At 70.1% G+C, this 56241-nt stretch carries 58 protein-coding genes and 1 riboswitch (2 of these 59 cut by a window edge); of the genes, 27 read left to right on the top strand and 31 right to left on the bottom strand.

What is annotated here, in order from left to right; all coding sequences use genetic code 11:
- The 3 genes in view from NP095_RS08190 to NP095_RS08180 are tightly spaced (at most 27 nt apart) and all read left to right on the top strand, a layout consistent with a single transcriptional unit that may run on beyond the window.
- Window positions 1–502 carry the 3' portion of a DUF2975 domain-containing protein gene (locus NP095_RS08190; RefSeq protein ID WP_232416393.1) on the top strand. It extends 107 nt beyond the left edge of the window, so 502 of the gene's 609 nt are visible here — the last part of the coding sequence; the start codon falls outside the window, past its left edge; it ends in the stop codon at window positions 500–502.
- On the top strand, window positions 502–726 hold the full coding sequence (locus NP095_RS08185) for a helix-turn-helix domain-containing protein (RefSeq protein ID WP_232416394.1): 225 nt from the start codon (window positions 502–504) through the stop codon (window positions 724–726). The genes NP095_RS08190 and NP095_RS08185 overlap by 1 nt, the downstream gene beginning before the upstream one ends.
- 27 nt (window positions 727–753) lie before the next feature.
- On the top strand, window positions 754–1773 hold the full coding sequence (locus NP095_RS08180) for an LLM class flavin-dependent oxidoreductase (RefSeq protein ID WP_232416395.1): 1020 nt from the start codon (window positions 754–756) through the stop codon (window positions 1771–1773).
- Between the two features lie 7 nt (window positions 1774–1780).
- On the opposite strand, the gene NP095_RS08175 is transcribed toward NP095_RS08180, so the two are convergent.
- Window positions 1781–2344, bottom strand: a complete 564-nt coding sequence (locus NP095_RS08175; RefSeq protein WP_232416396.1) for a dihydrofolate reductase family protein — start codon at window positions 2342–2344, stop codon at window positions 1781–1783.
- Window positions 2345–2458: 114 nt separating this feature from the next.
- On the opposite strand from NP095_RS08175, the gene NP095_RS08170 reads away from it, so the two are divergent.
- On the top strand, window positions 2459–3112 hold the full coding sequence (locus NP095_RS08170; RefSeq protein WP_232416397.1) for a 4a-hydroxytetrahydrobiopterin dehydratase: 654 nt from the start codon (window positions 2459–2461) through the stop codon (window positions 3110–3112).
- Between the two features lie 18 nt (window positions 3113–3130).
- On the opposite strand, the gene NP095_RS08165 is transcribed toward NP095_RS08170, so the two are convergent.
- Together NP095_RS08165 and NP095_RS08160 are read right to left on the bottom strand one after the other, a co-directional pair.
- Window positions 3131–4369, bottom strand: a complete 1239-nt coding sequence (locus NP095_RS08165; RefSeq protein WP_232416398.1) for an RNA polymerase sigma factor — start codon at window positions 4367–4369, stop codon at window positions 3131–3133.
- Window position 4370: 1 nt separating this feature from the next.
- Complete coding sequence (locus NP095_RS08160) at window positions 4371–4796, bottom strand: YciI family protein (protein WP_232416399.1); 426 nt, start codon at window positions 4794–4796, stop codon at window positions 4371–4373.
- A 183-nt stretch (window positions 4797–4979) separates the two neighbouring features.
- Here NP095_RS08160 and NP095_RS08155 point away from each other — a divergent pair, with 183 nt between their 5' ends.
- The 3 genes from NP095_RS08155 (at window position 4980) to NP095_RS08145 (ending at window position 9191) form a co-directional block, all read left to right on the top strand.
- Window positions 4980–7334, top strand: a complete 2355-nt coding sequence (locus NP095_RS08155; protein ID WP_232416400.1) for an ATP-binding cassette domain-containing protein — start codon at window positions 4980–4982, stop codon at window positions 7332–7334.
- A gap of 111 nt (window positions 7335–7445) precedes the next feature.
- Window positions 7446–8300, top strand: a complete 855-nt coding sequence (locus NP095_RS08150) for an alpha/beta fold hydrolase (RefSeq protein ID WP_222865741.1) — start codon at window positions 7446–7448, stop codon at window positions 8298–8300.
- Between the two features lie 6 nt (window positions 8301–8306).
- Window positions 8307–9191, top strand: a complete 885-nt coding sequence (locus tag NP095_RS08145) for a GNAT family N-acetyltransferase (protein WP_232416401.1) — start codon at window positions 8307–8309, stop codon at window positions 9189–9191.
- On the opposite strand, the gene NP095_RS08140 is transcribed toward NP095_RS08145, so the two are convergent.
- A complete protein-coding gene (locus NP095_RS08140; RefSeq protein WP_232416402.1) occupies window positions 9169–9900 on the bottom strand; it encodes a VOC family protein in 732 nt (243 codons plus the stop codon). The genes NP095_RS08145 and NP095_RS08140 overlap by 23 nt on opposite strands.
- A 109-nt stretch (window positions 9901–10009) precedes the next feature.
- Here NP095_RS08140 and NP095_RS08135 point away from each other — a divergent pair, with 109 nt between their 5' ends.
- The 5 genes from NP095_RS08135 (at window position 10010) to NP095_RS08115 (ending at window position 12090) form a co-directional block, all read left to right on the top strand.
- On the top strand, window positions 10010–10429 hold the full coding sequence (locus NP095_RS08135) for a VOC family protein (protein WP_232416403.1): 420 nt from the start codon (window positions 10010–10012) through the stop codon (window positions 10427–10429).
- 8 nt (window positions 10430–10437) lie between these two features.
- On the top strand, window positions 10438–10965 hold the full coding sequence (locus NP095_RS08130) for a TIGR03086 family metal-binding protein (protein ID WP_232416404.1): 528 nt from the start codon (window positions 10438–10440) through the stop codon (window positions 10963–10965).
- A 71-nt stretch (window positions 10966–11036) separates the two neighbouring features.
- Window positions 11037–11354 (top strand): ArsR/SmtB family transcription factor, encoded by a 318-nt coding sequence (locus NP095_RS08125; protein WP_232416405.1) that lies wholly within the window; start codon window positions 11037–11039, stop codon window positions 11352–11354.
- The gene (locus tag NP095_RS08120) at window positions 11351–11872 is read left to right on the top strand and encodes an SRPBCC domain-containing protein (RefSeq protein ID WP_232416406.1); all 522 of its coding nucleotides are present in this window, start codon (window positions 11351–11353) and stop codon (window positions 11870–11872) included. The genes NP095_RS08125 and NP095_RS08120 overlap by 4 nt, the downstream gene beginning before the upstream one ends.
- The gene (locus NP095_RS08115; protein WP_232416408.1) at window positions 11869–12090 is read left to right on the top strand and encodes a hypothetical protein; all 222 of its coding nucleotides are present in this window, start codon (window positions 11869–11871) and stop codon (window positions 12088–12090) included. Before NP095_RS08120 ends, NP095_RS08115 begins: the two co-directional genes overlap by 4 nt.
- Before the next feature lie 267 nt (window positions 12091–12357).
- Here NP095_RS08115 and NP095_RS08110 read toward each other — a convergent pair whose 3' ends face one another.
- Both NP095_RS08110 and NP095_RS08105 read right to left on the bottom strand, forming a co-directional pair.
- Window positions 12358–14142: a CocE/NonD family hydrolase gene (locus NP095_RS08110; RefSeq protein WP_232416409.1), complete on the bottom strand. Its 1785-nt coding sequence runs from the start codon at window positions 14140–14142 to the stop codon at window positions 12358–12360.
- Between the two features lie 345 nt (window positions 14143–14487).
- Entirely contained in the window at window positions 14488–17616 is a 3129-nt protein-coding gene (locus NP095_RS08105; RefSeq protein ID WP_232416411.1) for a thioester domain-containing protein, read from the bottom strand.
- 285 nt (window positions 17617–17901) lie between these two features.
- Here NP095_RS08105 and NP095_RS08100 point away from each other — a divergent pair, with 285 nt between their 5' ends.
- From NP095_RS08100 to NP095_RS08065, 8 genes are all read left to right on the top strand, one after another.
- Entirely contained in the window at window positions 17902–18066 is a 165-nt protein-coding gene (locus NP095_RS08100) for a hypothetical protein (RefSeq protein ID WP_232416412.1), read from the top strand.
- Window positions 18067–18103: 37 nt separating this feature from the next.
- Window positions 18104–18922: a DUF1206 domain-containing protein gene (locus tag NP095_RS08095; RefSeq protein WP_232416414.1), complete on the top strand. Its 819-nt coding sequence runs from the start codon at window positions 18104–18106 to the stop codon at window positions 18920–18922.
- An 82-nt stretch (window positions 18923–19004) separates the two neighbouring features.
- On the top strand, window positions 19005–20513 hold the full coding sequence (locus NP095_RS08090; protein WP_232416416.1) for a molybdopterin-dependent oxidoreductase: 1509 nt from the start codon (window positions 19005–19007) through the stop codon (window positions 20511–20513).
- 68 nt (window positions 20514–20581) lie between these two features.
- Entirely contained in the window at window positions 20582–21208 is a 627-nt protein-coding gene (locus NP095_RS08085; RefSeq protein WP_232416417.1) for a fasciclin domain-containing protein, read from the top strand.
- Window positions 21209–21236: 28 nt separating this feature from the next.
- The gene (gene sigK, locus NP095_RS08080) at window positions 21237–21827 is read left to right on the top strand and encodes an ECF RNA polymerase sigma factor SigK (RefSeq protein ID WP_232416419.1); all 591 of its coding nucleotides are present in this window, start codon (window positions 21237–21239) and stop codon (window positions 21825–21827) included.
- Window positions 21824–22528 (top strand): anti-sigma factor, encoded by a 705-nt coding sequence (locus NP095_RS08075; RefSeq protein ID WP_232416420.1) that lies wholly within the window; start codon window positions 21824–21826, stop codon window positions 22526–22528. The genes sigK and NP095_RS08075 overlap by 4 nt, the downstream gene beginning before the upstream one ends.
- Before the next feature lie 2 nt (window positions 22529–22530).
- A complete protein-coding gene (locus tag NP095_RS08070) occupies window positions 22531–22836 on the top strand; it encodes a DUF1905 domain-containing protein (RefSeq protein WP_232416421.1) in 306 nt (101 codons plus the stop codon).
- 9 nt (window positions 22837–22845) lie between these two features.
- Window positions 22846–23451: a DnaJ family domain-containing protein gene (locus NP095_RS08065; protein WP_232416422.1), complete on the top strand. Its 606-nt coding sequence runs from the start codon at window positions 22846–22848 to the stop codon at window positions 23449–23451.
- Here the strand turns inward: NP095_RS08065 and NP095_RS08060 are convergent.
- Both NP095_RS08060 and NP095_RS08055 read right to left on the bottom strand, forming a co-directional pair.
- Complete coding sequence (locus NP095_RS08060; RefSeq protein WP_232416423.1) at window positions 23411–24034, bottom strand: L-threonylcarbamoyladenylate synthase; 624 nt, start codon at window positions 24032–24034, stop codon at window positions 23411–23413. The genes NP095_RS08065 and NP095_RS08060 overlap by 41 nt on opposite strands.
- A gap of 177 nt (window positions 24035–24211) precedes the next feature.
- On the bottom strand, window positions 24212–24358 hold the full coding sequence (locus tag NP095_RS08055; protein ID WP_172806395.1) for a GPGG-motif small membrane protein: 147 nt from the start codon (window positions 24356–24358) through the stop codon (window positions 24212–24214).
- A 106-nt stretch (window positions 24359–24464) separates the two neighbouring features.
- On the opposite strand from NP095_RS08055, the gene NP095_RS08050 reads away from it, so the two are divergent.
- Window positions 24465–25256 (top strand): phosphoadenylyl-sulfate reductase, encoded by a 792-nt coding sequence (locus NP095_RS08050; protein ID WP_232416424.1) that lies wholly within the window; start codon window positions 24465–24467, stop codon window positions 25254–25256.
- Window positions 25253–26458 carry a uroporphyrinogen-III C-methyltransferase gene (gene cobA / locus NP095_RS08045; RefSeq protein WP_232416425.1) on the top strand — a complete coding sequence of 402 codons (1206 nt, stop codon included), beginning with the start codon at window positions 25253–25255 and terminating at the stop codon, window positions 26456–26458. Before NP095_RS08050 ends, cobA begins: the two co-directional genes overlap by 4 nt.
- On the opposite strand, the gene NP095_RS08040 is transcribed toward cobA, so the two are convergent.
- The 3 genes from NP095_RS08040 to NP095_RS08030 all read right to left on the bottom strand — a co-directional run bounded on the left by NP095_RS08040 (window position 26406) and on the right by NP095_RS08030 (window position 27706).
- Window positions 26406–26861 carry an SRPBCC family protein gene (locus NP095_RS08040; protein ID WP_232416426.1) on the bottom strand — a complete coding sequence of 152 codons (456 nt, stop codon included), beginning with the start codon at window positions 26859–26861 and terminating at the stop codon, window positions 26406–26408. The genes cobA and NP095_RS08040 overlap by 53 nt on opposite strands.
- Window positions 26862–26961: 100 nt before the next feature.
- Window positions 26962–27351, bottom strand: a complete 390-nt coding sequence (locus NP095_RS08035) for a hypothetical protein (RefSeq protein ID WP_232416427.1) — start codon at window positions 27349–27351, stop codon at window positions 26962–26964.
- A complete protein-coding gene (locus tag NP095_RS08030) occupies window positions 27344–27706 on the bottom strand; it encodes a hypothetical protein (RefSeq protein WP_232416428.1) in 363 nt (120 codons plus the stop codon). Before NP095_RS08030 ends, NP095_RS08035 begins: the two co-directional genes overlap by 8 nt.
- 37 nt (window positions 27707–27743) lie before the next feature.
- Here NP095_RS08030 and NP095_RS08025 point away from each other — a divergent pair, with 37 nt between their 5' ends.
- On the top strand, window positions 27744–28535 hold the full coding sequence (locus NP095_RS08025) for a serine aminopeptidase domain-containing protein (protein WP_232416429.1): 792 nt from the start codon (window positions 27744–27746) through the stop codon (window positions 28533–28535).
- Here NP095_RS08025 and gcvP read toward each other — a convergent pair.
- The 10 genes from gcvP to NP095_RS07975 form a co-directional block, all read right to left on the bottom strand.
- Window positions 28481–31318, bottom strand: coding sequence for an aminomethyl-transferring glycine dehydrogenase (gcvP, locus tag NP095_RS08020; RefSeq protein WP_232416430.1), 2838 nt, complete (start codon window positions 31316–31318; stop codon window positions 28481–28483). The genes NP095_RS08025 and gcvP overlap by 55 nt on opposite strands.
- Before the next feature lie 65 nt (window positions 31319–31383).
- Window positions 31384–31470: riboswitch (glycine riboswitch) on the bottom strand.
- 51 nt (window positions 31471–31521) lie between these two features.
- Window positions 31522–32094, bottom strand: coding sequence for a MerR family transcriptional regulator (locus tag NP095_RS08015; RefSeq protein ID WP_232416431.1), 573 nt, complete (start codon window positions 32092–32094; stop codon window positions 31522–31524).
- A 140-nt stretch (window positions 32095–32234) separates the two neighbouring features.
- Window positions 32235–32714, bottom strand: coding sequence for a bifunctional nuclease family protein (locus tag NP095_RS08010; protein WP_232416432.1), 480 nt, complete (start codon window positions 32712–32714; stop codon window positions 32235–32237).
- A 12-nt stretch (window positions 32715–32726) separates the two neighbouring features.
- Complete coding sequence (gene ftsR / locus NP095_RS08005) at window positions 32727–33443, bottom strand: transcriptional regulator FtsR (RefSeq protein WP_232416433.1); 717 nt, start codon at window positions 33441–33443, stop codon at window positions 32727–32729.
- On the bottom strand, window positions 33440–33865 hold the full coding sequence (locus tag NP095_RS08000; protein WP_429726105.1) for an FHA domain-containing protein: 426 nt from the start codon (window positions 33863–33865) through the stop codon (window positions 33440–33442). Before NP095_RS08000 ends, ftsR begins: the two co-directional genes overlap by 4 nt.
- 97 nt (window positions 33866–33962) lie before the next feature.
- Window positions 33963–34340, bottom strand: coding sequence for a glycine cleavage system protein GcvH (gene gcvH, locus NP095_RS07995; protein ID WP_232416434.1), 378 nt, complete (start codon window positions 34338–34340; stop codon window positions 33963–33965).
- 23 nt (window positions 34341–34363) lie between these two features.
- Entirely contained in the window at window positions 34364–35074 is a 711-nt protein-coding gene (locus tag NP095_RS07990) for a DUF881 domain-containing protein (protein WP_232416435.1), read from the bottom strand.
- Entirely contained in the window at window positions 35067–35399 is a 333-nt protein-coding gene (locus tag NP095_RS07985) for a small basic family protein (protein WP_232416436.1), read from the bottom strand. Before NP095_RS07985 ends, NP095_RS07990 begins: the two co-directional genes overlap by 8 nt.
- Window positions 35396–36199 carry a DUF881 domain-containing protein gene (locus NP095_RS07980; protein ID WP_232416437.1) on the bottom strand — a complete coding sequence of 268 codons (804 nt, stop codon included), beginning with the start codon at window positions 36197–36199 and terminating at the stop codon, window positions 35396–35398. The genes NP095_RS07985 and NP095_RS07980 overlap by 4 nt, the downstream gene beginning before the upstream one ends.
- Window positions 36196–36957 (bottom strand): CDP-alcohol phosphatidyltransferase family protein, encoded by a 762-nt coding sequence (locus tag NP095_RS07975; protein ID WP_232416438.1) that lies wholly within the window; start codon window positions 36955–36957, stop codon window positions 36196–36198. Before NP095_RS07975 ends, NP095_RS07980 begins: the two co-directional genes overlap by 4 nt.
- Window positions 36958–37073: 116 nt before the next feature.
- Between NP095_RS07975 and NP095_RS07970 the strand changes: the two genes are divergently transcribed.
- Window positions 37074–37691 carry a superoxide dismutase gene (locus tag NP095_RS07970; RefSeq protein ID WP_232416439.1) on the top strand — a complete coding sequence of 206 codons (618 nt, stop codon included), beginning with the start codon at window positions 37074–37076 and terminating at the stop codon, window positions 37689–37691.
- 78 nt (window positions 37692–37769) lie between these two features.
- Here NP095_RS07970 and NP095_RS07965 read toward each other — a convergent pair whose 3' ends face one another.
- A complete protein-coding gene (locus NP095_RS07965; RefSeq protein ID WP_232416440.1) occupies window positions 37770–39749 on the bottom strand; it encodes a bifunctional copper resistance protein CopD/cytochrome c oxidase assembly protein in 1980 nt (659 codons plus the stop codon).
- A complete protein-coding gene (locus tag NP095_RS07960; RefSeq protein ID WP_232416441.1) occupies window positions 39736–40221 on the bottom strand; it encodes a copper resistance CopC family protein in 486 nt (161 codons plus the stop codon). The genes NP095_RS07965 and NP095_RS07960 overlap by 14 nt, the downstream gene beginning before the upstream one ends.
- A 197-nt stretch (window positions 40222–40418) precedes the next feature.
- On the opposite strand from NP095_RS07960, the gene NP095_RS07955 reads away from it, so the two are divergent.
- A complete protein-coding gene (locus NP095_RS07955) occupies window positions 40419–42476 on the top strand; it encodes a peptidoglycan DD-metalloendopeptidase family protein (RefSeq protein WP_232416442.1) in 2058 nt (685 codons plus the stop codon).
- Window positions 42477–42588: 112 nt separating this feature from the next.
- Window positions 42589–43533 (top strand): EamA family transporter, encoded by a 945-nt coding sequence (locus tag NP095_RS07950; protein WP_232416443.1) that lies wholly within the window; start codon window positions 42589–42591, stop codon window positions 43531–43533.
- A gap of 45 nt (window positions 43534–43578) precedes the next feature.
- On the opposite strand, the gene NP095_RS07945 is transcribed toward NP095_RS07950, so the two are convergent.
- The 6 genes from NP095_RS07945 to NP095_RS07920 all read right to left on the bottom strand — a co-directional run bounded on the left by NP095_RS07945 (window position 43579) and on the right by NP095_RS07920 (window position 51087).
- Window positions 43579–45420 carry a phosphoenolpyruvate carboxykinase (GTP) gene (locus NP095_RS07945; RefSeq protein ID WP_232416444.1) on the bottom strand — a complete coding sequence of 614 codons (1842 nt, stop codon included), beginning with the start codon at window positions 45418–45420 and terminating at the stop codon, window positions 43579–43581.
- A gap of 197 nt (window positions 45421–45617) precedes the next feature.
- Window positions 45618–46406: an ABC transporter permease subunit gene (locus NP095_RS07940; protein ID WP_232416445.1), complete on the bottom strand. Its 789-nt coding sequence runs from the start codon at window positions 46404–46406 to the stop codon at window positions 45618–45620.
- Window positions 46403–47251, bottom strand: coding sequence for an ABC transporter ATP-binding protein (locus NP095_RS07935; protein ID WP_232416446.1), 849 nt, complete (start codon window positions 47249–47251; stop codon window positions 46403–46405). Before NP095_RS07935 ends, NP095_RS07940 begins: the two co-directional genes overlap by 4 nt.
- 18 nt (window positions 47252–47269) lie before the next feature.
- Entirely contained in the window at window positions 47270–48739 is a 1470-nt protein-coding gene (locus tag NP095_RS07930) for a glycosyltransferase family 39 protein (RefSeq protein ID WP_232416447.1), read from the bottom strand.
- A gap of 17 nt (window positions 48740–48756) precedes the next feature.
- Window positions 48757–49566 carry an aldo/keto reductase gene (locus tag NP095_RS07925; RefSeq protein WP_232416448.1) on the bottom strand — a complete coding sequence of 270 codons (810 nt, stop codon included), beginning with the start codon at window positions 49564–49566 and terminating at the stop codon, window positions 48757–48759.
- 9 nt (window positions 49567–49575) lie between these two features.
- Window positions 49576–51087 (bottom strand): SulP family inorganic anion transporter, encoded by a 1512-nt coding sequence (locus NP095_RS07920; RefSeq protein WP_232416449.1) that lies wholly within the window; start codon window positions 51085–51087, stop codon window positions 49576–49578.
- Between the two features lie 109 nt (window positions 51088–51196).
- On the opposite strand from NP095_RS07920, the gene NP095_RS07915 reads away from it, so the two are divergent.
- Window positions 51197–52726, top strand: coding sequence for a protein kinase domain-containing protein (locus tag NP095_RS07915; RefSeq protein ID WP_232416450.1), 1530 nt, complete (start codon window positions 51197–51199; stop codon window positions 52724–52726).
- 11 nt (window positions 52727–52737) lie between these two features.
- Here the strand turns inward: NP095_RS07915 and NP095_RS07910 are convergent, their stop codons facing one another.
- Together NP095_RS07910 and NP095_RS07905 are read right to left on the bottom strand one after the other, a co-directional pair.
- Complete coding sequence (locus NP095_RS07910) at window positions 52738–54633, bottom strand: glycosyltransferase (RefSeq protein ID WP_232416451.1); 1896 nt, start codon at window positions 54631–54633, stop codon at window positions 52738–52740.
- Window positions 54633–56241 carry the 3' portion of a hypothetical protein gene (locus NP095_RS07905; RefSeq protein WP_232416452.1) on the bottom strand. It continues 188 nt past the right edge of the window, so 1609 of the gene's 1797 nt are visible here — the last part of the coding sequence; its start codon lies off the right edge, out of view — the gene reads right to left on this strand; it ends in the stop codon at window positions 54633–54635. Before NP095_RS07905 ends, NP095_RS07910 begins: the two co-directional genes overlap by 1 nt.

Here is a 56241-nt window from a genome sequence, read left to right as displayed (position 1 = left end):
GGAGGTGCTGCCGAACCGGGACGTGCCGGTGGACGTCGACCTCCAGACGTCGACCCAGCCGATCGCGATCAGCGGCGTCGGTGACGCGATCCCGGTCGAGATCGACCGCGTCACGGTGAGCGTCAGCGACCTGTCGCCGACCTCGTACGGCGCGGTCATCGCGTCGATCGTGGTGCCCGCGGTGAGCATCATCGTCGTGCTCGTGTGCCTGACCTGGCTGCTCCGCAACATCGGAGCCGGGGAGTTCTTCAGCCGCACGAACACCCGGCTCGTCACCGGCGCGGCGCTCACGGCCGTCCTCGGCTGGCTGCTCACGACCGTCGCGACCACCGGTGCCGCCAACGGCGCGCTCGCGAAGCTCACCACGGCGGACGATCCCGGGTTCGAGATCTCGATGAACATCTCCTTCCTCGCCCTGTTCGCCGCGATGGTCGCCGGATGCATCGCCAGCGTGTTCCACACGGGTGAGCGGATGCAGCGCGACTCCGAGGGCCTGGTCTGATGCCTCCGCAGGACGAGGCGCACCGGGTTCACTGCCGGCTGGACGAGCTGTTGGCCCAGCGGGGCATGACGCTGACGAGGCTCGCCGAGCTCGTGGGCGTGACGGTCGTCAATCTGTCCGTCCTCAAGAACGACCGGGCCAAGGCGATCCGGTTCACGACGCTCACCGCGATCTGCGACGCGCTCGACTGTGAGGTGGGCGACCTCCTGGTCGTCACGGAATGATCCACGACGCAGGACGTTGACCCGGACATGAAGAACATCGGGTTCCTGTCCTTCGGCCACTGGTCGGACTCACCGCAATCGGCCACGCGGTCGGGAGCGGACGCGCTGCTCCAGTCGATCGACCTGGCCGTCGCTGCCGAGGAGCTCGGCGCTGACGGCGCGTACTTCCGCGTGCACCACTTCGCGCGCCAGCTGGCGTCGCCGTTCCCGCTGCTGTCCGCGATCGGCGCGCGCACCTCGCGGATCGAGATCGGCACCGGCGTCATCGACATGCGGTACGAAAATCCCTTGTATTTTGCGGAGAACGCGGCAGCCGCCGACCTCATCTCCGGCGGCAGGCTGCAGTTGGGCATCAGCAGGGGATCACCGGAGCAGGTCATCGCCGGCTACAAGTACTTCGGCTTCGAGCCGCCCGAGGGCATGACGGACGCCGACATGGCGCGCGGCCACACGCAGGTCCTCCTGGAGGTGCTCAAGGGCGAGGGCTTCGCCGAGCCGAACCCGCGGCCGATGTTCCCGAACCCGCCGGGACGCCTCCCGCTGGAGCCGCAGTCGCCGGGGCTGCGTGACCGCATCTGGTGGGGCGCCGGCTCGCGCGCGACTGCCGAGTGGACCGCCGAGCAGGGGATGAACCTGATGAGCTCGACGCTGCTGACCGAGGACACGGGCGTGCCGTTCCACCAGCTGCAGGCCGAGCAGATCCAGCGCTTCCGCGATGCATGGACGGCCGCCGGACACCAGCGTGAGCCGCGCGTCTCGGTCAGCCGCAGCATCTTTCCGCTGGTCTCGGACCTGGACCGTGCCTACTTCGGTAGCGAGTCCCGCAGCACCGACCAGGTGGGCTTCCTCGAGGGAGGAGCGGCCCGGTTCGGCCGCACGTACGCCGCCGAGCCCGACCGCCTGATCGAGGAGCTGCGCGAGGACGAGGCGATCGCCGCGGCGGACACGCTGCTGATCACGGTGCCGAACCAGCTCGGCGTGGACTACAACGCCCACGTGATCGAGAGCCTGCTGACGTACGTCGCGCCCGGCCTGGGCTGGCGCTGAGCGTCGGTCAGCGCACGACGCCGTAGCGCAGGAACTGCACGCCGGAGGCGAACGTCCGAGCGTCCAGCAACTCGAGATCGAGGCGCTGCTCGTCGTGGGCGAAATAGGTGTTTCCGCCGCCGACCAGCACGGGGTAGACGCGCATCCAGTACTCGTCGATCAGGCCGAGCTCGGCAGCCTGCTTGGCGAGGCTGGCGCCGCCGATGGCGATGTCTCCGTCGCCGGGCTCGGCCCGGAGCGCCTCGATCTCGTCGGCCAGGGCGCGCGTCGCCAGAGTCGCGGCGCCCTCGACGCTGGACAAGGTCCGTGAGAACACGACCTTCGGCAGCGGGTTCCACAGGTGGGCCCACGTCCACTCGGCCTCGCCGAAGCCCGGCTGCTCGGCCGGGTCCTGCCAGTAGAGCATCGTCTCGTAGAGGTTCCGGCCCATCAGGTGCACGTCGACCCGGCGGATCTCCTCGATGCTGAAGGCGAACACCTCCTCGCCGAAGCCGGGCCAGTCGAAGGTGCCGTCCGGTCCGTTGACGTAGCCGTCGAGGGACAGGCCCATCGAATAGGTCACCTTGCGCACGCCGCACCCCTCGCGGTCTGGTCGGATTTCGAGGCTACAACCGGCATGCAGGTGTCCGGAAGAGCCGAACACTCTGGGCTGGCGCAGATCGGGCGACCGGGTGATATTGGCTCCATGAGCACGGTTGACACCCCGACGATCATCGCTGCCGGTCTGGACGACTGGCGGCCACTGGTCCACAGCCTGCATGCCCGGTTCCGCACGGGCGACTTCGCGACAGGTCTGGACTTCCTCGTGGACATCGGTGCGGCGGCGGAGGCCGCGAACCACCACCCGGACGTGCAGCTGACCTATACCCATGCCGACATCACCCTGACCAGCCATGACACCGGAGCGGTCACCGATCGCGACCTGGATCTGGCGCGGATCATCAGTGACCTGGCGGCCGAGCGCGGACTCGAGGCCGATCCCGGCCGGCTCACGCGCCTCGAGATCGCCCTCAATGCCGTCGACAAGGACACGATCGGCCCGTTCTGGGCCGCCGTCCTGACCGGTGAGGCCGACGCCTATGACGGCGAGCAGGTCGTCGATCCCACCGAGCAGGTGCCGTTGCTGTGGTTCCAGCCCACGCCGCCGCGCGACGGCGTGCCGCAGATGTGCTTCCACCTCGACATCTGGATCCCGGCCGGCCAGCTGCCGTCCCGCATCGAGGCGGCCGTCGCCGCCGGGGGCCGCGTCGTCGACGACTCCGAGTCCCCGTCGTTCGTCGTGCTGGAGGATGCCGAGGGCAACAAGGCCTGCCTCTGCACGGTCCTGGACCGCTCCTGACGGGCGATCCACCCGGAGTCACGAGGGAGCGAGCTTCGCCGCCTTGCCCTCCAGCCACGCGCGCTCGCGATCGTTCGTGGCCTGTGCGGCGGCGCTGAGGAACTCCCCGCGCGCCTCGGCGGTGCGGCCGAGGCGCTGCAACAGCTCGGCCCGGACGCTCGTCACGAGGTGACTGGTCGCCAGGTCGCCGCCGGCCGTGATCGCCTCGACCTCGGCCAGTGCGGGCCTCGTCCCGTCGGTCGTCATCGACAGCGCCGCGGCGCGGTTCAGTCGGACGACGGGACCGGGGGAGAGGGCCAGCAGTGCGTCGTACAGGACGACGATCCGCTCCCAGTCCGTGGCGGCGAAGGACGGGGCGGTGGCGTGACAGGCCGCGATCGCCGCCTGCAGGGCATAGGGCCCGCGGCCGCGGCCGAGCGCATCGACGCGGTCCAGGGCTGCCAGCCCGCGTCGGAGCTGGGCCTGGTCCCACAGCCGACGGTCCTGGTCGGCCAGCAGGACGGGGTCGCCCGCCGCGTCGGTCCGCGCCGCGAACCGTGACGCCTGCAGCTCCATGAGCGCCACGAGTCCGTGGACCTCGGGCTCGCGGGGGAGTAGCCGGCCCAGGACGCGACCCACGCGCAGCGCCTCGTCGGCCAGATCGCGGCGCACCCACCGGTCGCCGCTCGTGGCCGCGTAGCCCTCGGTGAAGAGCAGATAGACGACGGTCAGGACCGCGTTGAGCCGCGGCTTCCACTCCGTGTGGTCGGGCACCTCGAACGGGACCCGCGCCTCGGACAGCGTCCGTTTGGCCCGGACGATCCGTTGCTGGACCGCCGGCACGGAGACGACGAGCAGCCGGGCGATCTCGGCCGTCGACAGGCTGGCGACGACGCGCAGGGTCAGCGCGACCTGTCCCTCGCGGGGCAGGGCCGGATGGCACGCCGTGAAGACCAGTCGCAGCAGGTCGTCGTCGATCGGCTGCCAGACGTCGTCCGCCAGCGACGCGAGGTCTCGGGCGAGGCTGCGACGGCGGTCGTCCAACGCCTCGCGGCGGCGCCACCCGTCGATCGCACGCCGCCGGGCCACCGTCGTCAGCCAGGCCGCCGGGTTGCGGGGGACGCCCGTCGTCGGCCACGACCGCAGTGCCTCGGCGAGCGCCTCCTGGGCGAGGTCCTCGGCCTCGGCCAGATCTCCCGTGACGCGGGCCAGGGTGGCGACGATCCGCGAGCCCTCGATGCGCCACAGCGCATCGAGGGTCCCGGACACGTCATCCATCTCAGGCGGTGCCCAGCTGCTCGCGCCAGCCGGCTTCCTTCTGCACGTACTCGTTGTCGGCGTAGTCCGCGAAGTCGGACTCGTCGGTCACGCGGCGTACCTCCAGCTTCGAGCCGGGCCCCAACGGGCAGCGCCTGGCCCACTCGGCGGCCTCCTCGCGGGAGCCGACCTGCAGCAGCCAGAAGCCGTTGAACAGCTCGTGCGTCTCGCCGTAGGGGCCGTCGGTGACGATCGGCTCCTCACCGGAGAAGTCCACGACGAACCCCTCGGACGGATCGGTCAGGCCGTCGCCGCCGATGAGCACCCCGGCGTTCATCATCGCCTCGTTGTAGGCGCCCATCGCGTTGATGATCTCCTCGAAGTCGAGGTCCTTCGTCGCCTCGAGTGCCGCGTCCGTCGTGCGCATGATCAGCATGTACTTGGTCATCGTGGTCCCCTTCCGCCGGGCGCCTCGCGCGCCCTCTCACCCTGACGTCGAACGGCGTCGGCCGGGATCGACACGGTCGCGGGATTCTCTTTCGCGAGGCCGCGCCCAGACGCCTTCGGGCGTTCCGCTCACCGTACTGGCGCGGCTATCGTTCAGGAACCGCTCATCGGGAGGAACCACCGCGTGACCCATCCGGCCGACAGCCACGACCTCATCCGCGTTCACGGCGCTCGCGTCAACAACCTCAAGGACGTCGACGTCGAGCTGCCCAAGCGGCGGCTCACCGTCTTCACCGGCGTCTCGGGATCGGGCAAGAGCTCGCTCGTCTTCGGCACGATCGCTGCGGAGTCCCAGCGGCTGATCAACGAGACGTACAGCGCGTTCCTGCAGAACTTCATGCCCACGACCGCGCGCCCGGACGTCGACGTCCTCGACGGACTGACCACCGCGATCCTCGTGGACCAGGAGCGCATGGGCGCCGACCCGAGGTCGACCGTGGGCACCGCGACCGACGCGAACGCCATGCTGCGGATCCTGTTCAGCCGGTTGGGTGAGCCCCACATCGGCTCGCCGCAGGCGTTCTCGTTCAACGTGGCGTCGATCAGCGGCGCCGGCGCCGTGTCGTTCGAGACCGGTGGGCGCACCGTCAAGGAGCGCCGTGAGTTCTCGGTCACCGGCGGCATGTGCCCCCGCTGCGAGGGACGCGGTGCGGTCTCCGACTTCGACCTGACGGCCCTGTACGACGACACGAAGTCGCTCGAGGACGGCGCCCTGACGATCCCCGGTTACACGATGGACGGCTGGTACGGCCGGATCTTCCGCAACGGGGACTTCTTCCCCGCCGACAAGCCGATCAAGGACTTCACGAAGAAGCAGCTCGACGCCCTGCTCCACCAGGAGCCGACGAAGATCAAGGTCGACGGCATCAACGTCACCTACGAGGGGATCATCCCCAAGATCCAGAAGTCGATGCTGTCCAAGGACCGCGAGGCGATGCAGCCGCACATCCGGGCGTTCGTCGACCGGGCCATCGCGTTCCAGACGTGTCCGGAGTGCCACGGCTCTCGGCTGAACGAGGGCGCTCGCTCCTCGAAGATCCGGGGCATCAGCATCGCCGACGCGTGCGCCATGCAGATCACCGATCTCGCGGCCTGGGTCCACGACCTCGACGAGCCGTCCGTGGCACCGCTGCTCAAGGTGCTGTCCGACACGCTGGACTCGTTCGTGCAGATCGGGCTGGGCTACCTGTCGCTGGACCGTCCGGCCGGCACCCTGTCCGGCGGCGAGGCGCAGCGCACCAAGATGATCCGGCACCTGGGGTCGTCCCTGACCGACGTCACGTACGTCTTCGACGAGCCCACGGTGGGGCTGCACCCGCACGACATCGACCGCATGAATCAGCTGCTGCTGCAGTTGCGGGACAAGGGCAACACCGTGCTGGTCGTCGAGCACAAACCCGAGGCCATCGCGATCGCCGATCACGTCGTCGACCTCGGCCCGGGTGCCGGCAGCGGCGGTGGACAGATCATGTTCGAGGGCACCGTCGACGGCCTGCGCGAGAGCGACACGGTCACCGGGCGGCACCTCGACGACCGCGCCTCGCTCAAGGACGAGGTCCGCAAGCCCACCGGCCAGCTCGAGATCCGGGGTGCGAACAGCCACAACCTGCAGGACGTCGACGTCGACATCCCGCGGGGCGTCCTCGTCGTCGTGACGGGGGTCGCGGGATCGGGCAAGAGCTCGCTGATCCACGGCTCGGTCGCGAAGCTCGAGGACGTCGTCGCCATCGACCAGGGGGCGATCCGCGGATCGCGGCGCAGCAATCCCGCCACCTACACCGGCCTGCTCGACCCGATCCGCAAGGCCTTCGCGAAGGAGAATGGCGTCAAGCCGGCGTTGTTCTCGGCCAACTCCGAGGGCGCGTGCCCCAACTGCAACGGCGTGGGCGTGGTCTTCACGGACTTGGGCATCCTCGCCACGGTCGAGTCGCCCTGCGAGGTGTGCGAGGGACGGCGGTTCGACGCCGCGGTGCTGGAGTACAAGCTCGGCGAGCGTGACATCAGCGAGGTGCTGGCCATGCCGGTCGCCGAGGCACACGCCTTCTTCGCCAAGGACGGCGTCAACGTGCCCGCGGCCGCCCGGATCCTCGCGCGGCTCGAGGACGTCGGCCTGGGTTACCTGACGCTGGGCCAGCCGCTGTCCACCCTCTCGGGAGGCGAGCGCCAGCGGATCAAGCTGGCGACCCACATGGGCGAGAAGGGCGGCACGTACGTCCTGGACGAGCCCACGTCGGGTCTCCACCTGGCCGACGTCGAGCAACTGCTGGGCCTGCTCGACCGCCTCGTCGACTCGGGCAAGTCCGTCATCGTCATCGAGCACCACCAAGCCGTCATGGCCCACGCCGACTGGATCATCGACCTGGGACCGGGCGCGGGCCACGACGGCGGACGGGTGGTGTTCGAGGGCGTGCCCAGCGATCTCGTGGCCCAACAGTCGACCCTGACGGGAGAGCACCTGGCTGCCTACGTCGGGCCCTGAATGCTTCGCTCCCGGCGCGATCTGCGTCACCGGCGCGGCGGATCGGCCGCACGCATCCGCCAAACAGGGTTACCGTGAGGTAACCCGACCGTTCCAGGTCTAGGAGGCCCTGTGCCGAGCTCGCCCCACACGATGGTCCTGCACGGCCATCGACTCTCGTACCTCGATCGCGGCGACGGCCCCGTCGTGCTGTTCATCCACGGCATCCTGGGCTCGCAGCACAACTGGAAGCACCTCGTGAACCGGATGGACGACACCCAGCGGGTGATCGTGCCGGATCTCTTCGGCCACGGCGCGTCGGCCAAGCCGATGGGGGACTACTCGCTCAGTTCCCACGCCGCGACGCTGCGCGATCTGCTCGACCGCCTCGGGATCGACACCGTCACCGTCGTCGGGCACTCCTTGGGTGGCGGCATCGCGATGCAGTTCTTCTACCTGTTCCCCGAGCGCGTCGAGCGGCTCGTGCTGGTCGCCAGCGGCGGGCTCGGTCGCGAGGTCAGCCCGCTGTTGCGGTCCGCGACGTTGCCCGGCGCCGAGCAGGTGCTCAGCGTCGTCGCGTCGGGGTGGGTGCTCGGAAAGGTCGAGTCGGTCGGTCGCACGGCTGCCAGGATCGGCTGGAAGCCCGGAGCCGACGTCGGGGCGATCTGGCGCGGGTTCACGTCGCTCGGCGATCGCGAGAGTCGCAAGGCCTTCCTCGCCACGACCCGCGCCGTGGTCGACCCCGGTGGGCAGACCATCAGTGCCCACGACCACCTCGCCCACGTGCGGCCGATCCCGGTGTTGCTGGTGTGGGGGACCAAGGACCGCATGATCCCCGCCTGGCACGCGATCAATGCCCAGAAGTCGGTACCGAGTTGCCGCGTCGAGCTGTTCCCGGGTGCCGGCCACTTCCCGCACCTCGACGACCCCGACCGGTTCGCCGACGTGCTGGCCGACTTCATCGCGTCGACGGCGATCGAGGAGTAGTCCGCCGTGGCGGTCGTCCTGATGTGCGGTGCGACGGGCGCCGGGAAGTCGACGTACGCCCGGAACCTCGAGGCTGCGGGCTGGCTGCGACTCTCGTTCGACGTCGAGACGTGGCGGCACGGGTTCCGGAGCCCGGACGTGCCGCAGGACGTCCTGGTCGAGATCGAGCAGGACCTGCGCGAACAGCTCGTCGAGGCGGTCATCGAGGGGGAGGACGTCGTCGTGGACTTCTCGTTCAGCACCCGTGCCCTGCGCGACGCCTACCGCGCGCTGGCGGCCGAGATCGGCGTCCTGGCCGAGACGGTGTTCCTCCCCGTCGATCGCGGGACCGCGCTGGCCCGCGTCCGCACCCGCACGGGATCGGGCCCGGACGACCTGCAGCTCTCCGACGAGCAGGTCGTGGCGCACGTCGACGGCTTCGAGGTGCCGACCTTCGCCGAGCACCCCCTGCGCGTTCGCGATGGCGATCTGGAGCTCCGCCACGCGGTGGTCGCCGACATCGAGATTCTCTTGGCGTTCTGGGCGATCTCGGCCGAGAACGCCGCGCGGCCGGCCGATGAGGCCCGCCCCGTCGCGCAGTTGTTGGCGCGCGACCCGGCGGCGATCATCGTGGCCGAGCAGGCGGGCGAGATCGTGGGCTGCGTCGTGGCCTGCTGGGACGGCTGGCGGGCGAACCTCTACCGGCTGGCGGTGCACCCGCAGCAGCGGGGGAGGGGAGTGGGCTCCCGGCTGCTCGACCAGGCCGAGCGCCGCCTGGCCGCGCTCGGCGCCACTCGGATGTGCGCGATGGTCCTCGACGAGAACGATCCCGGCGTCGCGCTGTGGCGCTCCGCCGGCTACGCACCGCAGGGGGAGTGGAGCCGGTGGGTCAAGCCGGTCGTGCTCCACTGAGCACGCAGAACTCGTTGCCGTCCGGATCGCGCATCACGACCCAGCTGACCCTTCCCTGGCCGATGTCGGTGCGGGCGGCACCCAGCTGCTCGAGCCGTTCGACCTCGGCAGCCTGGTCGCCGTAGGGGCGGATGTCGAGATGCCAGCGGTTCTTCGGCGGCTTCTCCATCAGGGGCGGTCCGCCCCACGAGATCTTCGTCCCGCCGTGCGGCGACTGGATCGCGGTCTCGTCGCCCTCGTCCCACACCATGAGCCAGTCGAGCGCCGCCTGCCAGAACTCGCCGGCGGCCCGACTGCCGTCGCACGAGAGGGCGCCGATGCGTCCGCACCCAGCGGTGAACCGGTTGTCGGGGCCCAGCACGCAGAACTCGTTGCCCTCGGGGTCGGCGAGGACGACGTGCGGCTCGGTCGGCAGCTGCCCGACGTCGAAGTGACGGCCGCCGAGCGACAGCACACGCTCGACCGTCGCCTGCTGGTCGTCCGAGGACGAGCTGGTCAAGTCGAAGTGCATCCGGTTCCGCAGGCGCTTGGGATGGCGCGTCGGCTCGATGTCGATCGGGAACGAGACGTCGTCCGGCGCCGTCAGGGTCAGGACGCCGTCGTCGTCCGGGCTCTCGACGACGTTGCGCTCGAGGACGCTGCCCCAGAACGCCGCCAGCCGCGCGGGATCGTTCGCGTCGAGGACGAGGGCTTCCAATCGACTGGTCATGTGAGCCACGTTACGTCGGAGCGGAGCCGTCGGTCAGCCCCACGGCGTGGGCGGCGCGGAAGCATGTCCGTGGGTTTCCATCCGCATTCGAGTGGGCCAATGTGGACCCATGGCCCGCCAGAACGTCGTGATCTCATTGCCGATCTCCGACCGCAGGACGTCGTGCGACTTCTACGAGCGCGTCCTGGATCTCACGGCGGTCGGCGAGCCGGCCGACGACGGTGTGCCCGAGCCGTTGCAGTTCTCGTTGTCCGAGACCGTCAAGCTCATGCTGATCCCGTCCGGCGGGTTCGGCTGGGTCACGGGCGGCCGCCCGGTCGCGCCGGTCGCACAGCACGAGTGCCTGTTCACGTGGTCCGCGACGAGTCGCTCCGAGGTCGACGAGCTCATCGAGCGGGCACGGGCGGCCGGCGCCGAGATCGTGAGCGAGCCAGCGGCCCAGCCCTGGGGCTACACCGGAACCTTCGCCGACCCCGACGGGCACCTGTGGGCGGCGACCGCCGAGGAACTGTCCGAACCGAGAGGTTGAGTGGAGCCATGAACTCCTCCGTCATCGCCCGAGGCCTCGAGCAGGCCGAGGCATTGTTGTCCGACGTCCCCGAGGCTGCGTGGGACGCCCCCACGCCCTGCACCGACTGGACCGTTCGTGAGCTGATCGATCACCTGGTCAACCTCCCGGCGCAGTTCACGACCATGGCCTTGGGGGAGTCGGTCGACTGGACCGCACCGACGCCCCGACACGACGACTCCGCCGAGGCATTCAATGCGCACGCGAAGCAGCTGCTCGCGGCACTGGGCGCGCACCCCGAGTCCGTTCCGGAGGGGATGCTGGCCGGCGAGCTGTCCGTGCACAGCTGGGACCTGGCGTCCGCGGTCGGCGGTGACAGCTCCGGCTTCGACCCCGAGATCGCCGAGACGGGCTACGCGTTCATGTCGGTCGCGCTCACCGACGAGCAGCGCGGCCAGGCCTTCGGGCCCCGAAGGCCGGCCCCGGATGGCGCGAACGCGTACGAACGGCTCGCGGCTTTCGCTGGTCGCGAGGTTCCCTTCCGTCCCGAGCGTTGATCTGATCCTGCAGGCCAGGGGAGCAGCTGCGTACCATTGACGTTACGTAACGATGTGGGTACGCTCAAGTCATGGATGCCGTTCTGCAAGCGCTGGCCGACCCGAGCCGCCGCACCGTGCTGGAGATCCTGCGCGACCACGAGGCGACCGCGGGGGAGTTGGCCGACGCGCTGCCGATCGCGCGTCCCGGAGTGTCGCGGCACCTGCGGGTGTTGCGGGAAGCCGGACTGGTGGACGCGCGTCAGGAGGCGCAACGGCGGATCTACCGCCTGCGGCCGGAGGCGCTGATCGAGGTCGACGAGTGGCTCGACGACTACCGCGCGTTGTGGCAGAACCGCCTCGACGCCCTGCACACCGAGATCGCTCGAGGGAAGAAGGCCGGCTCATGACCACGACGACGATGCGCGCACTGGACGCCACGACAGGCGCGGTGCGGGTCGAGGACGTGTACGACACCGACATCGAGGACCTGTGGGACGCCTGCACGACGCCCGAGCGGCTCGCACGGTGGATCGCCCAGGTGTCCGGCGACCTGCGGGTCGGCAGCACCATCGAGATGACCTTCACCAGCACCTGGAGCGGTCCGGGCAGGATCGACGCCTGCGAGCGGCCGCACCATCTGCTCGTCACCACCTTCGCCGGCACCGACCGGGAGTGCGAAATCGAGGCGTGGCTGACCGCCGAGGGCGCGCGGACGCGATTGGTCATCGAGGAACGCGGCCTGCCGCTGGACGAGCTCCACATTCACGGGGCGGGCTGGCAGGCCCACCTCGAGGATCTGGGTCGGTCGCTCGAGCTCGATGGGACGGCGCATCCTGACGGCTGGTCCGCCACGGAGCCGTCGCCGCACTGGCGACGCCGCTGGACCGAGCTGGCGCCGTCCTTCAAGAACGCCGACGTGTCGTGACGCCTGAAGCGATCACCCTGAGTGACATCACGCTGAACGCACCCGACGCGTTCGCGCTGGCACGGTTCTACGCCGTCATCACTCAGGGCGAGGCGCACGGCACGTCGGCCCGGGCCCGGGTCACCGGCCCGGGCGGACAGATCGGGTTCCAGCAGGTCGCCGACCCACTGATTTCCCGGTCTGGCAGTTTGTCCGATAATGCACATTATGTCAGTTAGCGGTGAGCTGACTGCCCCAGATGACTCATCAGGGTGGTTGACGTCCCTCCCCCGCGGGTTGTCGCAGTCCGGGGACCCGACCTGCAGCAGCACTGCTGGGTGCGCAGACGTCCTGTCTCCGAGGCGGGGCCGGTCAGGCGGTCGACATGTGGCCTCCTGTGTTTCACGAGATTCCTCAGGATCTGACGTCTGACGGGCCTGCGGGCACGTGAGGGCGGGCACGGCCGAAGCCGTGCCCGCCCTGGAGATCACCTCAACACGATCGCGTCAGCGAGGCGTGTCCATCAGGACCGGAAGCACGTTCTTCCGGGTGCCGGGAAGGGTTCCTGGCACGATCTCACTGCGCTTGGGCAGCCAGTTCCAGTTCGATGCCCACGTGGGGTGCGGCAGGGCCAGGCCCGGCAGCACGAACTGCGACTTCGCGAGATCCAGCGTGTACGTCGACGACGTCGTGTCGACGTTGCGCACACGGCCGTTCGCCGCGCCCACCACGACGACTCCGAGTCGGTGCCCCTTGGCGACGACGGCGTCGTCGGGGTCCAGCGTCACCGTCACGTCGTGCGTTCCAGCGCCGTCGAGCCGGGCCCAACCGCGCCCCAGGACCTGGAGCGGCGTCGTGCCCACGTTGCGGGTCATCGTGAAGTAGCACGCGTCATCGTTCGCGGTCGATTGCCCGACGCAGGTCTCAGTGGTCGTCGTCGACGCACCGTCGCCCGTGGCAAGGACGCGATCACCCTCGCCGTAGTCGACGAGCATCACGCCCACCTGCCCGGTCGGCACCTCGGACGTCACCCGCAGCTTCGCAACCATCGAACCGCTCATCCGGGCGTCGGCGAGCAGCGGAGAGGTCGCGTACAGGAGGCGGTTGGGGTTGTCGCCCTCGGTGACGGCGACGTTCTCACGCTGGCTGGGCGAGTTCACCCAGCTCTGCTTCGACTTCTCGATCGACCGGGCCAAATAGCCGTCGGCCTGGGGGCGCAGGGTCGTCGTCGTGAGCCGCGTGGGCCACGAGTAGGAGTTGACCCAGCGATTGGGCTTGGTCTCCACCTTGACCGGCGGCTCCAGCATGATCGTGTTCTTGATGTCCATCAGCTCGTGATCGAACCACCGGTGCAACGTGCGGACCCACTCCTCACGGTCGACATCGAACGGATCGACGTGCCCGACCCGACTCAACCACAGCTTGCGAGTGACCCCGGCCTTGCCCAGGTCCTTCCACCAGTCGGAGAAGTGACGCGTCTTGACGTTGGTGTCCTGCAGACCGTGATAGATGAAGACGCTCGCCTTGACCTTCTTGGCATTGAGCTGGGCGGAGTCACGGTAGTTGCGCTCGTCCCAGAATGCGTTGTGCTCACCGGTCTCGTCGGCGTCCTCGGCGTCCATCCGCGCGAGCGTCGCCGAGCAGTCTTGGGGCTGCGTGCGGTTGCCGGCGACGCGGCTGGCGAGGCCGCTGGAGTAGTTCCAGCTGTACGGAAGACCCTGCGAACGGCTGTAGTCGTACCAGGAGCTGATCGCGCTGATCGGCACGATGGTCTCCAGCCCCTTCACGCCGGTGGCGGCGACGCCGTTGGCCAGGGTGCCGTCATAGCTCTTGCCGATCATGCCGGTCTTGCCGTTGCTCCAGCCGGCCTTGACGGCCTTGCCGTCGGCGTCGACCGCCTCGGCGTTGCCGTTGAGCCACTGCACGACGGCCTTGGCCGAGCCGACGTCGGACTTGCCGCCGGTGTCGACGCAACCGGTCGACCGCGAGGTGCCTGCGATGTCGGGTGCGACATAGGCGTAGCCGCGCGGCACGAAGTAGTTGTCGTAGAACAGCGGGAACTTGATGAGGTTGCCCTCGGCGTCGAACGACTTGAACTCCGACTCGTTGCCGCGTCCGACGCTCGTGTAGTACGGGCTCGCATCCATCACGACCGGCACCTTGACCCGCTTGGCGTCGAGCTCGCGCGGACGAACGATGTCGACCGCGATCCGGTCCTTCTCGCCGTCACCGTCGAAGTCGGGCGCGATGACCCACACCGTCTCGCGGATCGCGTCGGCATAGCTGTACACCGGGGATGACTCGCCCCCCTTCAGCACGTACGGCTTCGGCGCAGGCGCTGCCGAAGCTGTGCTCGCCGTGGTCGCGAGCAGGCCCGAGCTCGCGAGGGTGAGGGCAAGGAATGCACCGAGTGCTGTCCGGGATCTGCGTGCGCGCCACGCCGCGTTCGTCTCTCTCATAATGGGAGTCTGGTGCACAGGTGGAGGGCTCGGCAATGCCCAATTTCTGAAAACCCGGGACAAACGCCCTGATCTCGGCTAGTACTCGTCTCCCCTGCGGCATCGATCACATCGTCGAGCAGGATTCTCCCCTCACCGGGTCGGTGACCCGGTGAGGGGAAGAGCCTCCGCCGCGTGTCACATGCTGCGGCGGCGATGCAGGGTCAGTGCGGCGCCACCGGCGACGAGCAGCGCGACGCCGATGCCCCAGGCCGGACCCCAAGGCCCGCCGGTGCTGGCCAGGAAGTCGTCGTAGCCGCCGTAGTCGCTGCCACCGCCGCCACCGCCCCCGTTGTCATCGTCGCCACCCTGGTCCTGCGTCCGGTACGTGTTGGTGGCCACGACCTCGCCGACGAGCTCTTCCACGATCGTGACCGGTCCGGGCGTGATCGTCACCGGCGTCGACAGGACGACGGTGTCCGTCTCGCCGGTGGCGGTCTCGGTGACCTCGCAGTTCGTGCCGGCCGGGATGCCCTCCAGCGTCTCGACGTAGCCGCCCGCGAGCGAGCCTGCCGGGATGGTGAACTGCTGGTCGAAGGCGTTGTCCGCGTCGTCACAGTCGATGTCCAGGACGACCTCGCCCTGCTCCCCTGCGGCCGGTCCGCCGATGATCTTCGTGACCTGCAAACCTCCGACGGCGCGGGCGTACTCGTTCGTCACGGCGACCGGCTCGTTCGTGTTCTCCACGACCGTGACGGTCTCGGGGTCGATGGACGAGGCGGTCAGGCTGACCAGTCCGTTGTCCCCGTCCTGGGGCTCGGTGATCGTGCAGGTCGAGCCGGCCGGGAACCCGGTCAGCGTGGTCGTCTCGTCACCCGCGCCCGTGCCGGCCGGAATGGTGACCGACTGCTCGATCGTCCCTCCGCCCTCGTCGGGCGACGTGCAGCTGACGAGGATCTCGACCGGCCCCTGGAGGCCTGCTCCCCCGCCGCTGATCGTCTTGGTGACGGTGATTCCACCGACCGTGGCGTCGTACTCGTTCGTGACGGCCACGGACGGGCTCGTGCCCTCGACGATGGTGATCGTCTCGGGGTCGATGGACGTGGCGGTCACGTCCACCCGGCCGTTGTCGCCGTCCTCGGGCTCGGTGATGGTGCAGGTCGCGCCGGCGGGAAGCCCGCCGAACGTGTCCGACACCGTGCCGGCCGGACTCCCCGCGGGGATCGACAGGGTTCGCTCGACCGCGGAGCCACCACCGGCGGGCGTGCAGGACACGAGCACCTCGATCGCGTCCTGCAGGCCGGCGCCACTACCGGTGATCGTCTTCGTGACCTGGAGGCCGCCGACGGCCTGCGCGTACTCGTTCGTCACCGCGACGGCCGCGTTCACGTCCTCGGTGATCGTCACCGAACCGGGCTCGATCGTCGTGGCGGTGACGCTGACCTGGCCGTTGTCGCCGTTCTCGGGCTCGGTGATCGTGCACGAGTAGCCGGCCGGGATGCCCGACAGGGTCTGGCTCTGCGAGCCCGTGGCGCCGGCGGGGATCGTCACGGTCCTGGCGATGTCCTCTGAGCCCTGCAGCGTGCACGCGACGTTGATCACGACGGCGCTTTGCAGACCGGCACCGTCGCCGGTGATCGTCTTGGTGACCTCGATGCCGCCGACGGCGATGTCGTACTCGTTGGTCACGGCGACGGGCGTTGCTCCGTCTTCGACGATCGTGACGGTCGCGGGGTCGATCGTGGTGGCGGTGACACTGACGCGTCCGTTGTCACCGTTGTCGGTCTCGGTGATCGCACAGGAGTACCCGGCCGGGATGCCGGTCACCGGCGTGGTCTGCGACCCGGTGGTGCCGGCGGGAATCGTCACGGTCCGCGAGACCGGGTCTCCGGTCCCGGGCGATGTGCACTCGACGCTGATCTCGACGGCACTTTGCAGACCGGCCCCGGCGCCGCTGATCGTCTTGGTGACCTGGAGTCCGCCGGTGGCGACGTCATACACATTGCTGACCGCGACGGCAGAGGTCTGCCCTGAAGCGACCGTCACGGTCTCGGGATCGATGGTGGTGGCGGTGACGCTCACGCTGGCGTTGTCGCCGTTCTCGGACTCGGTGATGGCGCAGGAGTAACCGGCGGGGATCCCGGTCAGGGTCGTCGTCTGCGATCCGGTCGTCCCGGCGGGGATCGTCACCTGCCGCGTGACGGGCTCGCCCTCCACGGGGGCCGTGCACTCGACGTCGATCACGACGGCGCCCTGCAGGCCCGCGCCGTCACCGGTGATCGTCTTGGTGACGGCGATACCGCCCGGGGCCTCGCGGGTGATCCGGACGCTGGCCACCGCCTCGATCGACTCCTCCTGGGCCAGGATCAGCTTCTGCCCGCTTGTGCGACCCGGTGTCTGCCCGTCGTACAGATAGACAGTGCTCTCCTGCACGGTCTCCGGCCGCCGCAACGAGAAGCCCTGCGAGGAGCCCAGGCCGGTCGCGCGGGCCCACAGCTGCGTTCCCGGCTGGACCGTGGCGCCCTCCGCCAATGGCTGGGTGCCCGCGGCGTCGGCGTAGACCTGGACGCCCTCGACGACCAGGGTGGCCGGTCCGTCCGCGGTCACCGTGAACGGCCCGGCGAGCTCGCCGCTCGCCGGCGACACGGCGGACTCGGGTGAGACGCTCAGGTTCGGCTGGGTGGGCTCGGTGGTCGGGCCGTTGGCCCTGGCGTCCTCGACGATCGCCTGCGTGAGGCTGAACAGCTGCGGATTCGCCGTCGAGTTCAGCACCAGGTTGTCGCTGAAGTACCAGATGGCCGCCTGCACCGCCGCGGCCTTCACGTTGTTCGCGACCCCTGTCGGGGCGTCCGTCGTCGGGTAGTAGTTCTGCAGGATGTAGCCGACGTACCCGAGGTTGCGGACGTTCGCCTCGGTCCAGTCCCCCCGCTCGTACGTGACGCCGGCCTCCGTCGAGGTGAACAGGTCGATGCAATAGGTCAGCACCTCGGTGCCCGCCGCGTCGCTGGCCGGAATGGCACCGGCATAGCGGACCGTGTTGGTCGTCGAGCCCGCCGGGCGCGTCGACGGGTACGCGGTCGCGACCGGGTCGAACGTCGTCGGCGCGTTGTACGCGGAGACGTTCCGCACGCCGAGAGCACCGGTGATGGGACCGACCTGCAGCTCGGTGAACGGCAAGCCCGCCGGGAAGGGATCATCCTCGCCACCGACGATCGGCTCGGCGTGCGCCGGCCACGCCGTGAACAGCACGCCTCCGAGCAGGAGCAGTGCCGCGAGCAAGCGCGCCAGTCGCGTCGTCGCGTTGGATGTCGTTCCGATGTGAGCCACAATCGAACCCCCCGATTCGTCTTCGCCCAGATCCCTGGCGAGGGATCCGTTACTAGAGTGTGACCCGACTCACGGTAGGTGTCTACGTAGGCGTCTACGTAGACACCTAGTGGGAGGCGCCGCGCTTCCTTCCGTTCGCGTGGCCACAGAGTCTCTCGACCTTTCATCGAACACGCGTTCTACAGTGGTCACATGGGTCACAACCGCAGGTACGGCGACCCGCTCACCGCATTGGACGGTCCGGCGGTCACTCCCCCGCCTCGGATCAGGCCCCAACACGTGTGGGTGAATCTGTCGACCGTGCAGCACGCGCCGGCCGTGTGCCCGGGCGTCCTCATCGAGTGGCGCCCGGTCGTGAAGGGGTGGGAGGCGCTGTGCACGTGGGTCTCCCCCGACGGTGTCGTCCACACCGGCTGGCTTTCCGCAGCGAGGCTGAGGCCGCTCACGTGAACGGGCCGGGTGGTCACGAACGCCGTAGGCTCGCGCCATGACCCCCGGATCTGCACCCTCTGCCGCGCGCGCCGTCGACAACCACCCCGCCATGGACTACGTGGCGCGGGCCGGCCTGGTGGCGTTCGGCGTCGTCCATGTGGTGATGGGCTGGCTCACGCTGCAGCTCGCGTTCGGGGACCGCGAGAACAAGGCCGACAGCAGCGGCGCCGTCCAGGAACTGGCCGAGCAGCCCTTCGGCGGGGCGATCGTGTGGGCCGTCGCCATCGGCATGATCCTGCTCGCCGCCTGGCAGGCGATCGAGGCCGCCGTCGGACACCGCGAGGACGACAACCCCAAGCGCCTGCGCAAGCGGCTGACCAGCCTGGGCAAGGTCGTCATCTACCTCGCGATCGCGATCAGCGCGATCAAGGTGGTCACCGGCTCGGGCTCGTCGAAGAAGGACGGCACGACCCCGGTGAGCGTGAAGCTCATGGACCTGCCGATGGGCCAGTTCATCGTCGGCGTCGTGGCTCTCGGCATCGCGGCCGTCGGTGTCTACCTGATCTACAAGGGCGCGACCCGGCGCTTCCTCAAGGACATCGAGGCCGGTGGCACCAGCGGCCGTGTCGGCACGGCGTACGTCTGGCTGGGCACCTGCGGTTACGTCGCGAAGGGCGCCGCGATCGTGGGTGTCGGCGCGCTCTTCGGCTACGCCGCGATCACGCACGAACCGAAGAAGTCCGGCGGGATCGACGAGGCGCTGCTCACGCTGCTGGAGCAGCCCTTCGGTCCGGTCGTGACTGCGCTGGTCGGTGCGGGATTCGTCGCCTTCGGCCTGTTCTGCTTCGCGTGGGCGCGGCACATCGACCGCTGAGCCGCCCCTGACACCGTGTCCGACGGGCGCCGGCCCGCGGCTGCGGCCCCATCCGATCGTGGCCGCGCAACGAACCACACCCATGAACCGCCATGATCTCGCTCTCGGGGCGGGTGCAGGCCTGCTCTCGGCCGCCGCCGGTCTCGCAGCCGGACACCTCGTCGCAGCACTGATCGGTCCGGCCGCCTCGCCGGTCCTGGCGGTGGGGAGCGCGGTGATCGACCGGACGCCGACGCCGCTGAAGCAGTGGGCGGTCGAGACGCTCGGGAACGCCGACAAACCGGTCCTGCTGGGCAGCGTCCTGGCCGGGACCCTGCTGCTGGCGGCGCTCGGCGGCGTGGTCGCGCGCCGGACGTTCCCCGTCGGCGCCGGCGTGGTCCTGGTCCTGGTCGCCGTGGCCGGCTGGGCCGCTCTCTCGCGTGCGGCCGCTCGGCCCGTGGACGTGATTCCCGCGATCGTGACCGCGGCCGTCGCGCTGGGAGCGCTGCGCTGGCTGTCCCCCGACGCAACAGGGCCGCGGGAGGTCGTCGACGGCATGGGGCGTCGCCGCCTGTTGATGCGTGCAGGAGTGATCGCCGGCGGGGCACTGGTCGCCGGAACCGCCGGGCAGTGGCTCGTCGCGCGGGTGCAGGACGTCAAGAACATCGCACTCCCCCGCGCCCGTCGTCCGCTGGGGCCACTGCCACGCGGCCTCGAGAGCCGCTACCGCGGCGTCACCCGATTCCAGACGCCGAACGAGGACTTCTACCGCGTGGACGTGAATCTCACCGTTCCGATCGTCGACCACGACAGCTGGACCCTGCGCATCGACGGCATGGTCGACCGGCCGTACGAGCTCACCTTCGCCGAGCTGCTGGACCTGCCGATGATCGAGTGCGACATCACCATGTGCTGCGTCTCGAACGAGGTGGGCGGACCGTACCTCGGCGGCGCTCGCTGGCTGGGGGTGCGCGTCTCTGATCTGCTGGCCCGCGCCGGCGTGCGTCCCGGCGCCGACCAGATCCTCAGCACGGCGACCGACGGCTTCACGATCAGCACTCCCCTGTCCGCCGCGCAGGACGGGCGGGACATGATCGTCGCCGTCGGCATGAACGGCGAGGCGCTGCCCCGTGAGCACGGCTTCCCCGCCCGCCTCGTGACGCCCGGCCTGTACGGATACGTGGGCAGCACCAAGTGGCTCACGAGGATGACGGTCACGACCTACCGTGATCGCAGCGCGTACTGGACCGATCGCGACTGGGCCACCGACGGCCCGATCAAGATCGCGTCGCGCATCGACACTCCCGCCGCGTTGAAGTCGGTCGATGCCGGACGCATCGTCGTCGCGGGCGTGGCGTGGGCGCCGGGACGCGGGATCGCCGCCGTCGAGGTCCGGGTCGACGACGGTCCCTGGCAGGAGGCGCAGTTCGGACCCGACGCGGGTGTGGACTACTGGCGTCAGTGGTACCTGCTGTGGGACGCCGACTCCGGCCGGCACACCCTGACCGTCCGCGCCCGCACCCCCGACGGCGAGGTCCAGACCGATGATCGCGAGCCGCCTTTTCCCGATGGTTCCAGTGGTTTGCAGCAGATCGTCGTGATCGTTCGGTGATCGGACCCATCCGATCCGCCGACCGTACCGAACCACTTGCACCATCGTCACCAATGAGAGGCACGACCATGAACCGCTTGCTCCCCCACCGCGCCGCCGCAGCCACCGCCGCCATCGTCATGTGCTTCGGTCTGGCCGCCTGCAGCAGCAGCGACGACTCGTCCAGCGACGACTCCAGCTCGAGCACCCCCTCGGCCTCGATGTCCGCCAGCGAGGACATGGACGAGGCTTCCGGCCCGTTCGGCGCCGGCTGCTCCGCCGTCCCCACCGAGGGTGAAGGCTCCGTCGAGGGCATGGCCGACGACCCGGTCGCGACCGCCGCCTCGAACAACCCGCTGCTCACCACGCTCGTCAAGGCCGTCACGGCAGCCGACCTCGGTGACACCCTCAACAGCGCCGAGTCGCTGACGGTCTTCGCGCCGACCAACGACGCGTTCGCCAAGATCCCCGCCGCCGACCTCAACGCCCTGCTGGCCGACAAGGCCGCGTTGACCAAGGTGCTGACGCACCACGTCGTGGAGGGCGAGCTGTCCCCCGAGGACGTGGCCGGCGAGCACAAGACGCTCGCGGGTGACACGATCACGGTGGAGGGCTCCGGCGAGGAGTTCACCGTCGGAGAGGCCGGCGTCATCTGCGGCAACGTCGACACGGCGAACGCCAAGGTGTACGTGGTCGACTCCGTGCTGATGCCCTGACCATCCATCCCACGAGGGCGATGAACTGGTGAATCAACTGCGTGCAGCGACCTCGGGCGGCGACACCTCGCCGCCCGAGGCGCTCGCGCCGCTGCTCAAGCGGTGCGGACTGGGCGACGAGTATGCGTTCGCGGACCTGTACGACCAGGTCTCACCGCGCATCTTCGGTCTGGTCAAGAGGATCATCCGTGATCCGGCCCAGTCCGAGGAGGTCACCCAGGACGCCTTCCTCGAGATCTGGCGCCAGGCCGCTCGCTTCGACCTGGACCGGGGCTCGGCCCTCGCCTGGATGATGACGATCGCGCACCGCCGTGCCGTCGACCGGGTCCGCAGCGTCGAGGCCACCAGCACGCGTGACGTGGAATACGGCCACCGTCATCAGGCCGTGGAATACGATTCGACTAGTGAAGTGGTCCAGTCCCGGCTGGACGCACAGCGGGTCCGCAAGGCGATGGGAAGCCTGACGGACACGCAGCGCCAAGCCATCGAGCTGGCCTATTTCCGGGGATGCACCCATACGGAGGTCGCCACCATGTTGGGAGTGCCGCTGGGAACAGCGAAGTCCCGCGTGCGCGACGGCCTGATCAGACTGCGCGACACGATCGGAGGTGAACGATGAGCGACGTGCATGCCCTGTCAGGTGCCTACGCGCTCGACGCGGTCACCGACATCGAGCGCCAGCAGTTCGAACGGCATCTCGCCGGGTGCGACATCTGTAGCGAGGAGGTCGCCTCCCTGCGTGAGGCCGCGGCCGAGCTCTCTGCTCTCACGGCGGAGGAGCCGCCGTCGGAGCTGCGTGGCTCGGTGCTTTCCGCTCTGTCCGAGGTCCGCCAGCTGCCCCCGCTGGTCCGTCCTCGCACGGCGCCGGCACGCCGGTCCCCCCTGCGCCTGCTCGTGGCCGCGGCCGCGGCCGTCGTGGTGGTGGGAGTCGGCGTCGGCGTGGCCCGGCCCTGGCAGGACGACGCGGGATCGGGACAGACCGTCAGCGTGGCCGACCGCGTCATGCGAGCCGGGGACGCCCAGCGCATCACCCTGGAGTTCGAGGGCGGCGCGAAGGCGACCGTGGTCCGCTCCCCCTCGATCGGCCGGGCGGTCCTGGTCACCCGGGACATGCCGCCGCCGCCCAAGGGCCACTCGTACGTCGTGTGGCTCCAGCAGGGCGACGCGATGGTCAACGCCGGCGCGATGGCCCAGAGTCCCGACCAGACGGTGCTGCTCTCGGGTGATGCGGCGACCGCCTCGGCGGCCGGCGTCACCGTCGAGTCCAACCCCGACGTCGACAAGCCGACCGAGGCCCCGATCGCGCTGTTCGAGTTCTGAGCGTGCGCGACGACAGCCGGGTGTTCGAGTTCGCCGCGGACCTGTGGCTCTGGCGCGAGAACGGCGCCTGGCACTTCATCACGGTGCCCCCGGACGTGAGCGACGAGATCGAGGACCTGGCCGGCCCTCGCGGCGGGTTCGGCTCGGTCAAGGTCGAGGCCACGGTGGGCGGCACCACGTGGCGGACCTCCCTCTTCCCCAGCACGGAGCAGCGGTCCTTCGTGATGCCGGTGAAGCGGGCCGTCCGGGTCGCGGAGTCGTGCGGGGCGGGCGATCGGATCCGGGTGCGCCTGTCGCTCCAGCCGTAAACTGACGCCGTGGACCGCATCACAGGATCCGCTGAGCCGATGGACGAGGACGCTCGCAACCGCGCCGCCCGGTACCGGATGGATCCGGACGCGGATCGCGCCGACGAGTCGCCGGACGAGGACGCACCCGTCCCGCCGCAGCGTCGTCCCGAGGACCAGACACTGTGGGTCGACCAGCAGATCCGGGCGGCGATGGCGCGGGGCGAGTTCGACGACCTGCCCTACGCCGGCAAGCCGCTTCCCCACATCGACACCGCGGCAGAGCCCGACTGGTGGCTCAAGAGGTTCATCGAGCGCGAGCAGATCACCGGCGTGCTGCCGGAGGCACTGCAACTGCGCAAGGACGACGCGATCCTGGACGAGCAGCTGGACCGGCTGCGGTCCGAACGTGCCGTGCGCGAGGCGGTCGAGGAGTTCAACCGGCGCATCGTCGCGGCCCGTCGCCAACTGCAGGGCGGTCCCCCGGTCGTGACGCAACTGCGCGACATCGAGGTCGAGGTCGCCGCCTGGCGGGCACGTCGGGGCCGCAGGGCTCAGGCGTCGGCGCCGCTGCCCGAGCCTCCCCCGCCCGGGCTCATTCGAAGGGCGTGGGATCGCCTGCGCCGACGCGGATGACCTCGGCGTAGCCACTGGAGAGGTCCACGACGGTCGTCGGCTCGCCGATGACCTCGTCGCCGGAGTCGACGATCGCGTCGATCTGGTCGCCGATGGCCTCACCGATCTGCCACGCCTCGGTCATGGGTGTCGTCTCGCCGGGCAGGATCAGGGTCGAGGACAGCAACGGCTCACCCAGGGCCTCGACGAGGGCCAGCGCGACCTTGTGGTCGGGGATGCGCACCCCGACCGTCTTCTTCTTCGCCTGCAGCAGGCGCCGCGGCACCTCGCGGGTGCCGGGCAGGATGAAGGTGTACGGACCCGGCGTCGCGGCTTTGACCGCACGGAACACGGTGTTGGCCACGTTGACGAAGTGCCCCAGCTGGGCGAAGTCGCAGCAGACCAGCGTGAAGTGGTGCTTGTCGTCGAGCTCGCGAATGCTGCGAATGCGCTGGAGGGCGTCGGCGTTCCCGATCTGCGCGCCGAGCGCGTAACCCGAATCCGTCGGGTAGGCGATCAACCCACCGCCGCGCAGCACCTCGACCGCCTGATCGACAGTGCGCTGCTGGGGGTCGACGGGGTGGATGTCGATGTAGCGGACCATGCTCGCCACCCTAGACGTCAGCGGCCCGGGGCGGCATCGCGCGCTCGGAGGTGCCCCGGAAACGACCATCCCGCCGCTCCCAGCACCGCGACCGTCCGAGGACGATGCGATGCCGAGAACCGGCGGGATGTATGTCGTGGTGGGCGGACCTTGTCCGCCACCGGTGACGTCAGTCGATCAGGTGAAGAGGCTGACGCCGCCCGGGCCGACGAGCAGGGCGATGACGATGAGCACGGCGCCCATCACGAAGTCGCGCTGAACAAGCCGGATGATGCCGAAGATCGCGATAATCACTGCCGCAATCCACAAAATGGTGTCCCACATGGGGTGACTCCCTTCGATAGGTTCGCACCTACCCTGTCGTAACTTCCGGGTGTTCGCATTTTGGACGCATCGGCTCGGTGCTCCCGAGCGCATTAGTGTCGGCAGGGTGAGCACCCTCAGCCTGGCCGAACGGCGTGAGCGTCAGCTCGCCCACGAGCGGGAACGCGCCGCCCACCTGGCCCAACGAGGTGGGCGGGTCAGGGACCGGCGGACCACGCCCGAGCTGCGGGCGATCGCCCTGGAATCAGAGGGAAAATTCGCCGACGGCGACACAGATGCCCTGCTGGCCTGGGTGGCGGAGGAGTTCGGCGATCTGACGGCCGTCGCGTGCTCGATGGCCGACGCCGTGCTGCCTCATGTGGTGGCTCGACACATCCCGTGGGTGGACACACTTTTTCTCGAAACCGGATATCACTTCGCCGAGACTCTGGGCACGCGAGACGCCGTCGAGTCGTCGATGCAGCTCACGATCGTCGACGTGCAGTCCCGCCAGAGTGTCGCCGAGCAGGACGCCCGGTACGGCGAGCGACTCTACGAGCGCGACCCCGCGTTGTGCTGCCAGCTGCGCAAGGTCGAGCCGCTGACCGAGACGCTCGGCGGCTACGAGGCCTGGATCACCGGCGTGCGCCGTGACGACAGCCCGCTGCGCGCCGACACCCCGTTCGTGACGTGGGACGAGAAGAACGGCCTGGTCAAGATCAACCCGCTCGCCGACTGGACGCTCGACCAGGTGCTCGCCTACGCGGCGGAGCACGACGTGATCCTCAACCCGCTGCTGAACGACGGGTACCCCTCGATCGGGTGCGCCCCGTGCACGCGCCGCGTCGCACCGGGCGAGGACCCCCGGGCCGGCCGGTGGGCCGGTCTGGACAAGTCGGAGTGCGGCCTGCACACGTGAGCATCTTTCCTCTCGGGCTGCGCCTCGAAGGTCGCCGCGTCGTCGTGGTCGGTGGCGGTCATGTGGCCACCCGCCGCGCGTTCGCGCTGGCCGAGTCCGGCGCCGACGTCCACGTGGTCTCCCCCGCCGTCTCGGACTCCCTCGCGTCGTCCATCGGCCGGGGCACGATCACGTGGCACGCCCGCGCCTATCGCTCCGGTGACCTCGACGGGGCCTGGCTGGTGCAGACCGCGACGGGGATTCCGTCGGTCGACGACGCCGTCGCCGACGACGCCGAGTCGCGTCAGATCTTCTGCCTCAAGGGCGGAGACCCCGAACGGGCCACGGCGTGGATGCCGGCCGTCGCGCGCGTGGACGACGTGACGATCGCCGTCAGCGGCGGTGGCGACGCCGGTCGCGCCTCCGCACTGCGAGACGCGCTGGCCACCGCCCTGCAGACCGGTGATCTCCCGTTGCGGCACCGCACCCATCCGCGAGGGCTGGTCGCGCTCGTCGGAGGTGGCCCGGGCGATCCCGGCCTGTTGACCGCTCGCGGACGTCGGCTGCTGGCCGAGGCCGACGTGGTGGTCTTCGACCGCCTGGCGCCGCAGTCGGTCCTGGCCGAGCTCGCGGCCGACGTCGAGGTGATCGACGTCGGCAAGCAGCCGGACCACCATCCGATCCCCCAGGAGCAGATCAACGCCCTGCTGGTCGACCGTGCCCGCGAGGGCAAGGTCGTCGTCCGCCTCAAGGGCGGCGACCCGTACGTCTTCGGCCGCGGCGGCGAGGAGCTGCTCGCCTGTCGCGAGGCCGGCATCGAGGTCGAGGTGGTCCCGGGCGTCACGTCGGCCATCGCCGTCGCCGCGTCCGCCGGCATCCCCGTCACCCACCGAGGCGTCGCGCGAGGCTTCTCGGTCATCACGGGGCACGAGTCGCTCGGCGAGCTGCCGCGGCGCGGCGACCACACGCTGGTGATGCTCATGGGCGTCAAGCGCCTGCGCAGCACCGCGGAGGAGCTCATCGCCGCCGGACACGACCCTGCGACGCCGGCGGCCGTGATCGAGCGAGGGTTTTCGCCCGACCAGCGCACCACGATCGCCACCCTCGGCACGATCGCCGATCAGGCGTCCGACGCCGTGTCGCCGGCGATCACCGTGATCGGCGACGTCGTCAGCCTCGCTGCTGCAACCACCGGTTCAGCCGTCGCTCACCAGACTTCATGACCTGGTCGTGCGCCAGCACGAAGACCGGGCGCAGCACCCGCTCGGAACGCCGCATCCACGGCGCCGTGGCGTCCACGTGCCAGTCGATCGTCAGATCGGTGCGACCCGGCCGCCCCGGCTCGAACGACAATGCGGCACTGCCCTCGAGGTCCCCGCGTGACCGGAAGCGCATCGCGCTGGTCGGCTCCAGCTCGAGGTCGTAGACCGTGAACCGCAGTCGGTACCCGAACACGCTCCGGGCGACCAGGTCGATCTCCTCGCCGCGGTGCGCCGTGACGCGCACGGCGTCCCACCACGGCAGCGGATCGTCCTGCTCGAGGAACTGCTCGAGGGTGTGCCACAGCAGATCCGGCGGCTCCGCCACGTCCCAGACCGAGCGGAACTCGTACGATCGCGCGCTCATGCGGCCGTGTCGGTGCCGGGGATCGTGACGGCTCGGCGTTTGAATGGAGCCAGCCCCGCACGGTATGAGCGTGCGGGGCTCTTCTCGTCCCCGGGCCGGCTCATGGGCGGGTCCGCCGCAGCCACCACAGCCCGATGAACGGCAGCACCAGCGGGACGTAGCCGTATCCCGCACCGAAGCCCGACCACACGGTGGCGTCCGGGAAGAGGTCGGGATCCACCAGGCTCAGGACGCCGACGGCGAGCACGCCGACCAACTCGAATCCGACCGCCGCGGTGGCGACGCGACGGTTGGCGTTCGCCAGCGCCCACGTGGCGACGCCGTAGACGACCCCGGCCACGGCCGAGAGCGCGTACGCGACCGGCGCCTCGTCGGCCTTCACGATGAGCTGGTAGACCGATCGCGCCGTGGCGGCGACGGTGAACACGGCGTAGACCGCCACCAGGGCGCGTCCGAATCCGTGCTGGGTGTCGCCCGCCTGCTCAGCCACGTCCCTCCCAGATCTGGTGCGTACGGATCAACATGACCGAGACGGTGAACAGGGCGACTCCGACCACGCCGGTGCCCCAGCGGGTCTTGTCACCCACGCCCCACAGCACGGCCGCCGGCGGGATCAGCACGGTCGTCACGAGATACGACAGGTAGAGAGTTTTCTCGATGTCGCGGTCGGTGCCCGCAACCGCCACGATCCCCCAGATCAGCGCCACGAGCAGCAGCACCTCGACCAGTGCGATGGCGTAGAAGAGCGGGTTGCTGAACCGGTACGACTTCACGGTGTGCCACGCGGCGAACAACGAGGCGACGAAAGCGGTGGCGGAGGTCACGTACACCAGTGCGTCAGGCATGTCAGAGCCGAGTCTTTCACGATGCCAAAATGACGCGGTGAGCACCCCGATCGTCCTGATCTCCCCCGCCATGGCGGTCCCGTCGTCCTTCTACTCCCCCCTCGTCGAGGCCTTCGAGGAGCGGGGCTGGGCCGCGCGCGTCCTGCCGCGCCGTGGCTTCGAGCCCGGCCTTCCGCGCGCCTCCCGCGAGCACGACTGGTCCTTCGCCGACGAGATCGCCGACACCCAGGCGTCCGTCGACGCCGCCCGCGCCGACCATCCGGACCGGCCGGTGCTGCTGTTCGGGCACAGCCTCGGCGGTCAACTGTCGGCGGCCGTGCAGATCGGTGCCCGGCCCGCCGACGGGCTCGTGCTGGTGGGGGTATCGCTGCCCTACTTCCGCCACTACCCCGGCGGCGGGCTGCCGATCGCCACGATGGCGCTCAGCGTCCCGGTCGTCGGCCGGCTGCGCGGCTTCGTGCCCAAGCCGTGGTTCGGCGCACCCGGCGCACGCACCCTGATGAGCCAGTGGGCTCGCGTCGTGCGTATCGGGCGCCCTCCGTTCGCGGTCGACCGACGGGTCGCCGCGCCCACCCTCTCGGTGCAACTGGCCGGGGACGGGTTCTCGGTCGCCGCGGCGGTGCGCCGGTTCGACGACTCCCTGATCGAGCCCGCGGCACTGACCCGCTGGGAGTACACCCGCGACCTGGTGCCCGAGGGCGGCTCGACCCATCACGTGTTCTGGGTCAAGCGGCCCTCGCCCGTCGTGGACCGGGTGGTCCGGTGGTGGACCGATCAGGCGAACGCCTCCGCCGGCGGGCAGGAGCAGACCAGGTTCCGGTCGCCGTAGGCGTTGTCGATCCGCCCCACCGGCGGCCAGTACTTGTCCTGCGTCGTGCCGGCCGGGAAGACGCCCTCGGCGATCGGGTACGGGTGCTTCCAGTCCATCAGCTCGTGCGCGGCGTGCGGGGCGCTGGTCAACGGGTTGTCCTGCGCGTCGTAGTCGCCGGCCGCGACCTGGTCGATCTCGGATCGGATCGCCAGCATCGCGTCGCAGAACCGGTCGAGCTCGGCGAGGTCCTCGGACTCCGTCGGCTCGACCATGAGGGTGCCGGCGACCGGGAAGCTCATCGTCGGGGCGTGGAACCCGTAGTCGATGAGCCGCTTGGCGACGTCGTCGATCGACAGCTTCGCGTTCTTGGTGATCTCCCGTAGGTCGAGGATGCACTCGTGGGCGACCAACCCGTGGTCCCCGGTGTAGAGCACGGGGAAGGCGTCGCCCAGGCGTGCGGCGACGTAGTTGGCGGCGAGCACCGCGACGGAGGTCGCGTCGGTGAGGCCGTCGGCACCCATCATCGCGACGTAGGCGAACGGGATCGGCAGGATGCCGGCCGATCCGTACGGCGCCGCGCTGATCGTGCCCGCGCTGCCGCGCCGATCGGCGTCGGGGTGGAACGGGTGCTTGGGCAGGAACGGCACGAGGTGCTCCCCCACCGCGACCGGGCCCACACCGGGTCCGCCACCGCCGTGCGGGATGCAGAAGGTCTTGTGCAGGTTCAGGTGCGAGACGTCGCCGCCGAACTTCCCGGGCTGGGCGTGACCGAGGAGCGCGTTCAGGTTGGCGCCGTCGACGTACACCTGACCGCCGTGCTCGTGGACGATGTCGCACAGCTCGCCGATCCCGTGCTCGTAGACACCGTGGGTCGACGGGTAGGTCACCATGATCGCGGCCAGGTCGTCGGCGTGCTTCTCGCACTGGGCGCGCAGGTCGTCCAGATCGACCTCGCCGGCGCCGGTCGCCTTGACGATCACGACCCGCATGCCTGCCATGACGGCGGACGCGGCGTTGGTGCCGTGGGCCGAGCTGGGGATGAGGCACACGTCGCGGGCCTGCTCGCCCCGGCTGCGGTGGTACTCGCGGATGGCCAGCAGCCCGGCGAACTCGCCCTGAGATCCGGCGTTGGGCTGGACCGAGACGGCCGCGTAGCCGGTCACCGTGGCGAGCCACGACTCGAGCGTCTCGACCAGCTCGATCATCCCGGCGGCATCCTCGGCCGGGACGAAGGGGTGCAGGTCGGCGAAGCCGGGCCAGCTGATCGGCTCCATCTCCGTCGTGGAGTTGAGCTTCATGGTGCAGCTCCCGAGCGGGATCATGCCGCGGTCGAGAGCGTAGTCGCGGTCGCTGAGCCGGCGCAGGTAGCGCAGCATCTGGGTCTCGCTGCGGTGCTCGACGAAGACCGGGTGGGTCAGGATCTCGTCCTCGCGCAGCCAGCCGGCATCGAGGGAGCTCTCCCCCTCCGCCGGGAGCTCACCGGCTCCGAACGCTCTGAGGACGGCGTTCAGGTCGTCGATCGTCGTCGGCTCCGAGACGGCGATGCCGACCCGGTCGGCGTCGAAGCGCCACAGGTGGATCCCGGACTCCCGGGCGGCCGCGACGACCTCGTCGGCGCGGCCCGGCACGATCGCCGTCACGGTGTCGAAGAACCGGTCCGACGCCAGCTCGATGCCGGCAGCCCGCAGGCCCGCGGCGAGGCGAGTGGCGTGGCCGTTGACCTGCTGGGCGATCGCCCGGAGGCCCTCGGCGCCGTGATAGACGGCGTACATCGCCGCAACGACGGCCAGCAGCACCTGCGCGGTGCAGATGTTCGAGGTCGCCTTCTCCCGGCGGATGTGCTGCTCCCGGGTCTGCAGCGCCAGCCGGTAGGCAGGGCGGCCGGCCGAGTCGACGGACACCCCGACGAGGCGCCCGGGAAGGTGGCGCTCCAGTCCCGAGCGCACGGCCATGAAGCCGGCGTGAGGCCCGCCGTAGAACATCGGGACGCCGAATCGCTGGGTGGAGCCGACGACCACATCGGCGCCGAGGCTGCCCGGCGAGCGCAGCAGCACCTGCGCCAGCGGATCCGTGACCACGACGGCGAGCGCGCCGGCCGCGTGGACCTGCGCGATCACCGGGGCCAGGTCGAGGACGGCGCCGTCGGCGCGCTGGTAGGCGATGATGACGCCGCTGAAGTCCCCCTCCGGCATGCCGTCGCGCAGGTCGGCCTCGACCAGCGGCAGGCCGACGGCCTCGGCCCGGGTGTGCAGCACGGCGAGCGTCTGCGGCAGTAGGCCGTCGTCCACGACGACCGGCAGATCGGTGCGCTTGCGGTCGGCACGCCGAACGAGCGTCAACGCCTCGGCCGCAGCGGTCGCCTCGTCGAGCAGGGACGCGTTCGCGGTGGGCAGCCCGACCAGGTCCTCGACCATGGTCTGGAAGGCCAGCAGCGCTTCGAGACGGCCCTGCGAGATCTCGGGCTGGTACGGCGTGTAGGCGGTGTACCAGGCCGGATCCTCCAGCACGTTGCGGCGGATCACCGCGGGCGTCGTCGTGGGGTGGTAGCCCAGGCCGATCATCGAGACGCCGGGATGGTTGCGGTCGGCCAGCGCCCGCAGCCGGGCGGTGGCCTCGGTCTCGCTGGCGGCGGCCGGCAATCCGTCCAACGCCGTGCGGATGCCGGACGGAACGGCGGCCTGCATCAGCGCGTCGAGGCTGTCGTACCCGAGCCGCTGGAGCATCGCGGCCTGGTCGGTGGCGCGCGGACCGATGTGACGGTCGACGAAGCGGGTGGCGGGCTGGCGGTCGTGCTGCGACATGGAATGACTCCGGAGGGCTCGACGAACAGGGCCCTCCCCCTCTGTCGGCGTACCTTCAGAGTCGCCTGTGACGTGCGGTCCGGTGGCCTGAGAGGTTCCGGGGAGGAATTGCCCCTTCGGCGCCCTGAACGGGACTCTCCCGCACGGTTCAAACGGCAGTCGTCAGCCTACCCCGACCGGAGCCGGAACGGCTGACCGACAGGTCAGTTGGCCTTGCGGGCGCGGCGCTGAGCGAGCTCGTCGCCGGCGAGGGGCGCGTCGGACTCGGCGCGCTCGGTGGGCAGCTCGTGGAGCGTGCCCTCGATCTCCTTCCACACACCGCCGATGGCGATGCCGAAGACACCCTGACCGCCCTGGAGCAGGTCGATGACCTCGTTGGCGGAGCGGCACTCGTAGACGCTGGCACCGTCGCTCATGAGCGTGACCTGGGTCAGGTCCTCGGTGCCGCGCTCACGCAGGTGGTCGATCGCGGTGCGGATCTGCTGCAGCGAGACACCCGCGTCGAGCAGACGCTTGATGATCTTGAGCAGCAGGATGTCCTTGAAGGAGTACAGCCGTGCGGTGCCCGAGCCGGTGGCCGAGCGAACCGTGGGCTCGACCAGGCCCGTGCGGGCCCAGTAGTCGAGCTGGCGGTACGTGATGCCGGCGGCGTTGCACGCCGTCGGACCGCGGAATCCCGTGTCCTGGGGCATGGGCGCGAGGTCGTCGTCGAACAACAGGCCCTGGGCACTGGCATGTGCCTGCGCCTCTGCTGCCTCGTCACGAGGTTCGATCATGATCACGCCTTCCTGGCGACCGGTTGGACCGGCCTCCCACAACAAGAGAACCACACCGCTGTGGTCTTGCGTACCCTCAAGTTAGACGTGAGAGTCTCTCGACGCACGCACCAACACGCGTGTCGGGCCGTCTATTACATTCAACCTTCACTTGAGGGTTTCTCGAAGTCCTCCGGATCGACGTGATCGAGGAACTCGCGGAACTTCGCGATCTCCTCGTCCTCGTCGGGGGTCTGGGCAAAGCCGGCGACGTCCAGCACGTCCTCGGCGCAGACCACACGCACGCCCGTGCGCAGCGCCAGGGCGATCGAGTCCGACGGCCGGGCGTCGATGACCGCTCCCCCGGCGAACGCCAGCTCGGCGAAGAACACGCCGTCGCGCACGTCGACGATGCGGACCTCGAGCAGCTCGTCACCGAGGCCCTCGATGATCGACGCCATCAGCGCGTGCGTGGGCGGTCGTGGCGCCTCGGTGCCCTGCTGGGCGAAGGCGATGGCCGAGGCCTCGATCGCGCCCACCCAGATCGGCAGGTACCGCGTGCCCTCGAGCTCCCGCAGCAGGACGAGCGGCTGGTTGGTCGGCATCTCGACCCGGACTCCGACGATCTGCAGTTCACGCATCGGTGGCTCCGTTCAGCCGCGCAACCCGGCACGTACGAGCACGGTGTGCAGGCGCACGGCCAGGGCGGCGAGTTCAGCCAGCTCGGCGGCGGCACCGGACTGCTGGCGGGCGGCGGGGGGAATGACCTGGTCGAGCAGGCCGAGCTCACGATCGGCGGCGCTGCGGAAGCCTCGCAGGTGGCGCGGCTCCAGGCCCAGCTTGGCCAGCTCGCCCACCAGGGACGCCACGACGAGGTCGTCGGTGTCGTAGTACCGCTGCTGCGGGCGGCGGCGGATCAGCTCGAACTGCTCGATCTCGTCGAGGGTGTCGCCGTCGATGCCGGCCGCGTCGAGCAGCTCGTCACGGGTCATCCGGGTCGAGCCGGCGCCCTCGGTCATGGACTGCGCCGTCGGCGTGCCGTCGGCCGCGAGCGTCACCTGGGGCACGCGCAACGTGGCGCGCAGCTCGGTGTCGGGCACCTCGCCGGAGTCCATCTGGTCCAGGACCTGACGGATGTGGCTCAATGGCCAGTAGCGGTCCTTCTGCATGCGCAGCACGAACCGCAGTCGCTCGACGTCGCCGTAGGTGAACTTGCGGTACCCCGAGGGGGTGCGCCGCGGCTCGACCAGGCCCTGCTCGTCGTAGTAGCGGATCCGGCTCTGGGAGATGTCGGGGAACTCCTCGGACAGCTCGGCGATGACCTGGCCGATGCCGAGCAGTTGCTCGCGCGCGGCCTCGGTGCCGCTCACTGACCGCTTTCGGAGACGACGGTGCCGGGGAAGTAGATCAGGCGGTACTTGCCCAGCTGGACCTCGTCGCCGCCCGACAGCGGGATGTCGCCGTCGATGCGGTCACGGTTGACGTAGGTGCCGTTGAGGCTGCCCAGGTCGGTGACGACGTAACCGCCGCCACGACGCGAGAACGTCGCGTGCCGGCGCGAGACGCTGATGTCGTCGAGGAAGATGTCGCTGGAGGGATGACGCCCCGCCGAGACCACGTCCTGGTCGAGCAGGAAGCGCGAGCCGGCGTCCGGGCCCCGCTGCACGAGCAACATCGCATTGCCGACCGGCAGGTTCTCGACGGCGAACACGTCGCCCGCCGACATCTCCTCGGTATCGGCGTCGATGACCGGGATGAAGTTGGTCTCATCGAAACCGTCCGGCGTCGTCACCGCGATCAACTCCGTCTCAAGTACAACTTGAAGCTTTCGCTCAAGTCGGGGTTCAGGGTTCGTTCGCCCCCAACCTAACACCCGGGGGTGGACAGGGTCAGCCGCTCACCACAGCCGAGTACGCCTCGGCCGTGAGCAGCCCTTCGGTGACGTCCTCGCCGGTCGTCCGGACCTTGATCAACCAGCCCTCGCCGTAGGGGTCGGAGTTGATCACCTCGGGCGTCGCCTCGAGGGCGTCGTTGCTGGCGATGACCTCACCGGAGACGGGCGTGAACACGTCCGAGACCGACTTCGTGGACTCGAGCTCGCCGACGACCGTGCCGGACTCGACGGCGTCGCCCTGGGACGGGAGATCGACGTAGACGATGTCGCCGAGCTGGTCCTGGGCGAAGTCGGTGATGCCGATGATGGCGACATCGCCTTCCAGCCGCACCCACTCGTGCTCTGCGCTGTAGAACAGGTCTTCAGGGATCACGCTGGCTCCTCCGTCGTCACGCGTCAGTCGTTCGCGGGTCGAGCGTACTGGGGCTCGGGATCATCGGCCACGGCGGTGATGCGGATCCGGCGCCGCTCCTCGACGCCGACCTCTCCCCCGCGTCCCTCGACGCGGTCGGCCAGGCCGCCACGGAACCTCACCGCGTCGGCGAGGGTGTCGGGATCGCCGATCACCTCCATGACGTACGGCGGCTTCAGGACGCGTCCGCTGACCCGCACGCCGGCGTCGTCGTCGAGGAACCAGGTCTGGGCCACGACGCGGGCGACGCCGTTCAGCGAGATCACCTCGGCGCCGGCGTCGCGCATCTCCTGCACGGCGTCCAGCAGCACCGAGGCCGTGACGGCCCCGGGCGGCGCGGTGATCGTGATCTCGATACCCGGGCCCTCGGCACCGACCGTGCCGGCGAGGATGGCCAGCGCGTTGGCGCGCCGGACCGCCGCCTCGCGTGCCTCGGCCGTGCTCTTGTTGGAGTCGCGCAGGTCGTCGCGGGACGCCTCGAGCGTCTCGATCTGCTGGGTGAGGCGCGCGTTCGTGGCGTCGAGCGACTTCAGCAGCTCGGCCAGCTCGATGCCGCGCACGCCGCTGAAGTCGTCGGTCTCGTCGCCCTCGCGCCACTGCACCGTCATGGTGAAGGCCAGCAGCCCGATCAGCAGGCCGACGATCCAGCTCGACCGGCGGCGCAGCGCGTTGCGCAGGGAGAAGGACTCAGGCATGGAAGATCAACCTGCGGATGGCGGCCGAGTTGGCGAAGATGCGGATGCCGAGGACGACGATCACGCCGGTCGAGAGCTGCGAGCCCACGCCGAGCTGGTCGCCGACGAACACCATCACCGCGGCGATGGCGACGTTGGAGACGAACGAGATCACGAAGACGCGGTCGTCGAAGCGACCCTCCAGGAAAGCCCGCGCGGCACCGAGCACGGCGTCGAGCGCCGCGATGATCGCGATGGGCACGTAGGGCTGCAGCCCCGTGGGGACGGTCGGCTGCAGGATCAGGCCGATCGTGACGCCGACGACCAGACCGATGACCGGGATCACGACTCGCTCCTCCTGAGTGGTTCGGCCGAGACGGACAGCCGCGCCTCAGGGGCGGTGCCGAGCTCGACGTCGTCTGATCCTCGCACGTCGAACGTGACGCCATCGGCTTCGGCACGCGCGGCGAGATAGCGGCCGGACGGACCTTCCTCCCAGCGACTGCGCAGCACGTCCTCGTCGCCGATCGCCTCGATCACGATCGGCTCGATGACGGACCGGTAGTTCACGGTGATGGCCTCGCCCGCCGAGCGGATCGCCGAGGTGGCCGTCAGGCGGTGTCCTCCGACCGAGACAGCCTCCGCCCCCGCGAGCCACAGTCCGTTGACGACCAGCTGCAGATCGGTGTCGGTGATGCGCCCGTCCGGACGGTCCTCGTTCGCCGAGGACTTGACCGTGATGACGACGCCCGGCCCCTCGACGGCGACGGCGCCGGCGGCGATCCGCAGCCCGATCGTGCCCGGGCCGTCGACGACGGACTCGGCCTGGAGGTCGGCGATCTGCTGCTGGAGGCCGACCACGGTCTCCTGCTTGCTCTCGACGAGGTCCTCACGAACGCGGATGTTCTCGATCAGCGCATCGCGCTCGGCCTCGGTCGACGGCCGGTCGTTGCGGGTCTGGACCGCGGCGACCGTCACGAGCAGTCCGAAGACGCCCGCCATCACCGCCGTGAGCACCTTCGCGACGGGTCGGGGCGGCGAGTGGTGCGCGGCGTAGTAGTCGTCGTCGAGCGCCGTGGCGGCCAGCCGCTCCAGGATCGACTCGGCCTCCTCGACCGACGAGCCGGAGTCGGGCTGGCGACTCACGGCGTCCGCGGGGTCGAGGCCAGCAGGCGGCGCACCTGCACGGCGTACAGGATCCCGGCCCACCAGTACAGCGCCACGCCCCAGACCGTGAACGCCCAACCGAAGACGCGGGCCAGGTTGGCCACTGCCCCGTCACCGTCGCCGAGCAACAGCAGCGGGAACGCGTACAGCAGCCCGGCGGTGGCCGCCTTGCCCAGGAAGTGCACTGGCAGAGCACTGAAGCCGCGGGTGCGCAGGAACGGCACGAGCGAGAACAGCACGACGTCGCGCAGCGGCAGGATGACCGCGAGCCACCACGGGATGATGTCGCGCAGTCCCAGGCCCACCACGACAGCGAGGATGTAGAGCCGGTCGGCGACCGGGTCCAGGATCGCCCCCAGACGGGTGGTCCGGCCCGTGGCGCGGGCGATCTTGCCGTCGAGGTAGTCGGTGATGCCCGAGACCACGAGCACGCCGATCGCCAGCACGTCGCGCTCGGGCACGAGGACGAGCCACAGGAAGACCGGCACCAGGACGATCCGGATGGCGCTGAGCAGATTGGGGATCGTGAAGAGCTCGTCCTTCAGGGACGGCTGGGAGTCCTTCTCCGCAGGCTTCTCCGCGGGCTCCTGCGTGAGTGGCGCCTTCGGCTTCGGGGCCGGGCGTCGGGGGGCGGACTGCGGCGCGGGCGCGTCCTGAGCGGCGACGACGTCCTCGGAGGGCGTCGTCGTCTCGACGTCGTCCGAGCCCTCGACCCGGCGGATCCGCTTGCCTGCCACGGGACCAGCCTACTGCCGGGCGCCCCGCGATCCGGCCCGACCTTGCCCGAGGGAATTCAACTGACAGACTGAGACTTGACCCTGAAGACGATCACCAACGACGACCAGGAGGACGAGTGGCCGACTACACGCTGCCGGAACTGCCTTACGACTATGGGGCATTGGATCCCCACATCTCGGGCAAGATCATGGAGCTTCACCACACCAAGCACCACCAGAACTACGTCAACGGCCTCAACACCGCTCTCGAGAAGCTCGAGGCGGCCCGTGAGGTCCAGGAGTTCGACACGATCAACCTGCTCGAGAAGAACCTCGCGTTCAACCTCGGCGGACACATCAACCACTCGATCTTCTGGAAGAACCTCTCGCCGGACGGCGGCGACAAGCCGACCGGTGAGCTGGCCGCTGCCATCGACGACAACTTCGGCTCGTGGGACGCCTACCGTGGGCAGTTCGAGCAGGTCGCCCTCGGCATCCAGGGCTCGGGTTGGGCCATCACCGCGTGGGACACGCTGGGCCAGCGCCTGGTCATCGTCCAGCTCTACGATCAGCAGTCGAACATCCCCGCGACGCTGATCCCGATCTCCCAGCTCGACATGTGGGAGCACGCCTTCTACCTCGACTACCTCAACGTCAAGGGCGACTACGTCAAGGCGTTCTGGAACATCGCGAACTGGGCCGACGCGCAGGAGCGCTTCACCGCCGCCACCAGCGGCGGACAGATCCTGTTCTGAGACCCGATCTCGCCTCGCGGCGAGAGACACGACTGCCCGGTCACCTCGCGGTGACCGGGCAGTGGCGTCTCATGGCGCTCAGCGATTCGCGGGGCTGTCGTCCTCCAGCCGCGCCAGGTACGCGTTGTACTTCGCCAGGGCGGCGTCCTCGTCGCGGTCGGCCGCACGATCGCCGCGTGTCGCCTCGCGCGAGTCCGAGCGGAACCACTGGATGAAGATCGCGCCGATGACCAGCAGCAGCGGGACCTCGCCCATCGCCCACGCGATGCCGCCGCCGAGGTACTGGTCCTGCGCGAGGTCCGTCGCGTACGGACGGTCCAGCGCCTTGTAGTAGGACTCGGCGATGACCACGCTCGACGACATCAGCGCCACCGAGAAGAACGCGTGGAACGGCACCGAGAGCATCAGCACGCCGAACCGGGACAGCGGGCTGAGCCGCTTCGGCGACGGATCGATGCCGATGATCACGTAGTAGAAGAGGAACCCCGAGATCAGGAAGTGCAGCTCCATGAACGCGTGCCCGGAGTGGGTGCGCATCATCGACTCGAACAGACCGGTGTAGTAGACCGCGTACAGCGTGCCGAGGAAGATCACCGCGGCCACGATCGGGTTCGTGTAGAACTTCGACACCGGCGACTGCAGCGCGTCGCGCAGCAGCGACCGCGGCGAGTGCTCTCCCGGACGGCGCGGGCCGGGCAGCGTGCGCAGGGCCAGCGTCATCGGCGCGCCCAGCACGAGGAAGATCGGCGCGATCATCGACAGCATCATGTGCGACACCATGTGCAGGCTGAACGTGACGCTCGAGTAGGCACCCAGTCCCCCGAACGTCGCCCAGCCCACGATGGCCAGGCCGAAGAACCAGCTGATGGTCCGGCCGACCGGCCACCGGTCGTTGCGCCGGCGCATCATGATCAGGCCGGTGACGTACAGCGCGGTGCCGAGCCCGACCACGGCCAGGCCGATGCCGTCGGGGTAGAACCCCACCAGCACGCGGCCCAACGTCGGCTCCGGCGGCAGCTCACGGCCGAGCAGCAGCTCGGCGGGGCTCGTCAGGACGTCCTCGCCCACGGGGGTGGCCGTGCGGCCCAGCACGACGGCGACCGCCATCGTCAGGGTCATCAGCACGGCCTCGGAGACCGCGAAGCGGGTGAACCCGGCGGACTTGAGCCGCAGCCGGCGTCGCTGAGCGATGCCGAAGGCGCCCAGGCCCACCAGGGCGATCGCCTTGACGACGACGAGCGCGCCGTAGGTGGAGTCGATCCCGCCGAACGAGCCGAGGTTCACGCTGGCGCTGATGACGCCGGAGATCGCCACGATCGCGAAGCACCAGGCCGCCAGCGTCGAGTAGCGCGCCACGGCGTCATCGAGCCGACGGCTGTGCCGCAGGGCGACCCACGCCAGGGCGATCAGGCCGCCGACCCAGACGACGACGCCGACCAGGTGCAGGACGAGGCTCGTCGTGGCGAGCATGTGGGAGCCGGCCGAGGCGGAGTGCCCCGTCATGCCGACGGCTGCCACGCCCACCACGGCGATGGGCACACAGATCGCCAGCTGGCGCACCGAGAAGGTCCAGTGGGCCCACAGGGCGACGACCAGGGCGGCGACGGCCTGGACCAGAAGTCCGCGACCCGTGGCGAAGACGGAGGCATAGTCGACCAGCTGTCCCAGGCCCACCTTGGTGAGCGGGCGCGCGTACAGGTCAGCGACGTTGGCCCAGTAGAACAGCGCCACGGCGGCGAGCCAGCCCCAGGCGGCCCTCGACGCGATCCGCACGGCTTGGACGGCAAGGCCCTCGAGGTGGTCGCCGGAGGGCAGCAACACGACGGCGACCAGCAGGAAGCCGACGGTGACCGTGGCGAGCAGATGGGACAGGAAGCGGCTGATCGGCAGGGCCCAGGCGACGAAGGGCCCCGGATCGGGCAGGCCGGCCGGCGGCGGCTCGGGCGTGGCGCCGGTGCCGACGATCAGCCCGACGACGGCGATCAGGCCGACTCCGACGAGTGCGGCCAGGCCCAGACCGGCGACGCCGGGCCGGGCCGTGCGCTCAGGAACGCTCATGGCCCGACGTGCGGGAGCGACCCCGCACCAGAAGCAGCACGGCGGCACCGAGGGCGACGGCTGCCACGAGGACGCCCAACAGCAGCGGCGAGGTCCAGACTGAGCCGTCGTCCTGGGTGGAATCGCCCGCGTCGGACGTGGCTGCGCCACTGCCCTCGTCGTCGACGACGGCGTCCGCGTCGCCCACCGCGAACTCGAGCGTTCCGGTCACGGGATGCCCATCGGCCGAGACAACGCGATAGTTGACCTCGTAGGTGCCGTCGGCCGCATCGGCCGGCGGGGTCACGACGACACGCGGGCCATCGACGTCGATCTCGGCGGTCAGCGCCGTCCCGTCGACCAGCAGGCTGGCCTCGGAGGGCTGACGCAGTGTCTCCGTGAAGGTGAGGACGATTTTCTTGGGAGCCTGTTCCAGCCGTGCCCCCTGAGCGGGGTCGGTCGAGACCAGGGAGGTGTGCGCTTGGGCAGGCATCGACCACCCGACGAGTACGGCAGTGACGAGGAGAAGAAGACGAGTCAGACGCACCCCATCAGCGTATCCGGCGCCTGTTCGCAGGCCGCGTGGCCCATCGGCACCATGGCCGATGGTCGGTCAGAAGTGACTCGTGGGGATTATGTGAACAGCCGATTGGGCGACGTGGTTCACTCACGGTGGGAGGTGTCGCACTGATGCGTATGACTCGGGTCTTCGCTGGGGTGTCGGTCCTGGTCGCCACGCTGGCGTCCCCGACCGTCGTCCATGGTGACGAGCCCTCCACTCCTTCGGTCAGCACCAGCACCGCCACGACCTCCTCCTCCCCCACGGCGTCCGGGCCGACGCCGTCCTCGCCGACGGGGTCCGCGCCGACGGGGTCCTCACCGACGGGGTCCGCGCCGAGCGTCCCCGTGCCCGACCCGCTGGCGATCGCCCCCACCGCCATCACCGAGCTCACGACGCTCGCGCTGCGCTACGAGGCCAACCTCAGCGTGGCCGAGGACCGGCGCAAGGAGGCGGCGGAGCGGCTGCGCGACGCCGACCGCCAGCGCCGCGTCGCCCGCGCCTACGTGGCCCAGGTCGTCGAGTACGCGATGTCGCCCAGCGGTGATCCGTTCGCCCAGAAGCTCAGCGCACTCGCGGCGGCGAAGGAGCCCGAGGACCTCATCACCGGCATGTTCAGCAGCGAGCAGGTGACGGACGCCCAGGAGGGCCACCTCAGCGACGCCAAGCTCGCCTTCGACGCCGCGCAGGTGCTGCAGGCCCGCGCGGACCGCGCCACGCGCGCCGCCGAGAAGGCCGGGGAGGCGGCGGCCCGCCAGCTGAAGCAGATCGGTGATCTGGCCGAGCAGCTCGGTCTCGGCGCCTCCTCCACCCCCGAAGGACTCCCCCAGACCCGCACGGAGCAGGAGTCCTGGAACGCGACCGCCGCCACGTCCTGGAAGCGGTACCGCAAGCAACTGGCCCGGCTCAGCGTCAAGCCGCCCAACGCCCGGCGACTGAAGGCCACCGGTGGCGTCGGAAAGGCCACCGTGGGATCGCGCACCGTCGAGGTCCTGCCCGTGCAGACGATCCGCCTGGTCGACGCCCTGGTGAAGCGCATCGGCGACGACTACGCCGCCGAGAACACCCGCGGCGCCTGGAGCTGTGGCGGGCTCGTGCAGGTCAAGGGCGGGTACGACCTCTCGGGCACGCCCGCGCAGATCTACGCCCGCACGGTCGAGGTCGACCCGGCCAAGCCGCGACGCGGCGACCTCGTCTTCACCGCGAACCAGGAGTCTGGCGTCCATCACGTCGGCGTCTACATCGGCGACGGCAAGATGATCGACGCACCGGGTACGCGCGCCCAGGTGGGCGTCTCGCTGGTGCCGGCCAAGCCGTTCGCCGTGACACGTCCTGCTCTCGGCACGGGGAACAACCCGGTGCCGCGCGGCACGGCCAAGGCGCCGACCACCGTCTGCAACGCCACCAAGCCGGTCGCCGCCACGCGCCAGGCATGGACCTTCCCGCTCAAGCAGGGCAGCTACTCGATCTCGGCCGGCTTCGGCATGGGCGGCGGCATGTGGCAGTCGACCCACACCGGTCAGGACCTCGCAGCGCCCATGGGCACCCCGATCTACGCCTCGCGCGGCGGCGTCGTCGGCCTGCAGGAGATCGGCTGGGCCGGAACGCTCATCACGATCACGCACCCCGACGGCACCGCGGAGCGCTACGCACACTCCTCGAAGGTCCTCGTGCAGGACGGCCAGAGCGTCAACGCCGGCGACGAGATCGCTCTCGTGGGCTCGCGCGGCAACTCCACCGGGCCGCACCTGCACTTCGAGATCATGGTCGCCGATCGCTTCATCGATCCGATGCCCGTGCTGGTGCAGTACCTGACCAACAACGGCGCCGGCAAGGGCTGGGGCGGCTACAGCAACGGTCAGGTTCCCCGGGGCGTCCTGTGCGCCACCGGAGACACCTTGCTGCGATGCGACGCGGCCCAGCGCGCCGAGCAGCTCTCGGTGGGGTTCAACCGCAAGTTCGGCGCGCCGCTGGAGTTCACCGCCGGCTACCGCGACATCGTGGGTCAGATCCAGCGCGGGCCCGAGGGCACGCTCGTCGACATCCCGGGCACGTCGCCCTTCGGTTGGGGCACGCGGTTCACGGTCGGCTCACTGTCGAAGAAGCAGCAGGACTGGCTCGCCGACCGGGCGCGTGGTCTCGGACTGAAGTTCGAGGGCGACGCCACCTGGTCGATCCCCACCGCCTGACGCCTCTGCCGAAGGTTTGGCCGGATCCCTGCGCGGACTGGCACGGATGTGCTGGTGCGCCCCCGGTGCGGGCGGGTTTGATGAGTGTCAGGACCACGAGGACAGGACGGTCATGACAGGGCACATCGCCGGCGACCAGCACACCGAGGTCTCCCCCGGCACCCTGTGGCTGGCGCTCGTGGTGGTCTACCTCGCTTGGGGGTCGACGTACCTGGGGATCCGTGTCGTCGTCGAGGACATGCCGCCGCTGATGTCGGCCGGCGCCCGCTTCCTCACCGCCGCCGTGCTGATGGGGACGTTCCTGACCGTCCGGTCCGGTCCACGCGCCCTGCGGGTCCATCCCCGCGAGCTGCGAGGGGCGGCGGTCGTCGGAGTCCTGCTGCTCGCCGGCGGCAACGGCGGCGTCGTCCTCGGTGAGCGCACGGTCCCGTCCGGGCTGGCGGCACTGCTGGTCGCGATGGTCCCGCTCTGGCTGATCCTGCTGCGCTTCGCCAGCGGCGCTCGCCCGCACCTGCTCACCTGGGTCGGCGTCCTCGTGGGCTTCGTGGGCCTGGGAGTGCTGGTGCTCCCCGGCGGCGCCGGCGGCACGACCGCGGGCATCGTGACCATCGTCGGTGCGTCGCTGTGCTGGTCGATCGGCTCGTTCATGTCCCAGCGGATGCCCATGCCGACGAACCCGTTCGTCGCCACCGTGTGGGAGATGCTGGCCGGCGCGATCACGCTGCTGGTCATCGGCACGGTCAGCGGCGAGCGTCCGAGCGATTTCGGTGACGCCGCGGCGGCCTCCTGGATCGCACTGGGGTACCTCGTGGTGTTCGGGTCGATCGTGGGCTACTCGGCGTACGTGTGGCTGCTGCAGAACGCGCCGCTGCCGCTCGTGTCCACCTACGCCTACGTCAATCCCGTGGTCGCGGTGCTCCTCGGCGCCCTCATCCTCGCCGAGCCCCTCACCGCCACGATCCTCATCGGTGGCGCCATCGTCGTCGTGGGCGTCGCCATGGTGGTCCGGGCCGAGCGACAACGGCCACCCGACACCCCGCGGTCGCCCAGGACATGACGAAGGGGCCCACCGCTCGTGCGGTGGGCCCCTTCGTTCGGTGCGTCAGGCCTGGTCGAGGTCCTGGGCGACGCGGCGGTGCGCCTCCCAGATCCGCTCGGGCAGGTTGTCGAACGCCTTGAGGTGCGCCTCGCGCAGGTCGATCTCCTGCTTCCAGCGCTCGACGTCGATCGCCAGCAGCTGATCGAGCACGGCGTCGTCGATCTCGAGGCCGTCGAGGTTCAGCTCGTCCTTCGTGGGGACGACACCGACCGGCGTCTTGCGACCGGTGACCCGACCCTCGCGGTAGTCCATCATCCACAGCAGGGCGCGCAGGTTGTCGCTGTAGCCGGGCCACAGGTAGCCACCGTCGGCATCGCGCTGGAACCAGTTGACGTGCGCGAAGAGCGGCTTGTCGGTGACCTGGTCGAGGATGTCGAGCCAGTGCTGGGCGTAGCGACCCTCGGGCAGCGCCAGGAACGGACGCATCGACATCGGGTCGTAGCGCAGCTGACCGGCCACGCCCTCGGCCGCGGCGGTGGCCTCGGCGCCCAGCGTCAGGCCGTCGTAGACGCCCTCGGCCGGATCCTCGATGGCGCGGATCAGCGGCTCGCGGTCGCGCGTGCGGCCACCGTAGATGATGCCGTCGATCGGCACGCCGGCCGGATCGTTGTAGTCAGGCGACTCGTTCGGGACGTTCGACATCGTCGACGTGAAGCGGCAGTTCGGGTGGGCCCACACGTGGTCCTTGGAACGCTGCTCCTCGACGGGGCGCTCCGAGATCAGGTTGCCCTTCCAGTCGCGCCACCCCTCGACGTCCTCGGGGTAGTCGGGCGTCTTGCCCTCCCACCAGGTCTCGTGCGTGTTCACGTTGTACGCCGTGTTGGTGAAGATGGCGCCGGTGCCGGCCTCGACCGCCGCGAGCGCGTTCGGGTTGGTGATCGCGTTCGTGTCGATCGCCACGCCGAACACACCGAACTCGGGGTTCATGCCGTAGAGCTTGCCGTCGTCGCCGACCCACAGCCACGCGATGTCGTCGCCGAAGAACTCGACGTAGTAGCGGTCGCCGAGGGCCTCCGGCGCGACCATCATCGCGAGGTTGGTCTTGCCCGAGGCACTCGGGAAGCCACCGGCGATGTGGTACTTCTTGCCGGTCTCCTTGTCCTGGATCGCGATGAGCATGTACTGCTCGGCGAGGAACTTGCGCGAGGCCCAGCCGTCCCAGTTCGCCTGACGCAGACCGTGGGCGATCTTGCCCAGCAGCGCGTTTCCGCCGTAGGACGAGCCGAAGTGCAGGATCGTGCGCTCGTCGGCGACGGTCACGAAGTAGCGCTTGTCCTCGGGGGTGCCCTGGCCGAGGTTCTCCAGGTCGCCCGTGACGTGGACGGCGCGAACGAAGCTCTCGGGGTCCTTCAGGTTCTCGAACAGGTCGACACCCACGCGAGCCATGCGGATCATCTGCAGCACGACGTTGCGGTTGTCCGTCAGCTCGATGCCGGCGGCGTACGCCTCCAGCGGCGAGCCGGGCGCGGCCATCAGGTAGGGGATGACGTACATCGTCTTGCCCTGCGACGCGCCCGTCATGTTGTTGATGACGACCGGCTTGATCTCGTCGGCATGGCGCCAGTTGTTGTAGACGCCCTTGTCCTCGGGGTTGCTGGTGGCCACGATGGTCCGCTCCTCCGAGCGGGCCGTGTCCTTCCAGTAGCTCTGCGAGTAGTAGAGACCATCGCCGGCCGGCTCGAGCTCGCCCGCGTCGAGCGACTCCTGCAGCAGCCGAGCGTCGTCGCTGGCGCTGACGACCTCGATGCGATCGGGCTGGGTGACTCCCGCCCAGTGCTTCACGAACTCATGGACGTGAGGGTTCTTCAACCCCGCGTCATCCAGGACCTTGTCCACGTCGACCATCGGTCTGCCTGTTCCTCTCCTGGACCAGCCCGCCGGCTGGTCCGGTCACGTCGATGTTCCGTCGCGTGCCGGCGGAGATTTCCGACGGCACGATCCCGGAGATTACCGCGACCTTACCGCGCCGAAGGGGGCATGCTCAGTAGGGCCCTGTGGGATAGGCCACAGCCGAAGACCGTCGCGGGCGTGTGACCCTGCGCTCACAGTCGCGTGACGACCCGGTCACGATCGAAGCGCCGGACCGCGAGGTGGAAGACGACCAGATCGCCGATCGCCGCGAGGACGCCGACCACCACGACGACTCCGCGGTCGAACGCCATGGCGCCGGTCGCCTGCGACATGATCAGCAAGATGACCGGCAGGACGAGCAGTCCGGCGACCGCCTGGGCGCCCTGCAACGTCGACGCGCGGTGCGAGATCAGGACGATGCACCCGATCGCGAAGAACGAGACCAGCGGCGCGATGACGCCCACGAGGACGAGCCAGGTGGCGTTGGGGAACACCCAGCCGTCCTGCCACGGCCGGGCGAGCATCGCCACCACCGCCGTGTAGATCACCGTGGACAGCCACGTCACCGTGACAGCCGGGATCCACGAGACGAGGATCTTGCCGATCACGAGCTCGCGGTCGGTCAGCGGCGTGAAGAGCAGGCCCTCGAGCGTGTCGCGCTCCTTCTCGCCGACGAAGGCCGCCGTCGCAAACACCGTCGCGACCACGACCGGGATCATCAGGAAGATCGGCGCCATGAAGTACTCGACCATCGCCCGCGTGGGATCGGCGGCGATGGCCGGCGGCAGGCTCTCGAGGTAGGAGTTGATGAAGTCGAGGCGCGCGAGGGCCTCGGGCTGCCGGGTCGCCGCGATCATCGTGGCCGGCAACAGCAGGGCGAAGACGATCGGCAGCATGAGGACCGGCGAGAGGGTCTGGCGGTTGCGGCGCAGCTCGATCCAGTCCTTCACCATGAGCGCACGGACCCGCCGGGCGTTCACCGCTGCTCTCCCGCCAGCATGCGGAAGTAGAGGTCGTGCAGCGACGGATCGGCGCTCTCGGGGTCGTCCACCGTGAGCCCGGAGGCGCGCAGGTCGGCGACGACCCGGTCGGCGATGCCGCGATCACCCACCCGGATCACGTACTCACGGGTGGGCCAGTGCCGGGCCAGCAGGTCGTCCACCTCCCCCGCGGCGACGACGCGGCCGCGATCGAGCATGACGACGTCGTCGCACAGTGACTCCAGTCCGTGCAGCTGGTGCGTGCACAGCACGATCGTGGTCCCGGCCTCGGCGCGCAGCTTGGCCAGGTGATCGAGCACGTCCAGCGTCGACGCGGGATCCAGGCCCGCCGTGGGCTCGTCCAGGAAGAGCAGCTCGGGCTCGTGGAGCAGCGCCCGTCCGATCTTCGCCTTCTGGCGCAGGCCCTTGCTGAGCGAGCCGACCGGAGTGTCGCGGCGGTCAGCCAGGCCCAGGACCTCCAGGACTTCGGTGAGTCGGCGCTCGGTCGTGCGCCGAGGCAGGCCGTGCAGGTCGCCCCACGTGCGCAGGTTCTCGGCGACCGTCACCCGGTGATAGAGGTTCGCCTCGGTCTGGACGCCCACCCTGGCCCGCAGACCTGGCGCCGACGCGGGAGTGACCGGTTCCCCGAACAGCTCGACCGTGCCGGACGAGGGACGCAGGAGCCCGGTGAGCATCCGGACGGTGGTGGACTTGCCGGCGCCGTTGGGGCCGAGCACGCCGAGCACGCGACCGCGCTCGACGGTCAGGTCCAGGGCGGCCACGGCGACGCGGCCCTCGAACACGCGCGTCAGACCGGCCGCGCGCACCACCGGTCCGCCCGTCATGGCTCCATCATGGTGGCTTCAGAGCAGGCGCGTCGACCGTTTGCACTGACCGTCGGACGGCGGCTCCGGCGTGCGGCGCTCGACCCCCTTGAGCAGGTAGACGCGGTAGCCGCACAGCGTGGCGACCTGGCGGTAGCGCCGATCGACCACCGCCTGGGCGGCATCCGCGTCCATCCCCCAGCCCTCGAGCTGGCGGCGGATGACCAGCCACGTGGGCGCCGCCGCCCCCGCGACGAGCTCGCCGAACATCTCGAGCCGCGGGTCGTCGGTGCGGACGGGCAGGCTCCACAGGTGCTCGTAGGGTGAGTCCAGCCCGGTCGCGTACACCAGATCGACCCGACCCCAGGCGCTGACGATCGTGTCGCCGGGCTCGGCCACCGCTGCGATCGCACGCCCCACGGCCACCGGGCCGTCGACCGAGCCCACGGCGGGCAGGATGAGGACGGTGCCCACGACGCCGGTCACGACCGAATACCCGATCGTCGCAGGGGCGACGATCCGGCTGCGGGCCGCGATGACTCCGATCCCCACCGCCACCGGGACGGCCAGCTCGACGAGGTAGTGGTTCCACCAGCTGCCGCCGGCGATCACCGAGAAGCACCCGAAGGCGGCCATGGCGGACAGCGCCCAGGACTCCGACGACCGGAATCGGCGCAGCAGCGGGGCGCACAGGACGACCAGGACCAGGAGCATGTGCCCGCTGATCGCCCACCGCCGCAGGACGCCGTTCCGTCGCCCGACCCGCGCGCCTTCCGGATCGGAGGCGAGGACCTCGGCGGCGCGCAGCCGGAACGAGAAGAGCGCGTCGAACAGCTCACCCGGGGCGGTGCCACGCGTCCAGGCGGCCAGCACCACGACGAGCGACACCAGGGCCGCACCGCCCAGCGCGCCGGCCGCCAGTCGCGCCGCGGCCGCGGGCTGCACCCGGCCGGTGACGAGGCAGCCGATCAGCAGCACGACGGCGAAGACGGCGGCGTCCGCGTGGTTCTGCTTCGTCAGGACGGCGCCGGCGATGGCGGCACCCGTGGCGAGCCCCCAGCGCGCCGTCGGGTTCTGGACCGCACGGATCGCGGCGTACACGCCGAGGGCCAGCCACGGAGCGGCGAAGAGCTCGGCGTTCACCCGGTCCGCGCCGAGCCACGGACTGACGGTGAGGACTGCCGCCGCGACCGCGGCCCACCGCGCGGCACGGTCGCCCGCGATCCGGCCCGCGGCGGCCGAGCAGACGACGATCGTGACGATGACCGGGATCAGGCCCACCAGCCGCAGGGCCACCACTCCCCCGGTGTTCGCCGCCAGCCAGGCCCAGGTGAGCAGGATCGGTGGCCGGTCGATCCAGTAGTCGCCGTAGAGCGAGTCACCGACGCCCCACTGGCCGCCGATCATCAGCAGGCCCGCCTCGTCGGGGCTGGGCAGGACGCCCAGGAAGGGCAGCCGCAGGGCCACTGCCGCCACGACGGCGAGCAGTACGGTGCGCTGTGTCCCCATGGTCCCCCGACCGTTCCTCAGTCCTCGATCCGCACGGCGGGATCGCCGTCGAACAGCCGTCCGTCCGGGCGACCCAGTGCGGTGAGACGGTCCACCGCGGCGGGGTCCAGCACGATCTCGACTGCCGCCAGGTTCTGGCGCTGCCGCTCGGCGGAGGTCGCCTTCGGCAGCGGCAGGGTGCCCACCGCCGCGTGCCAGGCCAGGACCGCCTCGGCCGGCGTCACGTCGTGCTGCTGCGCGACCTCGGTCACGACCGGGTTCACCAGCAGATCGCTCTTGCGCCCGAGCGGACTCCACGCCTGCGTGACGATGCCGCGAGCTCGGTGCTCGGCGAGCGCCTCGACCTGTGGGAAGTAGGGGTGCAGCTCGATCTGGTTGACCGCGGGCAGGACGCCGGTCTCGGCCTCGAGCCGGTCCAGGTGCTCGGGTAGGAAGTTGCAGACGCCGATCTCGCGGACGAGCCCGCGGCGCTGCGCATCGATCAGCGCCTGCCACGCCTCGACGTAGAGCCCGCGCGAGGGATTCGGCCAGTGGATCAGGTGCAGGTCGAGGTGGTCGAGACCGGTCCGCAGCAGACTCTCCTCGATCGAGACGACGGCCTCCTCGTACGCGTGGTGACGGCCGGGCAGCTTGGACGTCACGATGACCTCGTCACGGGGCACGCTCGACGCGCGGACCGCCGCGCCGACGGCGCCCTCGTTCTCGTAGTTCATCGCCGAGTCGAGCAGCCGGTAGCCGACCTCGAGCGCGGTGCCGATCGCCGCGACGCCGGCGAGGCCGTTGAGCTTGTAGGTGCCGAAACCGACGGCGGGCGGGTCGAGGGTCACGTCCCGACTCTAGGGCCCGACGGGCAGCCGACCAGCCAGGCGCTCATGGCGTGACCGGCTCGCCTCGTTGAGGCCCTCGATGGTCACCTTCTTGCCCTTGGCCGCGTACTTGGTCTCGATGGCGTCCAGCGCGGCGACGCTGGAGGCGTCCCAGATGTGCGAGTCCGACAGGTCGATGACGACGTGACGCGGGTCGCCGGCGTAGTCGAACTGGTGGACCAGATCGTTGCTCGAGGCGAAGAACAGCTCGCCCACGACCTTGTAGACGCGGGTGTCCTCGTCGGGGCGCGCCACCACGATGACCTGGGTGAAGTGCGCGACGCGCCGGGCGAACATGACCGAGGCCACCAGGACGCCGACGACGACGCCGATCGCGAGGTTCTCGGTGGCCACGACCACCACGACGGTCGTGACCATGACGAGGGTCTCGCTGCGGGGCATGCGTCGCAGGGTGGACGGCGCGACGCTGTGCCAGTCGAAGGAGCCGACCGCCACCATGATCATGACGGCGACCAGCGCGGCCATCGGGATCGTCGCCACGACATCGCCGAAGCCGACGACCAGGATCAGCAGGAAGACACCGGCCAGGAAGGTCGAGATGCGCGTCCTGGCTCCCGAGACCTTCACGTTGATCATGGTCTGGCCGATCATCGCGCAGCCGCCCATGCCGCCGAAGAGCCCCGTGACGATGTTCGCGACGCCCTGGCCCCACGTCTCGCGGGTCTTGTCCGAGTGGGTGTCGGTGATGTCGTCGACCAGCTTCGCCGTCATCAGCGACTCCATGATCCCGACGAGCGCCATCGCGAAGGCGTAGGGCGCGATGATCCGCAGGGTCTCGAAGGTCAGCGGCACGTCGGGCGTGAAGAGCGCCGGCAGACTGCTGGGCAGCTCACCCTCGTCCCCGACGTCGGGCACGTCGAGTGCGGCGACCACGGTGATCGCGGTCAGGATGACGATCGCCACCAGCGGTGCCGGGACGACGGTCGTGAGCCGCGGCAGCAGGACGATCACCACGAGCCCGAAAGCGACCATCGGATAGACCAGCCACGGCACGTCGATCAGGTGCGGGAACTGGGCGACGAGGATGAGGATCGCCAGGGCGTTGACGAAGCCGACCATGACCGAGCGCGGGATGAAGCGCATCAGCTTCGCCACGCCGCCGACGGCCATCAGGATCTGCAGCAGCCCGCCCAGCAGCACGGTGGCGATCAGGTGGTCGAAGCCGTGCTCGCGCATGACCGGGGCCACGACCAGCGCGACGGCCCCGGTGGCGGCAGAGATCATGGCCGGCCGGCCACCGAGGATCGCGACCGTGACGGCCATCGTGAACGAGGCGAAGAGACCGACCCGGGGGTCGACGCCCGCGATGATCGAGAAGGAGATCGCCTCGGGGATCAGGGCCAACGCGACGACGAGCGCAGCCAGGACCTCGGTGTGCAGTATCCGCGGCGACCTGAGGGCCCGGCGCACCGAATGGACCTCGTCTGACTCGGGGACGTGGGCGGGCGCGGGCAGGGTCATACGGTTCCGTTCGGGGGCTGGTTCGTCGGGGCGACCCGCGATTCTAACGCGACCTCCGCAGGCCCGCCCATGTCATGCGAGCCCCTGCCCGCGGAATTAGAGTTCAACCATGGCGGTCCACAAGCTGCGTTACACGCTGGACGAGGTGGTCGGCTCCGGGGGAATGGGGGCCGTGTACCGCGCCACGGACACCCGACTGGGCCGGACGGTGGCGGTCAAGGTGCTGCGCGCGGACCAGAGCACCGACGAGGTCGCCCGAGCGCGGCTGCGCAGCGAGGCCCACCTGGCGGCCTCCATCCAGCACCCGGGCGTCGCGCAGGTCTTCGACTTCGAGGAGGACGACGCATCGGCCGACCGCTCCACCTACATCGTCATGCAGTACGTCGAGGGCCGGTCCCTGGCCGAGTTGCTCAAGGAGCGCGGGCCGCTCCCCCCGGACCAGGTGATGTCGATCGTCCACCAGGTCGCCGAGGGCCTGCAGGCCGCCCACGACGCCGGCATCGTCCACCGCGACCTCAAGCCCGCGAACATCATGCTGACGCCGGCCGGCCGGACGGTGCTGGTCGACTTCGGCATCGCCCAGGCGACCACGAGTGACCCGCTGACCGACACCGGCGCGCTGGTCGGCACGACGGACTACATCAGCCCCGAGCAGGTGCGCGGGCAGGCCGCGAGCCCGCAGTCCGACATCTACTCCCTCGGGCTCGTGGCGTACCACTGCCTCACGGGGCGCTCTCCCTTCCGGCGCGACACCCACGTCGCGACGGCGATGGCGCAGCTGCACGACGAGCTGCCGGCCCTGGACGCGTCCGTCCCGGCCCGAGTCGAGCGGCTGATCCGCACGATGACGGCGAAGAAGGCGGCCCACCGGCCCGTCACGGCCGCCGACGTGGCGCACGAGGCGATGATGCTGGGTGCGGCCGAGTCGATCGACCTGCCGGCCACCTTCGAGATCTCCCTCCCCCAGCCATGGCAGTCGACGGCTGACGTCAACACGGCGCCGACCCCCGCCCCGGCCCGCGAGACGCCGCGGCGCGGTACGCCCCTGCCGGCCTATGCGGCGATCGCGGTGGTACTGGCGCTGGTCGTCATCCTCGGCACCAGGCAACTGCTTTCCAGTGACCCCGTCGTGCCGGACGTCGTCGGAATGAGCGCGCAGGACGCCGCCGAGGAGATTCGCGCCGCCGGGTTCATCCCGCGTGCCGAGGTGGTCGACGTGGCCACCCGTGCGGAGGGGGACGTGGTCGAGCAGTCGCCCTCCGCGGGCAGCGAGGAGCAGGAGGACGCCGCGATCGAGATCTCGGTCGCCTCGGGCAAGGTGCCGGTGTCGGCCGCGTCGGTGATCGGCACGGGCTATGCCGAGGCGGCCGCCGCGCTGGAGGAGCAGGGATTCGTCGTCAGGCGCGAGGAAGTCACCCGGTCGAGCGACGTCGGCGAGGTCGTGGCGATGGACAAGTCGGGCCGGCTGCCCGACGGCGCCACCATCACGCTGTCGGTCGCCGTGGCGCCGGTCATCACGGCCACCCGCTCCGGCGGGGCCACCCGGCCTCCCTCCGCGGCCGGTGGCCCGAAGGACAAGCCGGGCAACAACGGGAACAAGGGCAAGGCCAAGGGGAAGAACCGCGGTAACGGCCCGTAGGCCCTCCCGCGTCACTGCGAGCCGTTCTCCGTTCGGGACTCCGTCAGCCCCGTGCGCGGCCCACCGCGCCGCCACGGTGGCGGCAGGGGGTCGAAGCGCAGGCTCAGCACGGCGCCCAACGTGAAGTAGCTGCGGATGATCCGGAACACGAGGTACTCGGGCACGTACAGCAGCGCCCGCGGCTGCCGGTTCATCACGCAGACCGCGACGGCGACGAGGGCGGGAAGGCCCACGATCATCGCGAGGACCGGCTGCCACCGCAGCCCCGAGAAGGTGTTGGGGAAGACCGCGAAGACCAGGACGGCGAACAGCAGCAGCGGGGCCAGCAGCGCCCGGCGTGCGGAGTTGAACAGCGCGAAGGGCAGCACGAACACCCCGGCCATGGAATGGGCACGCAGCAGGGTCCGGCGATGGTGCGACGCCACGTGATAGGTGCTGCGGAACCAGCGCAGCCGTTGCTCCCGCATGTGCGCCCAGGTGTGCGGTGTCTCCGTCAGGTACCGGATCCGCGGATCGGCCAGGCAGAGATACCCGAGCGCGTTCAGGCGCATGCACAGGTCGGTGTCCTCGCCGTTGATCCCCTCACGGATCGGTCCTGCCTGGGCCAGCGCGGAGCGGCGCACCATGGTGAACATGCCCGGCACGCCGACGATGCCCTCGTATCCGGTCCTCGCCACCTGGAAGTAGGCGTGACGCACCAGCACCTCGATGGTCCGGACCCGGCTGAAGAAGGTCCCCACGCGTACCGGGATGGGCACTCCCCCGACCGCGCCGACCCGCGGGTCGTGGAAGTGCCGGGCCGCCAGGACGATCGCCTGGTCGTCGAGCATGACGTCGGCGTCCACTCGCACGACGAAGGGCTCCGTGATGCGCGCGATGCCGTAGTTGAGGGCACGGGCCTTGCCCGCCGTGTGGCACTTCAGTTGGATCCCGCTCAGGTGCTGCGCTCGGTCGATGGCGCGCTGCGCGATCTCCGCGGTGTCGTCCGTGGAGTCGTTGTCCACGACGTAGAGCCGGACCGGACCGGAGTAGGCGCCGGCGGCCACGTCGATCGCCCCGATCGTGGCGGCGATGTCGTGGGCCTCGTTGTGGGCCGGGACCACGACGCCCACGGCCGGCGCGAAGGGATTCTGGCGTGACCGGCGCACCACGACCGTGCCGATGACGAACGCGAGCAACACGATCAGCTGCTGAACGAGGAAGACACCAGGGCCGACGCCACCGATCAGGGCGAACTCGCGCATCGTCCAGACCACGGCGTCGAACCGCCGGGCCGCCAGCTCAGCCAGGATCACGGCGAGCGTCAAGGGCCCGAAGAAGCGCAGCCAGGCGCTCACGGTGAGGTGCTGGAAGCGCGCGGGACGCGGCAGCGGCTCGGGCAGATGGGCGTTGTAGAGCACCACCACGGGGAAGATCGCCAGCGCGACGATGCCCGAGGCGATCTGCTGAGCGGCGACGGGGATCTCGATGTCGAGCGTGCCCTCGAGCGTCCACGCCGCGGTGTCGATGAGCAGACCGGTCAGCAGCAGGCCTCCGCAGAGCTGCAGGAGCACCCACGCGCGCCGCCACGCGTTCGTGGCCAGACTCAGGCTGAAGACGACGAAGAACACGAGGATGAAGATCCGGACGGGAATCAACGCCCGATCGCCGCCGGGCGCGTAGAAGACGGCGTCACGCCGCTCGTCGAGCCACCCCGTCCGGACCAGGATCACCATCGCGAGGAGCACCAGCAGCCCGAGGGCAGCGAAGGACACCAGACAGGCATTGACGACCCGGTCCGGTCGGTCCACCGAGTACTCGATCGGGGCGCTGTCGACGGACCGGTAGTGGTCCCGCACCGCTTCGGGCACGTCGAGGTGATCGAGGTCGGCGTCGGGCGGGACAGCCGGTCCGGGCGGCTCCGTCATCAGTCCTCGATGCCGGCGCGCGCCGCGGGAACAGTCTCCACCCGCCCCTGGGGCGTCACGACGAATCCGCCACCGCCGGTGGCGACCACGCGGGTCCGCTCGCGGCCGTAGGGCGGCACCTGGTCGTCCGGCTCGCCGACCGGGGTGAGCGCCAGACCGGGTGTCGCGCCCGACGTCACCGGCTGCACCACGTACCCGTCCTTGAACGCGCTGAGATCCAGACCCGCGGCCTCGATCCGTCCGTCGGCGACTGTGACGACGGGCGCCAGCGCACGCTCCGGCTCGCCCAGCAGCAGGAAGGGACGCTGCGCCGGGGCGCCGTCCCAAGCGAACCGAGCGGCCTCACGCCACCTGCTGAACTCCGCGAGCGTGGGCACCAGCGCGGCCAGCGTCCGGGTGGGGTCGTCGAGACGCGACGAGTCCAACACCACGTCGAATCCGCCGGAGAAGTCCGCCGGCACGGCGGTGAACCCGGCGCCGTCCCCGCCGACCGTCAGCGTCGAACCGGGCAGCAGCTGCACGTCGTACGAGGTCCGGCGCACGTTGCAGCCACCGAGGTCGCGATCCCTGATGAGCGTCACCGCGAGGTCGTTGCGGACGAGCTCGCGACCGGCCGGGAGCGGCACTGCCACGTTCTGGCGGCCGATGCCCCCGAGCCGCTGGGTCGCCACGAGGTCGTCATTGAGCCGCACCTCGACGATCCAGCGAGCATCCACCGTGGTGGCCGGGACCATCATCTGCAGGCGCAGGGCGGTCGGCACGGTGCCACCGGGAAGATCCGGGAGCGCGTAGTCGATCTGCCACGTGCGGCGATCGCTGATCTGCTGGACCGAGGTGTCGGCGCCGAGTCGTTCGAGATTGATGGAGGTCCCGCTCGCCTGCTCCACCTCCTCGCGCTCCGGAGTGCTGCTCTCGGAGTCCGCGGTGGTGACCGGACTGGTCGTCACGAAGGTGGGCACCACGTCCGCGGCGGGCTCGACCACCGCCAGCACCGGCTGACCGTCCCGGCGCGCGACCCGGACCGATCCCTCGTCATCGGACTCCCAGTCCACTCCGTCGAGGCCGTCGGCCGTTCCCACCAGGATCTGGGAGTCGCCGTCGCCCGGCTCGCTGGAGTACGTGACGTCGTGTCCCTGCTGGGTCAGGAAGGCGGCCAGCTCGGCGGCCGTCGCGAACCACTCCTCGCCCTCGGCCGAGTCCGACAGCACGAGACGCACCTCATGGTCGAGGCCGGCCACGACGTCGCGCACGGTGTGCACCCGCTCGTCCAGACCGGCGCGCACCCCGGTGCGCTCGGGGTCGAGGAACACCAGGGCGCCGAGATCCTCGGTGATGTTGCAGCGCCGTTGGTCCAGGCTGCCGTCCGTCTTGACCTGCACGTTCACGACGCCCTTCTCGACGGCACTGTCAGGCAGGTCGATGTCGGCGCTGAGCTTGTGGTCGCCGCGCCTGAGCTCGTCGACGTACAGCGCCTGCCCGTCGACGAGGACCCGCAGGAAGACGGTGCTCGACTCGGCGACCTGCGTCTGGCCGCGCAGCCTGAGCACGGGGTTCTCGATGCGCGAGTCGACCGGGACGGGCAGCGAGAAGCTCCGCGACGTCGTGTTG

It is taken from the genome of Aeromicrobium duanguangcaii, from assembly GCF_024508295.1.
GTDB classification, from domain to species: Bacteria; Actinomycetota; Actinomycetes; order Propionibacteriales; family Nocardioidaceae; genus Aeromicrobium; species Aeromicrobium duanguangcaii.
Note: the sequence above shows the minus strand (reverse complement) of the source record. Positions and strands in the feature narration are given on the sequence as shown.

Excerpts from the sequence above, each read along its gene's own strand:
- NP095_RS08185 (WP_232416394.1), top strand. The coding sequence starts at position 502 with ATGCCTCCGCAGGACGAGGCGCACCGGGTTCACTGCCGGCTGGACGAG.
- NP095_RS08180 (WP_232416395.1), top strand. The coding sequence starts at position 754 with ATGAAGAACATCGGGTTCCTGTCCTTCGGCCACTGGTCGGACTCACCG.
- NP095_RS08170 (WP_232416397.1), top strand. The coding sequence starts at position 2,459 with ATGAGCACGGTTGACACCCCGACGATCATCGCTGCCGGTCTGGACGAC.
- NP095_RS08165 (WP_232416398.1), bottom strand. The coding sequence starts at position 4,369 with ATGGATGACGTGTCCGGGACCCTCGATGCGCTGTGGCGCATCGAGGGC.
- NP095_RS08160 (WP_232416399.1), bottom strand. The coding sequence starts at position 4,796 with ATGACCAAGTACATGCTGATCATGCGCACGACGGACGCGGCACTCGAG.
- NP095_RS08140 (WP_232416402.1), bottom strand. The coding sequence starts at position 9,900 with ATGACCAGTCGATTGGAAGCCCTCGTCCTCGACGCGAACGATCCCGCG.
- NP095_RS08135 (WP_232416403.1), top strand. The coding sequence starts at position 10,010 with ATGGCCCGCCAGAACGTCGTGATCTCATTGCCGATCTCCGACCGCAGG.
- NP095_RS08130 (WP_232416404.1), top strand. The coding sequence starts at position 10,438 with ATGAACTCCTCCGTCATCGCCCGAGGCCTCGAGCAGGCCGAGGCATTG.
- NP095_RS08125 (WP_232416405.1), top strand. The coding sequence starts at position 11,037 with ATGGATGCCGTTCTGCAAGCGCTGGCCGACCCGAGCCGCCGCACCGTG.
- NP095_RS08120 (WP_232416406.1), top strand. The coding sequence starts at position 11,351 with ATGACCACGACGACGATGCGCGCACTGGACGCCACGACAGGCGCGGTG.
- NP095_RS08095 (WP_232416414.1), top strand. The coding sequence starts at position 18,104 with ATGACCCCCGGATCTGCACCCTCTGCCGCGCGCGCCGTCGACAACCAC.
- NP095_RS08090 (WP_232416416.1), top strand. The coding sequence starts at position 19,005 with ATGAACCGCCATGATCTCGCTCTCGGGGCGGGTGCAGGCCTGCTCTCG.
- NP095_RS08085 (WP_232416417.1), top strand. The coding sequence starts at position 20,582 with ATGAACCGCTTGCTCCCCCACCGCGCCGCCGCAGCCACCGCCGCCATC.
- NP095_RS08075 (WP_232416420.1), top strand. The coding sequence starts at position 21,824 with ATGAGCGACGTGCATGCCCTGTCAGGTGCCTACGCGCTCGACGCGGTC.
- NP095_RS08060 (WP_232416423.1), bottom strand. The coding sequence starts at position 24,034 with ATGGTCCGCTACATCGACATCCACCCCGTCGACCCCCAGCAGCGCACT.
- NP095_RS08055 (WP_172806395.1), bottom strand. The coding sequence starts at position 24,358 with ATGTGGGACACCATTTTGTGGATTGCGGCAGTGATTATCGCGATCTTC.
- NP095_RS08040 (WP_232416426.1), bottom strand. The coding sequence starts at position 26,861 with ATGAGCGCGCGATCGTACGAGTTCCGCTCGGTCTGGGACGTGGCGGAG.
- NP095_RS08030 (WP_232416428.1), bottom strand. The coding sequence starts at position 27,706 with ATGCCTGACGCACTGGTGTACGTGACCTCCGCCACCGCTTTCGTCGCC.
- gcvP (WP_232416430.1), bottom strand. The coding sequence starts at position 31,318 with ATGTCGCAGCACGACCGCCAGCCCGCCACCCGCTTCGTCGACCGTCAC.
- NP095_RS08015 (WP_232416431.1), bottom strand. The coding sequence starts at position 32,094 with ATGATCGAACCTCGTGACGAGGCAGCAGAGGCGCAGGCACATGCCAGT.
- NP095_RS08010 (WP_232416432.1), bottom strand. The coding sequence starts at position 32,714 with ATGCGTGAACTGCAGATCGTCGGAGTCCGGGTCGAGATGCCGACCAAC.
- NP095_RS07990 (WP_232416435.1), bottom strand. The coding sequence starts at position 35,074 with ATGCCTGAGTCCTTCTCCCTGCGCAACGCGCTGCGCCGCCGGTCGAGC.
- NP095_RS07965 (WP_232416440.1), bottom strand. The coding sequence starts at position 39,749 with ATGAGCGTTCCTGAGCGCACGGCCCGGCCCGGCGTCGCCGGTCTGGGC.
- NP095_RS07960 (WP_232416441.1), bottom strand. The coding sequence starts at position 40,221 with ATGCCTGCCCAAGCGCACACCTCCCTGGTCTCGACCGACCCCGCTCAG.
- NP095_RS07955 (WP_232416442.1), top strand. The coding sequence starts at position 40,419 with ATGCGTATGACTCGGGTCTTCGCTGGGGTGTCGGTCCTGGTCGCCACG.
- NP095_RS07950 (WP_232416443.1), top strand. The coding sequence starts at position 42,589 with ATGACAGGGCACATCGCCGGCGACCAGCACACCGAGGTCTCCCCCGGC.
- NP095_RS07945 (WP_232416444.1), bottom strand. The coding sequence starts at position 45,420 with ATGGTCGACGTGGACAAGGTCCTGGATGACGCGGGGTTGAAGAACCCT.
- NP095_RS07935 (WP_232416446.1), bottom strand. The coding sequence starts at position 47,251 with ATGACGGGCGGACCGGTGGTGCGCGCGGCCGGTCTGACGCGCGTGTTC.
- NP095_RS07930 (WP_232416447.1), bottom strand. The coding sequence starts at position 48,739 with ATGGGGACACAGCGCACCGTACTGCTCGCCGTCGTGGCGGCAGTGGCC.
- NP095_RS07920 (WP_232416449.1), bottom strand. The coding sequence starts at position 51,087 with ATGACCCTGCCCGCGCCCGCCCACGTCCCCGAGTCAGACGAGGTCCAT.
- NP095_RS07915 (WP_232416450.1), top strand. The coding sequence starts at position 51,197 with ATGGCGGTCCACAAGCTGCGTTACACGCTGGACGAGGTGGTCGGCTCC.
- NP095_RS07910 (WP_232416451.1), bottom strand. The coding sequence starts at position 54,633 with ATGACGGAGCCGCCCGGACCGGCTGTCCCGCCCGACGCCGACCTCGAT.